The 57,671-nt window shown below is 74.6% G+C and carries 39 protein-coding genes and 2 pseudogenes (2 of these 41 cut by a window edge); 20 read left to right on the top strand and 21 right to left on the bottom strand.

Translation table 11 applies throughout. From position 1 onward, the window contains the following. On the top strand, positions 1–943 hold the final stretch of the coding sequence (locus AB0Q99_RS14060; protein WP_363571358.1) for a DEAD/DEAH box helicase. The gene continues 1,253 nt to the left of window position 1, outside the view; only the last 943 of its 2,196 coding nucleotides appear in the window; its start codon lies beyond the left edge, outside the window; the stop codon is at positions 941–943. 839 nt (positions 944–1,782) lie between these two features. After that, a pseudogene (locus AB0Q99_RS14065) lies at positions 1,783–2,611 on the top strand (ATP-dependent helicase); the annotation flags it as partial. A 39-nt stretch (positions 2,612–2,650) separates the two neighbouring features. On the opposite strand, the gene AB0Q99_RS14070 reads toward AB0Q99_RS14065, so the two are convergent. The 7 genes from AB0Q99_RS14070 to AB0Q99_RS14100 all read right to left on the bottom strand — a co-directional run bounded on the left by AB0Q99_RS14070 (position 2,651) and on the right by AB0Q99_RS14100 (position 22,799). Beyond that, a complete protein-coding gene (locus AB0Q99_RS14070; protein ID WP_363571360.1) occupies positions 2,651–3,919 on the bottom strand; it encodes a TIGR02679 family protein in 1,269 nt (422 codons plus the stop codon). Positions 3,920–3,922: 3 nt separating this feature from the next. Beyond that, the gene (locus AB0Q99_RS14075; protein ID WP_363571362.1) at positions 3,923–8,047 is read right to left on the bottom strand and encodes a TIGR02680 family protein; all 4,125 of its coding nucleotides are present in this window, start codon (positions 8,045–8,047) and stop codon (positions 3,923–3,925) included. Next, positions 8,044–9,222 carry a TIGR02678 family protein gene (locus AB0Q99_RS14080; RefSeq protein WP_363571364.1) on the bottom strand — a complete coding sequence of 393 codons (1,179 nt, stop codon included), beginning with the start codon at positions 9,220–9,222 and terminating at the stop codon, positions 8,044–8,046. The genes AB0Q99_RS14075 and AB0Q99_RS14080 overlap by 4 nt, the downstream gene beginning before the upstream one ends. After that, positions 9,219–10,826, bottom strand: coding sequence for a TIGR02677 family protein (locus AB0Q99_RS14085; RefSeq protein ID WP_363571365.1), 1,608 nt, complete (start codon positions 10,824–10,826; stop codon positions 9,219–9,221). The genes AB0Q99_RS14080 and AB0Q99_RS14085 overlap by 4 nt, the downstream gene beginning before the upstream one ends. Before the next feature lie 236 nt (positions 10,827–11,062). Then, positions 11,063–16,591, bottom strand: coding sequence for an amino acid adenylation domain-containing protein (locus tag AB0Q99_RS14090; protein WP_363571367.1), 5,529 nt, complete (start codon positions 16,589–16,591; stop codon positions 11,063–11,065). Further along, entirely contained in the window at positions 16,591–19,611 is a 3,021-nt protein-coding gene (locus AB0Q99_RS14095) for an amino acid adenylation domain-containing protein (RefSeq protein ID WP_363571369.1), read from the bottom strand. The genes AB0Q99_RS14090 and AB0Q99_RS14095 overlap by 1 nt, the downstream gene beginning before the upstream one ends. Before the next feature lie 74 nt (positions 19,612–19,685). Beyond that, positions 19,686–22,799, bottom strand: coding sequence for an AMP-binding protein (locus AB0Q99_RS14100; protein WP_363571371.1), 3,114 nt, complete (start codon positions 22,797–22,799; stop codon positions 19,686–19,688). Between the two features lie 216 nt (positions 22,800–23,015). Between AB0Q99_RS14100 and AB0Q99_RS14105 the strand changes: the two genes are divergently transcribed. Then, a complete protein-coding gene (locus AB0Q99_RS14105) occupies positions 23,016–23,993 on the top strand; it encodes a hypothetical protein (RefSeq protein ID WP_363571373.1) in 978 nt (325 codons plus the stop codon). 75 nt (positions 23,994–24,068) lie between these two features. On the opposite strand, the pseudogene AB0Q99_RS14110 reads toward AB0Q99_RS14105, so the two are convergent. From AB0Q99_RS14110 to AB0Q99_RS14120, 3 genes and pseudogenes are all read right to left on the bottom strand, one after another. After that, positions 24,069–24,155 (bottom strand): annotated as a pseudogene (locus tag AB0Q99_RS14110) (DNA-binding response regulator); the annotation flags it as partial. 132 nt (positions 24,156–24,287) lie between these two features. Further along, positions 24,288–24,863, bottom strand: coding sequence for a TrmH family RNA methyltransferase (locus AB0Q99_RS14115; protein ID WP_363571375.1), 576 nt, complete (start codon positions 24,861–24,863; stop codon positions 24,288–24,290). Beyond that, positions 24,860–25,504: a methyltransferase gene (locus tag AB0Q99_RS14120; RefSeq protein WP_363571377.1), complete on the bottom strand. Its 645-nt coding sequence runs from the start codon at positions 25,502–25,504 to the stop codon at positions 24,860–24,862. The genes AB0Q99_RS14115 and AB0Q99_RS14120 overlap by 4 nt, the downstream gene beginning before the upstream one ends. 318 nt (positions 25,505–25,822) lie before the next feature. On the opposite strand from AB0Q99_RS14120, the gene AB0Q99_RS14125 reads away from it, so the two are divergent. After that, positions 25,823–26,029 carry a hypothetical protein gene (locus AB0Q99_RS14125; protein ID WP_363571379.1) on the top strand — a complete coding sequence of 69 codons (207 nt, stop codon included), beginning with the start codon at positions 25,823–25,825 and terminating at the stop codon, positions 26,027–26,029. Positions 26,030–26,084: 55 nt separating this feature from the next. Here the strand turns inward: AB0Q99_RS14125 and AB0Q99_RS14130 are convergent, their stop codons facing one another. Then, complete coding sequence (locus AB0Q99_RS14130) at positions 26,085–28,784, bottom strand: lysylphosphatidylglycerol synthase domain-containing protein (RefSeq protein ID WP_363571380.1); 2,700 nt, start codon at positions 28,782–28,784, stop codon at positions 26,085–26,087. 303 nt (positions 28,785–29,087) lie between these two features. On the opposite strand from AB0Q99_RS14130, the gene AB0Q99_RS14135 reads away from it, so the two are divergent. From AB0Q99_RS14135 to AB0Q99_RS14150, 4 genes are all read left to right on the top strand, one after another. Continuing rightward, complete coding sequence (locus tag AB0Q99_RS14135) at positions 29,088–29,354, top strand: UBP-type zinc finger domain-containing protein (RefSeq protein ID WP_363571382.1); 267 nt, start codon at positions 29,088–29,090, stop codon at positions 29,352–29,354. 139 nt (positions 29,355–29,493) lie between these two features. After that, positions 29,494–29,766, top strand: a complete 273-nt coding sequence (locus AB0Q99_RS14140) for a hypothetical protein (protein ID WP_363571384.1) — start codon at positions 29,494–29,496, stop codon at positions 29,764–29,766. A 515-nt stretch (positions 29,767–30,281) separates the two neighbouring features. Further along, on the top strand, positions 30,282–31,304 hold the full coding sequence (locus AB0Q99_RS14145; RefSeq protein WP_363571386.1) for a sigma-70 family RNA polymerase sigma factor: 1,023 nt from the start codon (positions 30,282–30,284) through the stop codon (positions 31,302–31,304). A gap of 443 nt (positions 31,305–31,747) precedes the next feature. Further along, entirely contained in the window at positions 31,748–32,239 is a 492-nt protein-coding gene (locus AB0Q99_RS14150) for an NUDIX hydrolase (protein WP_363571388.1), read from the top strand. 53 nt (positions 32,240–32,292) lie between these two features. On the opposite strand, the gene AB0Q99_RS14155 is transcribed toward AB0Q99_RS14150, so the two are convergent. The 3 genes from AB0Q99_RS14155 to AB0Q99_RS14165 form a co-directional block, all read right to left on the bottom strand. Further along, positions 32,293–33,051: a Clp protease N-terminal domain-containing protein gene (locus tag AB0Q99_RS14155; protein WP_363571389.1), complete on the bottom strand. Its 759-nt coding sequence runs from the start codon at positions 33,049–33,051 to the stop codon at positions 32,293–32,295. A gap of 77 nt (positions 33,052–33,128) precedes the next feature. Beyond that, positions 33,129–33,872 (bottom strand): tyrosine-protein phosphatase, encoded by a 744-nt coding sequence (locus AB0Q99_RS14160; protein ID WP_363571391.1) that lies wholly within the window; start codon positions 33,870–33,872, stop codon positions 33,129–33,131. Between the two features lie 114 nt (positions 33,873–33,986). Continuing rightward, a complete protein-coding gene (locus AB0Q99_RS14165) occupies positions 33,987–34,721 on the bottom strand; it encodes a VC0807 family protein (RefSeq protein WP_363571393.1) in 735 nt (244 codons plus the stop codon). Positions 34,722–35,354: 633 nt separating this feature from the next. Here AB0Q99_RS14165 and AB0Q99_RS14170 point away from each other — a divergent pair. The 3 genes from AB0Q99_RS14170 to AB0Q99_RS14180 all read left to right on the top strand — a co-directional run bounded on the left by AB0Q99_RS14170 (position 35,355) and on the right by AB0Q99_RS14180 (position 39,329). Continuing rightward, complete coding sequence (locus AB0Q99_RS14170) at positions 35,355–36,188, top strand: RNA polymerase sigma factor (protein ID WP_363571673.1); 834 nt, start codon at positions 35,355–35,357, stop codon at positions 36,186–36,188. Then, positions 36,185–37,258 (top strand): hypothetical protein, encoded by a 1,074-nt coding sequence (locus AB0Q99_RS14175; RefSeq protein WP_363571395.1) that lies wholly within the window; start codon positions 36,185–36,187, stop codon positions 37,256–37,258. The genes AB0Q99_RS14170 and AB0Q99_RS14175 overlap by 4 nt, the downstream gene beginning before the upstream one ends. Before the next feature lie 439 nt (positions 37,259–37,697). Beyond that, the gene (locus AB0Q99_RS14180; RefSeq protein ID WP_363571397.1) at positions 37,698–39,329 is read left to right on the top strand and encodes a protein kinase; all 1,632 of its coding nucleotides are present in this window, start codon (positions 37,698–37,700) and stop codon (positions 39,327–39,329) included. 189 nt (positions 39,330–39,518) lie between these two features. Here the strand turns inward: AB0Q99_RS14180 and AB0Q99_RS14185 are convergent, their stop codons facing one another. The 4 genes from AB0Q99_RS14185 to AB0Q99_RS14200 all read right to left on the bottom strand — a co-directional run bounded on the left by AB0Q99_RS14185 (position 39,519) and on the right by AB0Q99_RS14200 (position 43,094). Beyond that, positions 39,519–40,040 (bottom strand): ion channel, encoded by a 522-nt coding sequence (locus tag AB0Q99_RS14185; protein ID WP_363571399.1) that lies wholly within the window; start codon positions 40,038–40,040, stop codon positions 39,519–39,521. Between the two features lie 132 nt (positions 40,041–40,172). Beyond that, a complete protein-coding gene (tatA, locus tag AB0Q99_RS14190) occupies positions 40,173–40,451 on the bottom strand; it encodes a Sec-independent protein translocase subunit TatA (protein WP_363571401.1) in 279 nt (92 codons plus the stop codon). A gap of 233 nt (positions 40,452–40,684) precedes the next feature. After that, on the bottom strand, positions 40,685–41,254 hold the full coding sequence (locus tag AB0Q99_RS14195; RefSeq protein ID WP_363571403.1) for an isoprenylcysteine carboxylmethyltransferase family protein: 570 nt from the start codon (positions 41,252–41,254) through the stop codon (positions 40,685–40,687). A 262-nt stretch (positions 41,255–41,516) separates the two neighbouring features. Beyond that, positions 41,517–43,094 (bottom strand): MFS transporter, encoded by a 1,578-nt coding sequence (locus AB0Q99_RS14200; RefSeq protein WP_363571405.1) that lies wholly within the window; start codon positions 43,092–43,094, stop codon positions 41,517–41,519. Positions 43,095–43,217: 123 nt separating this feature from the next. Here AB0Q99_RS14200 and AB0Q99_RS14205 point away from each other — a divergent pair, with 123 nt between their 5' ends. Continuing rightward, positions 43,218–43,802 (top strand): TetR/AcrR family transcriptional regulator, encoded by a 585-nt coding sequence (locus tag AB0Q99_RS14205; protein ID WP_363571407.1) that lies wholly within the window; start codon positions 43,218–43,220, stop codon positions 43,800–43,802. A gap of 66 nt (positions 43,803–43,868) precedes the next feature. Here the strand turns inward: AB0Q99_RS14205 and AB0Q99_RS14210 are convergent, their stop codons facing one another. Continuing rightward, entirely contained in the window at positions 43,869–44,186 is a 318-nt protein-coding gene (locus AB0Q99_RS14210; RefSeq protein ID WP_363571409.1) for a cupin, read from the bottom strand. A gap of 105 nt (positions 44,187–44,291) precedes the next feature. Here AB0Q99_RS14210 and AB0Q99_RS14215 point away from each other — a divergent pair, with 105 nt between their 5' ends. Next, entirely contained in the window at positions 44,292–44,558 is a 267-nt protein-coding gene (locus AB0Q99_RS14215; protein WP_363571411.1) for a hypothetical protein, read from the top strand. A gap of 102 nt (positions 44,559–44,660) precedes the next feature. Here AB0Q99_RS14215 and AB0Q99_RS14220 read toward each other — a convergent pair whose 3' ends face one another. Beyond that, positions 44,661–45,818, bottom strand: a complete 1,158-nt coding sequence (locus tag AB0Q99_RS14220) for an acyl-CoA dehydrogenase family protein (RefSeq protein ID WP_363571413.1) — start codon at positions 45,816–45,818, stop codon at positions 44,661–44,663. A gap of 286 nt (positions 45,819–46,104) precedes the next feature. Here AB0Q99_RS14220 and AB0Q99_RS14225 point away from each other — a divergent pair, with 286 nt between their 5' ends. Further along, on the top strand, positions 46,105–47,319 hold the full coding sequence (locus AB0Q99_RS14225) for a TetR family transcriptional regulator (protein ID WP_363571415.1): 1,215 nt from the start codon (positions 46,105–46,107) through the stop codon (positions 47,317–47,319). Between the two features lie 89 nt (positions 47,320–47,408). Here the strand turns inward: AB0Q99_RS14225 and AB0Q99_RS14230 are convergent, their stop codons facing one another. Beyond that, a complete protein-coding gene (locus AB0Q99_RS14230) occupies positions 47,409–47,732 on the bottom strand; it encodes a hypothetical protein (protein ID WP_363571417.1) in 324 nt (107 codons plus the stop codon). 236 nt (positions 47,733–47,968) lie between these two features. Between AB0Q99_RS14230 and AB0Q99_RS14235 the strand changes: the two genes are divergently transcribed. The 6 genes from AB0Q99_RS14235 to AB0Q99_RS14260 all read left to right on the top strand — a co-directional run. Further along, positions 47,969–49,873: an ATP-binding protein gene (locus AB0Q99_RS14235; RefSeq protein ID WP_363571419.1), complete on the top strand. Its 1,905-nt coding sequence runs from the start codon at positions 47,969–47,971 to the stop codon at positions 49,871–49,873. Between the two features lie 61 nt (positions 49,874–49,934). After that, on the top strand, positions 49,935–52,292 hold the full coding sequence (locus tag AB0Q99_RS14240) for a hypothetical protein (RefSeq protein WP_363571421.1): 2,358 nt from the start codon (positions 49,935–49,937) through the stop codon (positions 52,290–52,292). A gap of 207 nt (positions 52,293–52,499) precedes the next feature. Next, positions 52,500–53,153, top strand: a complete 654-nt coding sequence (locus tag AB0Q99_RS14245) for a VTT domain-containing protein (protein ID WP_363571423.1) — start codon at positions 52,500–52,502, stop codon at positions 53,151–53,153. Positions 53,154–53,359: 206 nt separating this feature from the next. Further along, positions 53,360–55,111, top strand: coding sequence for a threonine/serine exporter family protein (locus AB0Q99_RS14250; RefSeq protein WP_363571425.1), 1,752 nt, complete (start codon positions 53,360–53,362; stop codon positions 55,109–55,111). Positions 55,112–55,199: 88 nt separating this feature from the next. Beyond that, entirely contained in the window at positions 55,200–56,279 is a 1,080-nt protein-coding gene (locus AB0Q99_RS14255; protein ID WP_363571427.1) for a hypothetical protein, read from the top strand. A gap of 239 nt (positions 56,280–56,518) precedes the next feature. Continuing rightward, on the top strand, positions 56,519–57,671 hold the 5' portion of the coding sequence (locus AB0Q99_RS14260) for a C40 family peptidase (RefSeq protein ID WP_363571429.1). It continues 131 nt past the right edge of the window; only the first 1,153 of its 1,284 coding nucleotides appear in the window; it begins with the start codon at positions 56,519–56,521; its stop codon lies off the right edge, out of view.

Genomic DNA, 57,671 nt, shown 5'->3' on the forward strand with positions numbered 1-57,671 from the left:
TGCCCAGCAGCTGCTGGCCCTGTGCCTCCAGGAACACAGGGTCGGTGAGAACCTCTGGGAAGAGTGGTGGGGCCGCATCGGCCCCTTCGGACCGGGCGCGGCGCCCATCGTCCGCCACCTCGTGGAACAGGGCTACCTGGACCAGGACGGTGGTCTGCTCTTCATCGGGCCGGAGGCCGAACGGCGCTACGGGCACCGTCACTTCATGAACCTCACGGCGACGTTCACAGCCCCACCGGAGTTCACCGTGTTCAACGGCCGCAGCGAGATCGGCCGCACCGATCCCGATCTGCTCACCGAGGAGATCGAGGGACCGCGCAAGCTCCTGCTGGCCGGCCGCAGCTGGCTGGTGACGTACATCGACTGGAGCCGCAAACGCTGCTTCGTCGAGCCTGCCGACGAAGGCGGGCGCGCACGCTGGACCGGCTTCGGCGCGGAGCGCCTCCGATCCTTCCAGCTGGCCCGGGCGGCCCGTGACGTCCTCCTCGGCCAGGACCCGCCGGTCCGCCTGACCAAACGGGCCACGGCCAAACTCGCCGAGGCTCGTGACGTCCATCTGGACACCGTCCACCCCGGGGGGACATTGGTGACCAGGCGCGCTGATGGTGACCTGCGCTGGTGGACGTGGGCGGGTCGCCGTGCCAACGCCACACTGGCTGCTTCGCTACCGTCCCTCGTCGCGCCACATCGGCGGGTCGACGACCAGTGGATCCGCCTGAGGGAGGATCTCACCGCGGATGCCTGGCAGGCCGCGCTCGTGACCGCCGGCACCCGACTGTGTCTCCCCGAAGTCGACGGACGAGCGGTCCGTGGCCTCAAGTTCGGCGAAGCACTCCCGTCTCGGCTGGCCGAGGCCACGCTCGCAGTTCGTCTCGCTGATCCGGAAGGCGCGGGCAAGGTACTTGCGGAGCCAGTGCGGTTTGTTGTGCTTTCCAGTGAGTGACTATCTGGACAGGTCTGGGAGAAGAAGAACCGGATTGAACTGACCGGCGAGGTAGGCAGTGTGGAGAGGGATGTCGCGTGGGCGGGCTGCGTGAGGTCTTGTCAGAGTCTCACAACCCGGTGCCTGGATCGTCCGTTCCGACCTATTGGCCAGCTCGGTGGACAGCCGGTGGACGGACGCCTTTGGACGGTGCACCATAGGCTGTCACAGCTCAACCTGCTGCGTACGCTCTGATCAGGAAAAACGTCACTCGGCAGCACGACCCGGAACCAGCCAACATGATCACTCTCGGGCTCGTAATGCGTAGGTCGCGGGTTCGAATCCCGCAGGCGGCTCCAAGGTGAACCCCGGGTCAGGTCTCTGACCTGGGGTTTTCTTGTTGCGTTAGCCATGGGAATCGGGTAAACCAGGCACCTGGGCTCGATGCATCGCAATGCGTAGGTCATTGGTTCATTGATGTCACCTATTCCGTGGGCGTGACTGTGACCTGCGGTTTTGCCAGCGATGGGGAGTCGGCTCACTCGGTGTCGGAGTGCCTTGGTTGACGGCCGGTGGACAACTGTGCGTGGCTCCTCGTCAGGAGGTCCGCCGCAGGGATGGCGAGGCGTGATCCGACGATCGTGGGCTCGTGAGGTTCTCGCAAGGCGCCCCTCCTTCCGTGGGCTGCCCATCGGGAGGGGGCCGTGCCGCGGGATGGTGTACATGGAGTCTCACACGAGCTTCACTGACTCTGGCGGCGTCGAGAGTTGCGGACTGACTGTGGCGCCTCATCGCCGGTAAGAAAGCGAAGGATGAGCATCCGGCCTTCGTCGAGGCTTCGCGTGATCTGCCGATGGGCGACACGCAACTGCCTTTTCCTGGCGCTCAGCGGCGACGGGCTGCTCTCGGCGGCTGCGCTCCTGTTCCAGTGGTCGCGAGGCTGGGGGGAGCCGGTCGTCGCACCACCCGAGCCCCGGCGCCCATCGTCCACCACCTGGTGGAGCAGGGATGCCTCGACCAGGACGGTGGCCTGTTGGTCATCGGGCCCGAGGCCGAACGCCGTTACGGGCATCGCCATTTCATGAAGCTGACGGCGATGGTCACCGCCCCGCCGGAGTTCACGGTGTTCAACGGTCGCAGCGAGATCGGGCGTACAGGGCCCGACCTGCTCACCGAGGACGTCGAAGGTCCGCGCAAGCTGCTTCCGGCGGGCCGCAGCTGGCTGGTGACGTACATCGACTGGAGCCGCAAGCGTTGCTTGGTCGAGCCGGCCGACGAGGGCGGGCGGGCACGCTGGGGCGGTTTCGGTGCGGGGCGCGTCCGCTCGTTCCAGCTGTCTCGGGCGGCCCGTGACGTCCTGCTCGGCCAGGACCCGCCGGTCCGCCTGACCAAGCGGGCCACGGCCGAGCTCGCCGAGGCGCGTGACGACCGTCTGGACACCGTCCACCCCGGGGGGACCTTGGTGACCCGGCGTGCTCATGGTGACCTGCGCTGGTGGACGTGGGCGGGTCACCGCGCCAATGACATCGGCGGGTCGACGACCAGTGAATCCGCCTGCGGGAGGATCTCACCCCGGATGTCTGGCAAACCGCGCTCGTGACCGCCCGCACCCGACTGTGTCTCCCCGAAGTCGACGAACGAGTTTTCCGCGGACTGAAGTTCGGCGAAGCACCCCCGCCCCGGTTCGCCGGCCACGGGGGTGGTGCCGGGTGTCGGGCTTCCGCGGTGTCAGGGCCGTACGGCGTGTCGGCGGAGGTCGGCGAGCAGCTGGTCGAGCAGGTGCTCCTCCTCGATGCGGACGGCGTGCTCGGTGACGGCTGCGGCGAGTGCCGGGTCCCAGGGGGTGGGGGTCGGGGTGCCGGTGGTGAGCGGGGTGCCGAGGCCGTGCTCGACGGCGGCGAGGTAGGAGGGGGCGTCGTAGCGCCAGGGGGTTGCGCCGGGTAGGCGTAGGACGCCGGTGGCGATGCGGATGCCGCCCCAGTCGAAGTCTCCGTGGTAGGCGATCGGGCAGCCCTGGTCGGTGATGTGGGTGAGCAGGGTGCGGGCGGCGACGGAGAGGTTGCCCTCGACGCAGATGAGTGGTGGGCAGTCCGGACCCAGTTCGTCGGCGGCGGCGGCGAGGACTGCGGGATTCTCGCAGACGTGGACGAGGCGACCCGCGAGGCCGAGGCGAGGCGGCTGCCCGACCAGCTGGCGGAGGGTCAGCAAGCAGGGTTCGCCGCCTTCGTGGGCGGCGGCGAGGATGCGACCGGTCGTACCGGTGGTCGAGCCGGGCAGGCCGAGGGTCAGGGCGCGGGAGGAGAGTTCGTCCAGCGCCACGCCGACGGCGGCCCAGGCGGCGCGGCGGCCCGCGGCGCCGGACATCGCGTCGGCGGGCGGCCCGGCGAGTGCCCGGACGGCGGAGTGGACGAGGGTGGCGAGCGGGCGGCCTTCGTCCAGCGCGTGGGCGTCGCCGAGGGTTCGGGCGGAGAGGGTGGGGAGGGTGAGGCCGTCTGCCGGGAGCTGGGAGAGCACGGGGACCGCGTCGGCGGCCAGGCGGCGGGCTGCCGCCGGATCGCCTCCGGAGAGCCGTTTGAGCAGGCCGGTCGCCTCCATCCTGGCTCGCCAGGAGGCGAGTTCGGGACGCTCGGTGATGGTCGGGTGGTCGAGTACGACCCATGCCTGCTGCCACGCCGCCGACAGGCGGGCGTCCCGGGCCCGTCGGTCCGTGACCGGGCCGGTCAGTGCCACTACCGCCGCCGCGAGGCCGTCCGGGCAGGCCAGGGACTCGCGCAGCACCCGGTCGACCTCGGCCAGGGGAACGGTCAGTGAGGTGCCGGAGCGCAGGCGGCGGCCCAGCAGAAGCTCGATCGCGCGGCGCTGCTCCCCGGTCGCGGTTCTGAGCGCGACCGGGGTGTCCAGGGCACGTCCGGTCGACAGCCGCTCGCGCACCCGGTCCACCAGCCAGGCGGTCTCGGGGCCGCCGAGCAGGCGACGCAGCCTCGGCAGATCGGTCACCGGCTACACCGTCGAGTCGTCGAGGAGGGACGGCTGCGCGCGGTCTTCGGCGGCCTTCGGCGCGGCAGGGCCGGGGATGTGCGGGACCGGTCGTTCCTCGCGGGTGCGTGCGGTGCCGTCCCACCGCCAGGGGGTGACGAGGACGGCGTCGATCCCCTCGCGGCGGCTCAGCTGGGCGATGCCGATTCCGGGCACGGTGGGATAGCAGGCCCACTCACGCTCGCTGGTCATGACGACATCGAGGTCGAACGAGGCCAGCAGTCCGAGGCACTTGGCCCGGGAGTCGTCGTCCACTCCCGCGAACGCCTCGTCGAGCGCGATCAGGCGCGGGGCGTGCGGATGGCCGGAGGAGTAGTGCGAGGAGGCGGCTGCGAACAGCGGTACGGAGGCGGCGAGCACCCGTTCGCCGCCTGAGGCGGGACCGGTGGCCGGCTTCCACTGGCCGTCCTGGCGGCGCTGGATGGTGAAGGAGTGCCAGCCGCGGTAGTCCAGGGCGCGGGTGAGCTGGTCGGCCCAGGAGTCGGCGGGGTGGTCCTCGCGGTCCTGGGCGATCCGGGCCTGGAGGAACGCGCCGACCTGCGCGCGGTCGGCGGGCGTCCAGGCGTCCGAGGACTGGCGCAGCAGGCGGGCACGGACGGCTTCGAGGCCGGCCGGCGCGTCCTTGGCGGGCTGCCACTGCAGGCGCAGGGCCATGCCGGTCGAGGTGGGGCGGGCCGCCAGGTCCTCGTTCATCGCCGCGACCTGCTCCTCGGCGCCGGTGATCAGCTCCTGGAGTGCTCCCGCGACCTCGCCCACCAGGTGGTTCTCCAGCAGTTCGCGTTCCTTGGCGGAGAGCAGCAGGCCGCGCTGCTCGACCTCCTCGCGCAGCGAGTCGGCGAGGGCGGGCACGTCGTGGGAGCGGCCCTGGAACACCACGTCGACGATCACGATGCCGTCGTGCAGGGTCATGCCCACCGAGTGGCCGTGGCGGCCGAGGGCGTCGGTGAGCACCTTGTGCTCGGTGGAGATCCGCTGCTGGATCAGCTCCCAGCGGCGGTCGGAGTCGTCCGTGCCGTCGAGTTCCTGGTTGACCGTGCGGGCCAGTGCCACGGCCGGAGTCGGCGCCCAGGTCTCGTCCAGCGCGGGGACGGCGACGGTGATCCCGGGCAGTGCGGCGGTGAGCAGGCCGGTGGCGGCGAAGGAGCGCAGGGCGGTCACGGCACGGTCGCGTTCGGCGGCAGCCTCCTCGATCCGGGCGCGGATCTCGCTGCGCCGGCCCTCGGCCCGGGCGCGGGCGGTCATGGCGGCGTCGCGGGCGCGCCGGGTGGTCTTCTCCTCGGCGTCCCGTGCGGCGATGGCGGCATCGGTGTCGGCCAGCCGGCGGAACAGTTCCTCGACGCTCGCGCCGACGGTGTCGGCCAGCACGCGGTGGCGCTCGGTGGCCGCGTCGGCGGCTCGGCGGGCGGCGGTCTCGGCGTCCTCGGCTTCGGCGAGCGCGCCGGCGGCGGTCTCGGCCTCCGCTTCCGCCTCGGCGGCGAGGGCAGCGGACCGCGCTCGGGCGGTGGCGGCCGGGAGCAGCGCGGCGAGCGCGGCGGTGTAGCCGGACACGGCGTCGCGTACCTGGTCGAGTTGCTCGCGGTCGGCGGGCAGGTCGGTGTCCCGGGCGTAGTCGGTGGCCTCCTGATCGGCGTGCTCCGCGTCCTCCCGTCGGGCTGTGGCCTCCTGCGCTGCCTCGTCGAGCCGGTCGGCCTGGCGGCGTACCGCCTCGGCCTCGTGGCTGTGGCGGGCGTGCGCCTCGCGCAGCGCGTGGTCGGCGGGCGTGCTCTGCTGCTCGGCGGCCAGCGCGGCGGCGCGTGCCCGGACGGTACCGCGCTGCCGGTCCAACTCGGCGAGCTGGTCAATGAATTCGCCGCGACGGACGGCGAGTTCGGCGAGCCTGGCGCGGCGGGCGGACTCCCGGGCACCCTCGCCGATGTAGTGGGCGGCAGGCTTGGTCCAGCGGCCGGTCACGGCGCCGATCCGGTAGCGGCCGTCGGCGTCCACCCAGGTGTGATGACCGGTGTCCCCGTCGAGGCCGATCGCGTTCAGGGCGGCGTGGACGGCGGTGTCGGCCAGGGCGGCGGCCAGTGGATCGGCCCGGTCGACCGCCGGGCGCAGTACTGAGGAGAGGCCGGCGCCGGGGGCGGCCGGGCCGGAGGACAGCAGGACGGCGTCGTCCGCGTCGAGCAGGGCGCCGTCCGGGGTGAGCCAGGCGTCGAGCAGTCCGGCGGCCTCCAGCGCAGCCTCGATCCCGGCCCGCTGCTCGGCCGGTACGGTCTCGACGAAGTCGACCGCCCGCCACAGTGGCGCTCCGGCGCGGTCGGAGCGGGCATGCGGATCGCGGGTGTGCGGCGGCGGCGGGGTGTCGTGGCCGCCGGACTCCAGACGGGCGATCTCCTCGTCCATCGCGACGAGTTGCTGCCGGGTGGCGGCGTGCTCGGCGTCGAGCGCGGCCTCCTGGCGGGTGAGGGCTCCCGCGGCTGTGCGGTAGGCGGCCTCGGTGGCCTCGGCGGCCGGGTTGGGGCCGGCGAGGGTGTCCGTCCAGGTTTCGAGCGCCGAGAGGGCGTGGTCGGGGTCGGGCAGGCGTAGCTCGACCGTGCCGGCGGCCCAGGTCCGCCAGGCTGCGAGGAGGTCCGCGCCCTGTTCGGTGACCGCCTGCGCCGCCTCGGCCGAGCGTTCGCGGGCGGCGTCCAGGTCGGCGGCGCGGCGGGCGGCCTCGGTCTGCGCGGCGCGCACCTGCCCGTGGGCCCGCTCAGCGGCGGTGAGCAGCGCGGTGAGGCCCATGACGGCCTGGCGGCGGCGTTCGACGGCCCGTTCGCCCGCCCTGCGGGTCTCCGGGAACGGCGCGTGGTCCCGCTCCAGGGTCTCGGCCACGGCCGTGTGGTCGATGCCGGCCGCCTCGGCGGCCTGCCGGGCGGCCGAGGCGGCCTCGGCGAGGGCGGCCCGGTCGGTGTCGTGCTGGGCGTGCGCGCCGGCGGCGCGGCGCTGCCACTCGTCGGTCTGGCGGCGGGCGGTGCGGCAGGCGTCGGCGCGGTCGTCGGCGACGGCGCGCAACGCTTCGGCGGTCTTGCCGGCCTGTTCCAGCTCGCGGGCGGCGTCCATCTCCGGACTGCGGTTCAGGGCATCACGGGTGGCGGCCAGGGTCGCGCGGCTGTCCTCCAGCTCTTCCAGACGGTCTTCCGCCTGCGTCAACTGTTCTTCGGCGGTGGCGTGTTCGGTCTCGGCCTCGCCGAGGTCGCGGCCGAGGTGCTCGTACCGGCTGTGGGCGACGCGCAGCACGCCGGCCTGCCGCTTGGCGGCGATCTGCGCGTAACGGCGGTAGTGCGCGAGGAAGTTGGCGGCGGCGCCGGACGCCTCGGCCAGCGCTTCCAGGGCGTGCCGCTCCTCGTCCAGGCCGCGGAACGCCTCGGCGACCTCGCCGACCAGGGCCGGATCGAGTGGCGGCAGGGCCTCGGTGAGCGCCTTGGAGAGCAGCTTCTCGTCCGGCTTCTTCGACAGCTGCGGCTGGCGCAGTTGGATCAGCAGGTTGACCAGGGCCTCGTAGCGGCCCTGGCCGAGGCCGAAGAGCTGCTCGTCGACGGCGCGGCGGTACTCGGCGGCGGTGTCGTGCACCAGGCCGTGGCCCTGGAGTGCGTCGCGCAGCCGCTCCCGGGTGAACGGGACGCGGGTGGCGGACAGCAGTGGCAGATCGGGGCCGACGCGCAGGGTGGTGGTGAAGAACCAGTGCTTGGCGATGCCACGGCCCTTGACCGCCTTCAGGCCGCAGCCGATGGTCCGGTACTGCGGTCGTCCGTCCTCGTCGATCCGGCCGAACTCCAGCCAGGTGTAGCCGGTGCGTTCGTCGTTCGGGTGCTTTCCGCCGAGCAGCAGGTTCCACTCCATGCGCTTGGCGCGGTCGCCGTCCGGTTCGACGCGGTGGGCGGCGAGTTCACCGTCGAGCAGGAAGGGCAGGGTGAGGGCGAGCACCTTCGACTTGCCGGTGCCGTTGTTGCCGCGCAGCAGCAGTCGCCCGTCGTGGAAGCGGAACTCCTCGGCGTCGTAGTGGAAGAGGTCGACGAGCCCCGCGCGCAGTGGCTGCCAGCGGTTCTTGGTGGGCTGCGGCAGGGTCATGAGCGGGAGCGGGCCTTTCGGATGGTCGGGGCGGCCAGGGCGTATCGGACCAGCGCGGGCTTGGCGGTGACCGAGTCGCCGTCGCGGGTGATGAGATCGAGGGCGGTCAGCCGGTCCAGAGCCTGGGCGAGCAACTCGGCCGCCGCTGCCGGCTCAGCGGCGGTCTTGCGCCAGTACGAGCGGTGCTGCACGGCCAGTTGCCGTACCAGTTCGACCAGTTGCGGCTCGGTGCGGGCGCCGTCGGCGGTGGCGAGGTGGGCGGCGACCAGCAGGGTGGCATGGCCGTCGGTGCCCTGCTCGGGCATCCGGACATCGGTGAGCTCGTCGTCCGGGTCCGCCATGGCGATTCCTTCGCTGCGCAACTCGGCGACCAGGCCCGTGAGTTCGGTGATCCGGCGAGTGATCGCGTGGCGCTGCGAGACCAGGTAGGCGCGCTCGTCCTCGGGTAGCTCGGCGTAGTACACCACCGGATCGTCCAGCAGCCGGCGGGTCAGCCGATGGCGCAGCGCGCGGAGCCGCAGCTCATCGGTGTCCGGCGCGACCTCGGCGGTGAGCGCGGCAAGACGGTGGTCCGGGTTGACGGCCTCGATGGTGGACGGGCCCCGGGTCGAGGCGAGCAGCGTGGCCAGGACGCGGCGGCGAACGTCGTAGAGCACGTCGTTGGACGCCTCCGACAGGTACGCCTCCTCGTCGCCCGCCACGCGGTGCAGCACCCCCCACTCCAGCAGCAGCCGGACTGCGGCCACCAGATCGGACCGCTCCTCCCGGCGGTCCATCCGGAACTCGATCCCGGCAGCGGCCAGCACCGGGTCGCCCGCCGCCGTCAGCACGCCGTCGGCCAGCCGGCCGAGGGTGATCTGCGCGTCCGCCCGCTCCAGCGTCGCCAGCGCCAGGCAGAGCACCACGTAACGGCGGCGGGTGAACGGCACCTTGGTGCGCGGGGCGCGGGCGGGCCGGGTCGCGTCGTCCAGGCGGGCCGGTGTCTTGTGCAGCCGCGCGGTCTCGGTGTCGACCACCAGCCGCCAGCCGGTCTCCTGGGTGAACCAGGCCGCCAGTTCGCCGGCGTGTTTGCGCACCAACCGGAAGTCGTCGTTGCCACTGGTCATCAGCGGCGATGCCAGCAGCGCGCGGGCGGCCCGCCGGCGCTCGGCCTGGAGGTCGGTGGGGTCGGTCATGCCGTGCTCCCGACGGGCGCGAGGTCGATGATCTCGATGATGTGCTCGGGCCCGTGCAGCACACCGTCCGCAGTCGGGACCCGCACCACCGTGTCGGGGTCCACCAGCTTCAGCCGGACCTCCATCGTGCCGTCGCCGGTGATCGCCGAGGACTCGCTCGCGCCCGGTACCCGGGCCGAGAGGGCGTCGCCGAGGACCGCGAGGAACAGCTGGAAGGCATGCGGGTCGAGGCCGTCCGGGCCGGCCAGCTCGGAGAGCAGGACCGGGCCGTCGGTGGCCAGCCGGGCCCGGGCGGCGGCGGTCTGGACGGCTTCCAGCTCGACCTGCCGGGCCAGTGCCTGCCGCTCGGCCGCCCGGTCGGCGACCCGGTTGGGCATGCCGCGCCGCTCGTACGAGCCGGTCTCGCGCAGCCGGGGGCTGATCTCCAGCGGTGGGGCCTGCGCCCAGGGCGTACCAGCCGGGAGATCGGCCTGTTGCCAGGCGGCCTCGGTGGCGGTGTCCACGGTCAGATGCCGGGCCGGGGCGAGGGCGAAGGCCGCTCGCCAGAGTCGGTGCGCGGCGTTGTCATCCGGGGTCTGTGCGAAGAACCGGGCCAGTGCCCGGAAGTCGGCCGACCGGTCCGAGCGTCCGCCGCGCCGCTCGTTCAGCGCGGCGACCGTGTTGACGAGCGCGGTGATCGCGCTGACCGCCGCGCCGCGCAGCAGTTTCGCCTGGGAGGGCTGCCTGCTGGAGCGGCTGAGGAACCAGTCGGTGAGGCCCCGCCATCGGTTCTCCCAGGCGGTCAGCGCGGCACTCGTCGCCGCTGCGCGGGCCTGCTCCGCCTGCCGACCGTCCACGTCGGCCTCCGGTGCGGCATCCGGCAGGGCGTCCCCGGCTTCGCGCTGCGCCGCGGCCAGCAGCAGTCGCTCCACGCCGGCCGCGTTCAGCCGGGTGAGCAGGTTCGCGATCTGCGCGCCGCGGTTCGCCAGATCGGCGATGAACCGCTCGATGTACTCGACGAGGCGGTCCTTGTACGCGATGAACGCAGCCTCGTCGCCGTCCTGGAAGTCGATGGTGCGACGCAGCGAGGCCATGAACGCCTGGGCGTTGTCCGCGAGACTCCCGAACCGCTCCGCGATCTGGAGCAGCAGCAGATGCGCCTTCCCCGGATCGGGATCAGGGTGCTCCGCCAGGACGAGCAACGACCCCAACTGCTCGGCGATGTCCGCCAGCGCGACCGACTGCAGCTGGCCGCGCCGGCCCAACGCCTGCTCGTACACGGCGAGCGCGCGCAGAGCGGCCTGGCCGTGCTGGGTCAACTGGTAGAGGTAGCGGGCCCGATGGAAGTCCTCGACCGATGTCACCCGGCCGGTGTCGGCGTCCGCGCGGAGATTCCCCCAATCGACCAACTGCTCCAGCGCGCCGCCGACCGCCTCGATCGACGCGACCGCCGAAGACGCGTCCGGCGCCGCGTCCCGACGGAGCTCGGCGGCGACGTCCTCCGGCCGCAGATGGACGATGAACCGCTCTCTCGCCTGGGCGAAGACCGCCAGGACCTGGCCGTACAGGGCCGCGTTCGGGGCCTGGAGGTAGGCGAACGGCTGGGGCTGCGGAGCGCTGGACACGCGCTCCAGTTTCGCAGATCCGGCTGTCCGTGCGGCCGGGAGCAGGAAACCCGGTTGACCGGGCTCCTGCCCGGGTAGGTTGTGAGGCCTTGCGGCGGCGGTTCGCGGAATACCGACAACGCGGTCGACAGGGCGGCTCACCGTGCCGGGGCGGCAGTCGGTCACGTTCCGGGCTGCGCGGCGGGGCCGGGCGCGGCAGGGGCGCGTTGTGCGGGCCCTGCCGCGCGGTGGCCGCTTCAGCGTCGGGCGGAGTGCAGTTCGTCGAGTCCGACGAGGTCGTCGGCTTGGGCGTCGGGGACCTCGGTGTCGAAGCGGCCCAGGGTGCGGGACCTCAGGGCGACGAGGCCCAGAGCGACGATGGCGGCGCCGAGCAGGACATAGAGGAAGCCGATGCCGCGGCCGGCTCCGGTGCCGAGGACGGCGCCGACCGTGTCGGCGAGGCCGCCGCCGGGGGCGAGGAGCGGTTCGAGGGCGGCGGTTCCGAGGGGGGCTATCAGCAGGTAGCCGATCGGCAGGGTCGACCAGGCGGCGAGTTGGTTGAGTGCCATCACCCGACCGTGGAAGCGCTGCGCCACCTTGACCTGAACGATCGTCAGGTAGATCCCGTTGACCAGTGAGAGGGCGACCGACAGCCCGAAGATGCCGAGGCAGGTGAGGAGCAGGTCGGGCCTCAGCCCCGCGAGGGCGGCGAACAGGCCGAGCGCCGGGGTCGCCAGGAGCATGCCGCGCATGCGGCGGTGCCGGGGGCCGCCCCAGACGCTCATCGCGGTGCCGCCCGCGACCGCGCCGAGTCCGCCGGCCAGGGAGACCGCGGTGACCGATCCGAGTGTCGAGTAGCCGAGCACGAGCGGCGGCACGAGTTGGAAGAGCACGGGGAGGAAGAGGTTGAGCACGGCGAAGAAGAGCAGCATCGACCGGAAGCCCCTGGTCGCGCTCACCAGACGCAGTCCGGCGAGCAGTTCCCGGCCGACGGTCTCCCGGCGGCGGGCGGGCAGTCGGCCGGGGAACCGCACGACGAGCAGCACCGTGACGGCCAGGGCGTAGCTGACGACGTCGATGGCCAGTACGCCGCCGATGCCGAGGGCGGCGGTGAGGCCGACCGCGGCCAGGGGGGCGACGACCTGGGCGATGCCGCCGGAGACCTGGAGCATGCCGTTGGCGTGGCCGAGGTAGCGCTTGGGGACGAGTTGCGGGACGGCGCTCTGGAAGCCGAGCCGCTGGCCGGTCAGCGCCACGGACAGCACCGCGATCAGGACGCCGACGTGCCACGGTCGTAGAGCGCCCGTGGCGGCGAGGGCGACCAGGGCGGCCTCCGCGAGTCCGCAGACCGAGGCCGAGGCGAGCAGGACCTTGCGCCGGTCGGCTCGGTCCACCAGGTCTCCGGCGAAGGGGGCGGCGATCAGGCCGGGCACGATGCCGAGGACCGCGAACAGGCCGAACCGGCCGAGCGATCCGGTCTGCAGGTAGATCCACAGGGGCAGAGCGAACTCGGTCAGGGCGGAGCCGGTCTGGGAGACGAGTTGCGAGGTCGCCACCGCGAGGAAGCGGCGCAGGTCGCCCCGGGTGTCGGCGGTGTCGGCGGCCGGGGCCGCGCGGTGGGTACCGTCCAGCCACCAGCCGGCGCCGCGGCGCCTGCGGTCCTCGCCCAGGTGCTCCTCCTCCCCGCGCGCGACCGCCTCGTGGGTGCCGGTGACGATGTCGGCGAGTTCCGCCGCCCGGTGCTTGAGGAAGTAGTGGCCTGCCCGGTCGAGGACGGCCACGGCGGTGGTGGGGCCGACGAAGCCCCACTCGCGGTGCCGTTCGCGGTGGAACTCGGTGCTCGGGTCGGCCGACCCGATCACGGACACCACCGGTGCGGTGACGCCGATCGGGCCGGCGGCGAGGCGTTCGGTGAAGTACGCCTCGGCGGCCCGGGAGTCCTCCCGGATGTTGTGCACGAGGAGGGTGAGCTGTTCGGGCTCCAGGCCTTCGAGGTCGGCGCCCATGGCCCGCAGCCAGTTGAGGTGGAGTCGTCCGCTGCGGCGGCGGTCGAGGGCGGAGAAGCGGGACAGCAGGCCGAGGAGTCCTTCGGTGGGGCGCGCGAACGGGAAGATGCCGCCGAGGTAGACGCCGACGAGCGGCAGGGCGTCGGCCTCCATCAGGCGGGCGACCTCCACGGCCAGGGCACCGCCGACGCCGCAGTGCCCGTAGACGGCGACGGGACCGTGCACCGTCTCCTTGATCTCCTCGACGCACAGCCGGGCCACCTCGGCGAGCGGTAGCGACTCCTCGGCCAGGGCCAGGTCGTGTCCGGGTACGGCCACGGCGTGCAGCGCGACGTCGGGCGGGAGGTGGTCGGCCAGCGGCTGGTAGACCACGGCGCTGCCGCCGCCGTAGGGAAGGCACACCAGGGTCAGCCGGTTCCCGGCGGGCGGCGCGGGCGGGGTGAGGCGGTGGAGCAGTCGGCGCGGGCCGTGCTCCTCGCGGGGCCGGGCGGCCAGGGCGGCCATGGCGGCCAGGGTGCGTTCCCGGAAGACGTCCATCAGGGTGAGCGGCGTGGCGTCCGGCAGGCGTCGGCGGACGGCGGCGACCATCCGGATCGCGAGCAGGGAGTGGCCGCCGAGGTCGAAGAAGTCGTCGTCGGCGCCGACCTGTTCGAGGTCGAGCAGGTCGGCCCAGACCTGGGCGAACGCCTCCTCGGCGGGGGTGGCCGGGGCGCGGTGGGCGGCGGTGGATCCGGACTCGGCGGCGGGGTCGGGCAGTGCCCTGCGGTCGACCTTGCCGTGTGCCTGGCGGGGCAGGGTGTCGAGCCACACGAAGCGGCTGGGGACGAGGTAGTCGGGGAGCCGCTCGGCGAGTTCGGCGCGTAGCTGCGCGGCGGGTGGGTGTTCGGCGCCGTCGGCCGCGACCAGGTAGCCGATCAGGGAGAGGCCGCCGGCCGGTCCGCGGGCGTCCGCCACGGCCTGGGACACGCCGGGCAGGTGGGCGAGGTGGGCCTCCACCTCGCCGAGTTCGACCCGGTAGCCCCTGATCTTGACCTGCTGGTCGCCGCGGCCGAGGTAATCGACGGTGCCGTCGACGCGCTGGCGGGCCAGGTCGCCGCTGCGGTACATCCGGGCGGTGGTCCGGCCGGGCGGGGCGAACGGGTCGGGGCGGAAGCGCTCGGCGGTCAGTTCGGGCTGCCCGAGGTACCCGCGGGCCAACCGGTCGCCGCCGATCCAGAGTTCGCCGGTCGCCCCGAGCGGCACCGGTCGCAGGTGACGGTCCAGGACGTAGATCCGGGCGCCGGGCAGCGGGCGTCCGATCGGGGTGGTCGGCGAGTCCGGGGCGCGGCCGGGGTCCACCAGGTGGGTGGTGACGCCGACCGTGGTCTCGGTGGGGCCGTAGTGGTTGACCACCCGGCAGCCGCGGGTGGCGCCGAGTCGGGCGAGATCCGCGGCCCACTCCCAGCCGGAGGCTTCGCCGCCGAGGATGAGCAGCTTCCGGGGCAGCAGTTCACTGGGGTCGTCGACCTCGGCGGTCAGCGCCTGCAGGTGGGAGGGGGTCAGTTTCACGCAGTCGATGCGCTGTTCGGCGAGGGCCGCGGCCAGTTCGCGTCCGCCGGTCCGGGCGGGCAGCAGGTGCAGGGTGCCACCGGTGGTGAGGGCCAGGTAGAGCGTGGTGAGACCGAAGTCGAAGGCCAGGGACTGTAGCAGGGCGTAGCGGGCGCCGTCCTCCAGGCCGGCTTCGGCGAAGCGCGCGCGCACCCCGGCCAGGTAGGTGAGGACCTGCCGGTGCTGGACGGCGACGCCCTTGGGGCGGCCGGTGGAGCCGGAGGTGTAGATCACGTACGCGAGGTGGTCGGGGCCGGCTTCGTGGCCGGGTGGGGTGGCGGGGGCGCGGTCGACGCGGTCGCGGTCGGTGTCGAGGCACAGGAGCGGGCTGCCGGCCCGTTCCACCAGGTGGCGGTGGGTGCTGACGGTGACCACGACGGCGGGCCGGGAGTCGGTGAGCATGTGGCCCAGGCGTTCACGGGGCTGCTCGGGGTCGAGCGGGACGTAGGCGGCGCCGGCCCGGAGCACGCCGAGCAGGGCGGCGGCCTGGTCGAGGCCCTGGTCCAGGCAGACGCCGACCAGGGTGTCGGGGCCCGCGCCGTGCGCGCGGAGCAGGTGGGCGATCCGGTTGGCCCGCCGGTCGAGTTCGGCGTAGCCGAGGGCTTGGCCGTCGTGGACCAGAGCCGTCGCGTCGGGGGTGAGTGCGCTGCGGTCGGCGACGGCGCGGTCGAGGGTGTCGGCGACGGGCCGTGCCGCCCCGGTGGCGTTCCACTCATGGAGTTGGCGCCGGGTCTCCTGGTCGCTCAGCAGCTGGAGCCGTTCGACGGGCAGTTCGGGGTCGGCGGCGGCCGCGAGCAGGGCGTTCTCGAAGTGTCCGGCGAGTCGGCCGATGGTGGCGTCGTCCCACAGGTCGGTGCGGTAGGTGATGAACCCGTCCAGTCCTTCGGGGGTCTCGGTGCAGTACAGCCCGAGGTCCAGGTGCACTCCGCTGCCCGTGAACGGGAAGGTCCGCCAGTCCGGCCCCTGAGCACGGGGAGTGACGGCACGGTGGTTCTGCAGGGCGAAGGAGACCTGGAACAGCGGTGGCCGGGAGAGGTCCCGGGGCAGGTCGAGCCGTTCCACGATGCGTTCCAGCGGGGTGTCCTGGTGCGCCTGGGCGTGCAGGGCGGTGGCGCGGACGCGGCCGAGCAGAGTCCGGAAGTCCGGTGTGCCGTCGGGATCGACGCCGTCGGGAGCCGACAGGTCCGCGCGGATCGGCAGGACGGTGGAGAAGAGGCCGATCAGGTCCTCGATCTGCTCGGAGGGGCGGCCGGCGAACGGGCTGCCGACGGCGAAGTCCCGTTGTCCGCTCCAGCGGTGCAGCACGACCTGGAAGGCCGCGAGCAGGGTCATGTAGAGCGTGGCGCCGCCCGCCGCGGCCAGCGTGTGGGCGGCGGCCCGGGCCTCGTCGGAGAGCCGGAACAGGTGGGTGGAGCCGTCGTGTCCCGCGACGGCGGGGCGCGGCCGGTCGGTGGGCAGGTCCAGCGGTGGGACGGTGTGCAGGCGCGCGGCCCAGTCGGCGGCCGCGGCGTCGGCCCGGGGGGTTTCCTGCCGCTCTCGCTGCCACCGGGCGAAGTCGCCGTAGCCCACGGCCGGTTCGGGCAGGGCCGGTCGTCCGGCGAGGACGTCCTGGTAGCCCGTCAGGAGTTCGTCGACGAGCAGTCCGCCCGACCAGCCGTCGCCCACCAGGTGGTGCTGGCAGAGCGCGAGGACGTGGTCCTGTGGTGCCAGGCGGAGGAGCAGGGCGCGCAGCAGCGGGCCGCGGGCGACGTCGAAGGGTCGGGCCGCTTCGGTCTCGACGGCTTCGCGGGCGGCGGCCTCGCGGGCCTCGGCCGGGAGGTGGGTGAGGTCCCTGGTCTCCCAGGGCACGGAGAAGTCCTCGGCGGGAGCGATGCGGACGGTGGGCAGGCCGGACTCGTCCTCGGGGAAGGACGAGCGGAGCGGTTCGTGCCGGGCGGCCACCCGGCGCAGGGCTTCGGCCAGTGCGTCGGGGGCGAGGTGGCCGCTGATCCGGCCCGCCGTCGGCAGGACGTAGGCGGCGGTGCCGGGCGAGAGCTGCTCCACGAACCACAGCCGCTCCTGGGCGAAGGACAGCGGGGGCCGTTCGCCCGCGGGGCGGGCGGCGATCGCGGCGGCCGCGGCGGCGGCCCGGCGTTCGGCCAGCCGGGTCGCCAGCACGTCCCGGCGGGTCGGCGTCTGGTCGAGGGTGTCCATCAGGAGGGCTCCTCTCCGAGGATCTCGGCCTCTACGGCGGCGGCCAGCGCGGCGACCGTGGGGCCGTCGAAGAACGCGTCGAGCGGTACGTCGACGCCGAGGCGACTGCGCAGCCGGGCGGCGACCTGGGTGACGGACAGCGAGTGCGCGCCGAGTTCGAACACGTCGTCGTGCAGGCCGATCGACGGGATCCCGAGGACCTCGCACCAGATCGCCGCGACCTCCTGCGCGAGTTCGTCGTCCTCCTCCCCGGCCGGTTCGCCGGTGGCCGCGGGGAGGGGTGCGGGCAGGGCCCGCCGGTCGGTCTTGCCGTTCGGGGTCAGCGGCAGCTCGGTCAGCGGGTGGACCACTTGAGGGATCATCGCCTCGGGGAGCAGGCGCCGCAGGAAGGCGCGGAGCTCGCCCTGGTCGGGGGGCGTGGCGTCCGGCCGCCAGACCGGGTAGGCGACCAGGGTCTGTCCGCCGGGGGCGTCAGCGGTGCCGTGCACGGCGACGGCGGCGGCGGTGACCGCGGGGTGTTCCAGCAGTCTGGCCTCGATCTCGCCGAGTTCCATCCGGTGGCCGCGCAGCTTCACCTGGTCGTCGAGGCGGCCGAGGCACTCCAGCTCGCCGGTGCTGTCGATCCTGGCGAGGTCGCCGGTCAGGTAGCAGCGGCCGGCGCCGGGTATGTCGACGAACCGGGCCGCGGTCAGGTCGTCGCGGTTGCGGTACCCGTGGGCGACCCCGGCTCCGCCGATGGCGAGTTCGCCGACCACGCCGTGCGGCAGCGGCCGGTTCCCCGGGCCGACGACCAGGGCGTGGGTGCCCGCGATCGGGCGTCCGACGGTGATGCGGGCGGGGTCCCGCGGGATCCGGGCGCAGGTCGACCAGATCGTCGTCTCGGTGGGGCCGTAGACGTTGCGGAGGGTGCCGACCCTGGTCCGGAGCCGCACCGCCAGTGGCAGGGGCAGCTGTTCGCCGCCGCACAGCGCGTCCAGGTGGGGCGCGTCCAGGCCGGAGTCCAGCAGCATCCGCCAGCCCGAGGGGGTGGCCTGGACGGTGGTCACGGCGTGCCGGGCGATCAGCTCGTCGAGCGCCCGGCCGTCGCGGACCTGTGCGTCGTCGGCGAGCACGACCCGGCCGCCGGTGACCAGGGGCAGGAACAGTTCGAGTGCGGAGATGTCGAAGGACAGCGAGGTGACGGCCAGCCAGACGTCGCGGGGGCCGGCGGAGAGTTCCGCTCGGAAGGCCAGCAGCAGCTGGGCGAGGGCGCGGTGCGGAACCGAGACGCCCTTGGGCAGGCCGGTCGAGCCGGAGGTGTAGATCAGGTAGGCGCTGTCGTCGGGGTCCGCCTCGGGCAGCGGCGGGCCGGCCTCGGGAGCGGTGTCGAGCACGTCGTCGAGGAGCATCGAACGCCCGTCTCCGGGCAGGCGGTCGGCGCTGCGGGAGGTGACGAGCGCCAGCCGGGCGCCCGCGTCGGCGAGGACGAACTCCAGGCGGTCGGCCGGGTAGGACGGGTCGAGCGGCAGGTAGGACGCTCCGGCCAGGGACGTGCCCAGCACCGCGACCAGCATCTCGGCGGAGCGTTCGGCGCACACGGCGACCACGTCGCCGCCGGCGACTCCGGCACCGACCAGCCGCTGTGCCAGGCCCGCGGCCGCTGAGAAGAGCTCCCGGTGGGTGAAGGAGCGTGCGCCGTCGACGAGGGCGACGCGGTCGCCGTGCTCGGCGACCGCCGCGCGCAGCAGGGCGGGCAGGGTGGTGGGCGCGGACGCCTCCGGGCCGACGAGCGGTCCGGCCCCGGCGGGGGCGAGGTCGGCCAGCGGCAGGTCCGGTGCGGCGGCGACGGCCGCCAGCAGGGCGCGCAGGTGCTCGGCCAGTCGAGCGGCATCGCCGGGCCGGATGGCCTCGTGCTGGTGCATCAGCTGCACCGTGAGGCGGTCGGGTCCGTGGACGGCGTGGATGCGCAGGGCTCCCCGCGCGGTGCCGGGGAAGACCGCCCAGTCGGTCCGGGAGTCGAGGCGGGGGAAGGCGACGGGGGCGATCCGGCGCCGGTAGGTGAAGGAGACCGGGGCCAGCGCGACGCCCGGTCGCAGGCCTGGCAGGGCCCGGGCCAGCGGCACCTCGCGGTGCGGGTAGAGGTCGCGCAGCGCGGTCCGCACCTCCCGGGCGTAGGCGCCGAACGGCTGCTGCGGGTCGGGCTGCGTGGTGAACGGCAGCTCGTTGACGTAGGCGCCGATCGTGCCGCGTTGTTCGGGGGTGCGGGTGCCGAGATCGAGGGCGAGGGCGGGGCGCGGGTTGCCGTGGTTCAGCAGCAGGGTGTGCAGGGCGGCGACCAGGAGTTCGTAGAGGGTGACGCCCGACTTCTCCGCGGTGAGTTCGAGTTCGGCGACCAGCGGGCCGTCGAGGTCGAACACCTCGGACCGGCCGGGGCCGACGGCCGGCACGGTGCCGAGCAGGCCCGGCAACAGCACCTCGGGTTCGGGCAGGGCACGGCCGCTCCAGTAGGCGGTGGCCCGGGCGAGCCGCTCGGGGGCGGTCTCGCGGTCCGGTGCCGCGGCGGGCGGCGGCGGGGGCGCCTCGCCGTGTCCCGCCCGGTGGGCGTAGCAGCGGGCCAGGTCCGAGAGCAGCAGGTCGGTGGAGGTGCCGTCGAAGACCAGGTGGTGCGCGACGACCACCAGGGTCGCGCGATCGGCTGCGGTGCGCAGCAGTTCGAAGCGGACGAGGGGGCCGCGCGCGAGGTCGAAGGGGGCCGCGCAGACGGCCCGGAGCTCCGTCTCCAGCGCGTCGTCGGCCACGGTCCGGATCACCAGGGCGGCGGGCGGGCCGGTGCGCACGACCGGTGTCCCGTCCGCCTCCTCCTCGACGACCTGGCACAGGGCGGGGTGACGGTCGACGAGGTCGGCGCAGGCCCTGGCGAGCGCTGCCTCGTCGAGCGGGCCGTCGAAGTGGACGGTGAACGGCATGTGGTGCACGGAGGCGAGCGGTGCGAGCCGTTCGTTGACCCAGATGCCCTGCTGGGCGGGGCTGGGAGCGGTCATGGGGGTTCTCCTGTGGGGGAGGGCGGTGCGGCGGGGGACCGCACCGCGGGCGTCGGTTGCGCGGGGCGGTCGGTTCAGTGGAGGGCTGCTGCGACGGCGTCGGTGAAGTCCGTGGCGAGGGCGGCGATGTCGGCGGGGTCGAAGGCGAGCGCGTTGAACTGGAGCCAGCAGGCGAGGCCGCCGTCAGGCTGTTCGACCACGGTCAGTTCGGGTACGCCGTGGTCGCCGCCGGGCATGGGCCACGGCACGGTGCTGCCGCGCGGCAGGTCCCGCGGTTCGCAGGCCAGGCCGGGCAGGTGAGCGGGGGCGGCCCAGTTCTCGTAGCGGAACCAGGCCGCGAAGGGAACGGCCGGACTGAACTCGGCGAACGGGTAGAGCTGGTGGTCGAGCGCGGCGGTCGCGGCGAGCCGGACGCGCTCCACCTGTTCGGCGAAGCCGGGGGACCCGGCGCAATCCACCCGCAGCAGCAGGGACTGGACGAAGCAGCCGACCACCCGCTCGGCCTCGGGGTGGGTGCGGCCGGGGACGGGGGTCATCATGACCAGGTCCTCGGCGCCGCTTCGGCGGGCGAGCACCGAGGTCCACAGCGCGGCGACCACCATGAACGGGGTGGCCCGCAGCTCGGCGGCGAGCCGCCGCAGTCCGTCGGCCTGCGCGGTGGGTATCCGGAACGGGTGGCCCCGGGTGAGCACCCGCTCCACCGCACGGCGGCCGGGGAACGGCGTCACCGATGCGGGGGCGTCCGCCAGCGCGCGGCCGAAGTGCGTTCGCGCGGCGGGCCAGCGGTCGACCGCCCAGCTGGCCAACTCCCGGTAGCCGAGGACCGGTTCGGGGAGCCGGACGGGCCGTCCGCGGCGGATCGCGCTGTAGGCGAGGGCGATCTCGTGCAGCAGGACGCCCATCGACCATCCGTCCACCACCATGTGGTGCACCGCCAGCAGCACGACGTGGTCCTGCCGGTCACGGGAGACCACCAGCAGCCGGGTGAGCGGGTCGGTGGCCAGGTCGGTGAGCCGGTCCCGTTCGGTGATCAGCACGGCGTCGACGTCCGCGTCGTTCGCGCCGGGCAGCTCCGTGTGGACGGTGCGGACCCGGGCCCGCGGGTCCTCGACGAGCCGGACGGTGCCGGGTTCCCCGGGGGCGGGGACGAACCGGGAGCGCAGGGCGGGGTGCCGGTCGGCCACCGCCCGTACGGCCTCGGCCAAGGCGGGCGCGTCGAGGTCGTCGGTGACGCGGAACAGCGCGGTGACCGAGCCGGCGTCCCGGCCGGGCGCCTCCGCCATCCAGCGCAGGAAGTTCTCCTGCTGCGCGGTGAGCGGGAGGTCGTGCGGCTGTGCCCGCAGGGACGCCAGGAACGGGCTGACGGTCTCCGTTCCGGCGGGCGCGGCCTCCGGCGCGGAGTTCGCGGTCCGGGCGGATTCGATCCATCCGGCCTGGGCGCGCAGCGACGGGTTCTCGAAGATCACCCCGGCGCCGACGGGGAGGTCGAACTCCTCGGACAGGGCGGCGGCGAGCTGGACAGCCCGGAACGAGTCCCCGCCCACGGCGAAGAACTCCTCGGCCACGTCCCGCACGTCGTGGTTGATGACGCGCTTCCACGCTGTGGCGATGCACAGCTCGGTGGCGGTGCCGGGTCGCCGGTCAGCGGCCGCCGGGGCGGCGGGGGCGTCGAAGAGCGGCCGGAGGCGGTGCTTGACCACCTTGCCCGTGGCGTTGCGTGGCAGGTCCTCGGCCAGCAGGATCCGAAGCGGTATCTCCGGTCGGCTCAGCCGCCGGGCGAGGAAGACCCGCAGGGCGTCCAGGTCCACGCCCCCGGCCCCGGGGACGACCACGGCCACGGGCGCCGACCCCATCACCGGGTGCGGCACGCCGAGCGCCGCGGCGTCGGCGACCTGCGGGTGCTCGTGCAGGGCGTCCTCGATCCGCAGCGTGGAGACCTTCAGGGCACCGGATTTGATGATGTCGCTCTCGCGGTCGGCGAGGTACAGGTAGCCGTCCGCGTCCAGGCTCCCCAGGTCGCCCATCCGCACCCAGCCGTCGCGGAAGGCCTTCGCGGAGGCGGCCGCGTCCCCGATGTAGCTGCGGGCCGGGCCGGGCTGGCGCAGCCACACCTCGCCGGTCTGCCCGGGGGCGGCCGGAGTTCCGTCCTCGGCGAGGATCCGCAGGTCGGCCGGGTCGGCGGGCCGACCCAGCGAGCCGGGGCGGGAAGGGTCGACGACGGTCGACACCTGGGCGGGCACGGCTTCGGCGGAGGTGTAGACGTTCACCAGGGTGGTGGTCGGCAGGGCGGCGGCGAGGGCGGTCGCGATCGTCGGTGGCAGGGCGGCGGCCGAGGAGCTCAGCAGCCGCAGGCACGACAGGTCCCGGCGGGCGAGCACGCCCGAGTTGAGGAGTTCGACGGCCATCGACGGGACCAGGAAGGCGGTGCCGACACGGAGGGTCTCGACTGTCTCGGCGAACTCTTCGGCGTCGAAGCGCGGCAGGACGACCGTGGTGGGCGCCCCGGTGAGGGCGCCGATCAGCATCATCTGGCCGGCGTTCGTCCCGATCGGGAAGGCGTGCACGGCGTGCTTGGAGTGGGCGTAGGGCCGAGGCCTCGGGGTGAGGCTGCACCCGCTGGTCAGGTTGGCGTGGCTGGCCAGCACGCCCTTGGCCGCGCCAGTCGTGCCGGAGGTGCCGATCACCTGGGCGGGGTCGTGGGGCGCGGGCCGGGTGGGGAGCGGGGCCGCGGGGTCGGCAGCGGCCGCGGCCCGGTCGAGGGTGAGGTCGTCGAACCCCGGCAGCGGCGCGCTGCCCTCCGCCCGCAGGACCAGCCCGACCCCGCACAGTTCCGCCAGGGCGAGGGCCTCCGCGTCGGCGAGGTCCTCGCGCATCGGGACGGCCGTGGCGCACGCGTAGTGGACGGCCAGACAGGCCACGGCGTACCGGTCCCACTGCCGGTTGGGGAACCGCAGGGCGACGCGGTCGCCGGGACGGACCCCGGCGGCGAGGAGGCCGCCAGCCGCGGTGCGGGCCTGCTCGGACCACTGCCGGTAGGTGACGGCGGAGCCGTCGCGCACCGTGACGGCAACGGAGTCGGGGTGCAGCCGGGCCCTCGCCTCCAGGAGATCGAGGACGGTGAGGGCACTGGTCGACGGTCTGATGGCGGGCTCCTGGGGATGACGAAGGGCCCGTTGCTGCAAGGGCACTTCGGGCGGCAGCACAAGGATGGAGATCGTTCGGGTGATTAAATATGGTCTGGACCAATGCCCGATGCGAGAGGAATGTAGGGCCTCAATGTCGCGCTTATGTCGCACCGTCACCAAGCCTTCCTGAGGGAGGCAGCTGGGTCCGAATTACGGACGGACGGGGCGAACAGGCCGCGCCCGGTGGGGCGCGCCCCATGGGTGGGGAGGATCATGGCGATGGCTTCACGATCTCGCCGCGCGGAAGCGGCGACGCTCGCGGCCGGCAGCCATCTCGCGGCGCTGCTGACCACGCGGCTCGAGTACCGGTCGGTGTGGCTCCGGTTCGTGGACCGCAGCGTGCCCGGCCGGCTGCACCAGGCCGCGGTTGCCCGGGTCCTGGCGAAATGGCTGTGGTCCCAGGGCGAGGTGCCCGACGACCGCGACACGGCCCGGGCCCTGCGCGACCGGGTGTCCCGCGCCCTGCGCGGCGAGTCGCTCTCCGCCGACACCCTGCAGCTGTTCGCCAGCGCCTTCCGGATGCGGGCGGACGACGAGGAGGAGCTCTGGCGGCGCTTCGGCCGCAGGGCAGGCACGGGCACGGGTGCGGGTGCGGGTGCGGGTGCGACGGAAGGGAGCCGCCCCGCCGCCCGCGCAGTCCCCTCCCCCAGGGCGGCCCCCCGGGCCGCGGAAGCCTCGGACCCCTTCCCGGGCCCCGATCGCCGGGAAGGCCGCCGACGCCGGGGGGACTCCTGCCCCGACCACCATGAGCTGTGCCGACAACTCGAAGGGGTGCGGGAAGAGAACCGGGCCCTGCGCAAGGAACTCGAACAACTGCGGTCGACCGGCAACGGAGTCATCCCCGGCCCGACACCCGCGGAGCGCCGCCCCGACCCCGGCCACGAACAGCGGGGAGAACCGCACGCGCCCCCGCCACCACGACCGTTCGACCGGGCGACCTCTCACATGCCCGTCAACCCGCCCGCCCGGCCGATCGGCACATCCCGCACCCCGGGGGACCTGCGGAGTGCAGGTGGGGAGGCGGCTGCGCGGGCGGAGCTGATCCACGCGGACGGCTTCACGGGTGCCGGTTGTGGAGTGCCCACCTGCCACGTGTTGGCCGCACCGGTAGCCTCAATGCGGCCATGTGCGGCCGGTGTGCTGCCGGTGTGCGGCCGGACGCCTCTGGACGAGGTGACATCGGGTGTCGGACCTTGACGAGCTGCACGTACTCAGATCAGGCACAACGGCATCACGGAGCACGGCACGGAACCAGCCGTCACGAACGCTCCCGGCGAGCAGTTCGCGGGCGTAGAGGGACTCGACGCACTGGGAGAGCAGCAGGACGGGGAGGCCCGGGGTGGTGCGAGGGGCGGCAAGGCCGGCGGGCCGCCGGCACTTCGCACGGGCGCCGTCCGCACATGTGCCGTTCGGCAGAGATGCGCGGGGGTTTCCGAGCGGAAACGCCGGGAGGGGGTGCCTTTCGGCACCCCCTCCCGGCGTTCACCCGCTTCAGTCCTCGTCGCCGCCGAGGTCGTTCCCCAGGTCGCCGTCCGGGGTGCCGCTGATCGCGTACCCCTGCCGGCGCGCCTCGTAGCAGGCCACCGTCGCGGCCGCCGACACGTTCAGCGAGCCGACCCGGCCCAGCTGCGGCACGAACACCACCTGGTCGCAGAGCGCCAGCGCCTCGGGCGTGATCCCGCGGTCCTCGTGCCCGAGCACGAACGCCACCGCCGGGGTCAGCTCGGCGGCGAACATCGGCACCGCCTCGTCCGCCAGCTCCAGGCCGACCACCTTGAAGCCGTCCGCCTTCGCCGCCGCCACCGCCTCGGCGATGGTCGGGAAGTGCTCCACCTTCAGGTACTTGTCGGTGCCCATCGCGGCCTTCTGCGCGCCGGACGAGCGCACCGACGGGGTGTCCCCGGCCAGGTACAGCTTCTCGGCGCCCATCGCCGCACCGGTCCGGACCACCGAGCCGACGTTGAACGGCGACTGCAGGTTCTCCAGGATCATCGCGAGCCGGAACTCGTTGCTGCGCCGCCACGAGCGGTGCAGACGCTTCAGTTCGGTCCCGCGCAGCTGCTTCACGACGTCGTACCTCGTCCATTCTCCGAGCCCTCGCCCACCTCGGGACGGGGCCGCGCTTCCAGAATCCGGAACCCGTTGACCGACGTGACCCGGGTCGTCGGGTAGCCCTGGTCGTTCAGCCACTTCTGCAGCGAGTCCGAGCCCAGGTGCTTCTGCACCACCAGGAACGCCGAACCGTCCGGGGTCAGCCGGCCGAGCCAGTGCGTCAGCAGGCGGCGCAGTGCCGCCTTGCCGATCCGGATCGGCGGGTTGGAGTAGATCGTCGCGAACCGGACGTCCTCCGGGACGTCGTCGGGCAGCGCCGCCTGGACGTTGCCCAGTCCCAGCGCCCCGGCGTTCAGCCGCACCAGCTCCAGGGCGCGCTCGTTGACGTCCACCGCCCAGACCGGCAGGCGCTTGCGCCGGGTCGCCCAGGTGAGCGCGATCGGGCCGTAGCCGCAGCCGACGTCCAGGATCGGGCCGCGCACCCGCGGCTGGGGGGCGTTCTCCAGCAGGATCCGGGTGCCCGGGTCGAGCCGGTCACGGGAGAACACCCCGGCGTCGGTGGTCAGTTCCAGGGTCAGGTCCGGCAGGGAGACCGTGATCGGCCGGCGGTCGCTGGCGACCTCGGGTGCACCGGTGAAGTAGTGCGAGCCGGACATGATTTCCCCGTCGTTCGTATGGGCCTCGGGGCCACCGGGTGGGTGTGGGTAAGCCCTTGTACGGCACCGATCGTACCCCCGGCGGCCTGGGCGGCGTTCCGCGCGGGCCACCGGCCGGTGCCGCGTGCGGTGCCCCGCCCGGCGGGTCGTCGGCCGCGCGTTCCACGGGGCGGGTCGAGGGGTCGGGCCGGGCGGCCCGGGGCTTCCGGCAACACGCCGGGGCGACCCGGGCGCTTCGCGTCCGGGCGGCGGGCGGCGGATACTGCCAGTACCGCCACCCGGGCCCGTGGGAGCCTCCGAACAGTGAGGACGGACGCCATGCCGCAGGATCACGAGGAATACCTGATCGACGAGACCGCCGAGACCGTCGAGTCCGACGAGGAGGCGTCCGGGGCCGACGAACACGACGAGTACGACGAGGTCGCCGAGCGTCGCGCCCTCGGCGCCGACCCGGCCACCGACGTCGCCGACGTCGCGGAACAGTCCAGGGTCGTCCAGCTCGACGAGGACGAGTACCGGGAGTGAGCCGGCCCGCGCGCCGGTCCGCTCAGCTGACGGCTGACGGCTGACGGCTGACGGCTCACAGCGCGCGGCGGCGCTGCAGCCAGGCCATCGCCGCCCAGCCCGGCAGCACCGGCAGGATCAGCGTCAGCAGCCGGTACAGCGTCACCGCCGCCAACGCGCCGCCCTTCTCCATCGACGCGGTCTGCTGCAGCAGCGTGATCAGCGCCCCGTCCACCGCGCCGGCCCCGCCCGGGGTCGGCGCCGCGCTGCCCGCCGCGTTGCCCACCAGGAACACCACCGCGACCGAGGCGAAGGACGGCTCCCGGCCGATCGCCCGGGCACAGCAGTACAGGCAGGAGATCAGGCAGATCGACACCATCAGCTGCCCGGTCACCCCGACCGCCAGCCGGGTCGGGCTGCGCAGCAGGTCCAGCAGCCGGGGCAGCACCTCGGTGGTCAACGGCCGCAGCCGGGCCGCCAGCCAGCGCCGGGCCACCGGGATCGCCCAGACCACCGCCAGCAGCGCCGCCGCCCCCGCCAGCCCACCCACCACGGCGGGCAGCGCGTCCAGCTCCGAGCCGCCCGGCTGCAGGTCCAGCAGGTAGACGAAGGCCCCCAGCTGCAGCAGGTGCAGCACCAGTCCGATCATCGTCCCCACGCCGACGCTGGACAGCGCCTGCGCCGTCGGGACCCCGGCCCGCTGCAGCAGGCGGGTGTTCAGCGCGACCCCGCCGACCCCGCCGGGCGACACCAGCTTCACGAAGGACCCGGCCACCTGCGCCAGCACCGCGTTGCGGAAGTCCAGCCGCTCCGGCACGAAGCCGACGAAGCCCATCGCCGCCGCCACGTGGCTCGCCGCCGCCGCGGCCAGTGCCAGCAGCAGCCACCACGGATCGGCGTCCGCCAGGGCGGAGACCGGGTTGTCCTCCGCCGCGAACAGCTGCGGGATCAGCAGCCACCCGGCCACCACCCCGCCCACCACGGCCAGCAGCGTCCGCGGCCGCACCCGCTCCAGCCGCACCGGGCGCCCCACCACCTGGGGCCGCGCCCGCAGCACCTCCGCCCGGATCTCCTCCAGCAGCCCGCCGGGTACGGGGGCGGGGTTGTCCTCGCTCGGGCTGTCGGGGGCGACGGTGGCGGGCCCGTCGGCGGCCCCGGTCCGGGGCGCGGGGACGGCGCCGGCCGGTGCGCCGGTGGGTCCCGGGTGGCGCTTGAGGGCGCGGCGGGTGGTGTGGGTGAGGGCGATGGGCTGGAGGAGGGGGAGGGCCGCGCCGACGGGATCGGGGCCGAGGACGGCGGTGGCGGTGCGGACGGAGCGGGCGGCGCCGGTGCGCAGGGCGAGGGTGGTGAGGAGCTGGGCGATGTCGCAGCGCAGGACGAGTTCGGTGGCGGCGATGTCGCCGTCGGCGAAGTCGACCAGGTGCACCGCACCCGAGTCGTCGACCAGCAGGGAGGAGGGGACGAGGGCGCGGTGGGCGATCTCGCTGCGCTGGAGCAGGGCGAGCTGGCCCCAGGCCGCGGTGAGCAGCCCGTCGGTGATCTCCTCGTCGGCGAGCTGGTCCAGGGTGCGGCCGGCCAGCCGCTCGTACGCGATGAGGGCGGTGTCCAGGCCGAGGCCGGCGGTGGCGGCGATGCCGCGGGTGCGGACGCCGGCGGCCAGCGCCGCGTAGGTGACCAGGGCCTCGTGCTCCAGCCCGGTGCGCGGGGAGCGCAGGACCCGGGGGTCGGGGGCGGTGCGCAGGCGCAGCCGGCGCCAGGCGCGCCGGACGGCGGCGGCGGTGACCGCCTGCCGGTCGAGGAGCTGGACGTCGAGGTCGGGGCGGTCGTCGGCCTGCCGGACCCGGTAGCGGTCGGGCCCGGTCGGGTGGGCCTCGACCGGGCGCAGGCCGCTCTCGCGCAGGGCGCGCAGGACCTCGCCGGGCAGGGGGCGGGGGTCGGGGGTGCCGACGGCGTACAGGGTGCCGTGGGCGCCGGTCCAGCCGATCAGCAGGCCGAGCAGCAGCGCGGTGGGGGTGGCGAAGCCGCCGGCCAGTCCGGCGAGGCCGTAGAGGGCGAGGACGGTCCAGGGCAGGCGGCGTTCGCGGCTGCCCGAGGCGGTCATGAAGGCGAGGACCGGGGCGAGGTAGCCGTAGACCGGTTCGGTGTGCCCGAGGACGTCGCCCGGCAGCGGCTGGGTGAGCGCGGTGAGCAGTGAGCTCGGGGCGAGGCCGTCGGCCCACAGGTCCGTGCCGAGGGTGGCGCCGTACGCGATGACGGCGGCGAGCAGCCCGTCGGAGACCTGCTGGAGGGCGCGGCGCCGGTCGGGTCCGAGCAGGCGGCGGACGGCGAGGCCGACCGGCAGCAGCAGGACGGCGGCGGTGGTCAGCCCACCGGCCAGGCCCGCCAGCGGCCGCGGCACCAGGGCGGCGGCCTCGGCGACGTCGGCGGCGATGCCGCCGGTGGTGGCGCGGGCGTAGTCGGCGAGCAGCAGGGTGAGGGCGATCGCGAACAGGCCGCCGAGCAGCCGGATCAGCGCGACGGGCTGCCGGAGCCGGCCGGTGGCGGGCGCCGGATGGGCCGGGGACCGGCCGGGGCCGGCCTGCCCGGGTGTGCCGACGGTGCCGTCGCCCGCGGTGCCGCTGCCCGCGGTGCCGCTGCCCGCGGTACGGACGTCCGCGGTACGGACGTCCGTCGAGCCGCGGCCCACCGCTCCCGCCACGCCGTCCCGTCGCGCGGACGCACCGCCGGTGTCGCCCCCGTCGGTGTCGCCGTTCGTTCTCCCCGTCACGATCGCCACGGATGGCATGCTCCCATGTCGTCCGCGGGCGCGGAGCGGAGACGCCGGAGGGCCCGCCGTAGGGGCGGCCGTGCCGCCGGTCGTGCCGCCGGTCACGCCTCCCGGGCGGGTCTCCCGGGCGGGTCTCCCGGGCGGGTCGGACGACCGGGTGGCCCGGGTTGACGTGCCGGGGCGGCCGACGCTGCGACTGATCAGGCCGACGGTGAGCGGCGGCGAGCGGGCCGGGGAGAGCGGAGGGTGGGCGGGCCGGGGAGAGCGGACGGTGGGCGGGCGGGACGGCCCGGGGCGGCTTAGCCTGCACTCATGAGTGCCTGCGAAGACCTCGCTCTGGCCCCTCAGGACATCGAGCCCCTCCCGCCCGCCGACGGCTGCGCCGACTGCCTGGCGCAGGGCCGCCGGGACTGGGTGCACCTGCGGATCTGCCTGGACTGCGGCCACATCGGCTGCTGCGACTTCTCGCCGCAGCGGCACGCCACCGCGCACTTCCACAACACCTCCCACCCGGTGATCCGCTCGTACGAGCCGGGGGAGGACTGGCGCTGGTGCTTCGTCCACGAGGTCATGGGCTGAGGCGGGTGCCCCGCTCGCGTCCCGCCCGGGCCCGCCCGGTGGCGCGGGCGCGCCGGCCGGATAAAATCCGGACATAACGCCCGCGCGGCCCCTCCGGTCGACATCCGTCCGGCCGGTGACCGCCGAAGGGAGGCCGACGATGACCAAGCGAACACCGGGCAGCACCGCCCAGCTCCGCCGAGGCACTCAGGAACTGCTGGAACGCCGCGGCATGGCGAACCCACCCACCCGGATCGCGCCGAAGCTGCGCACCGGCGCGATGTCCGCCACCGGCGCCGGGTACGGCACCGGCGAGGCGTTCCGCCACGGCGGACGCGACACGCCCGCCGCTGCCGCGCACGCCGCTCCGGCGATGCACACCGAGCTCAAGGGGCACCGGCACCGCGGCGCGGAGAAGCACTCCGCCCACTGAGCCGCCGCCCGACACGCAGCTCCCGTCGAGGGGCGGGCGCCGAAGCACCGGCGCCCGCCCCCGACGCGCGGTCAGGGGCGTTCTCGGGGTTCGTCTCGGGAATCGGGCCAGGGATCATCTCCGGGCCGGTTCGGGGGAGTTCCCGGATGCCGTCGCCGGTAGACCTCCCGAAGGCGATCTCCCGTCGGAGTCACCGCCGATCGGGCGGCTCGCCGGACAGCGGTCCGACTCCCGAACGGCACCGAGGTCCGGAGCGAGAACGGTGCTCGCCCCGGTCACAGCAGCGGCGTCCTCGCCACCCGCGACCTCTCCCGCACCGTGGTCGTCGGGCTCGACCCGACCGGCATCACCGGTCAGGAGTTCCCCACCCTGTGGAAGCCGGTGACCACCGGCTTCGGCTCCGGCCAGGTGTGCGGGACGCAGTGAGCCGAACGGCGGCGACGGGCCGGGCCGTCGGTGCTCTGCGCTAGGTTCGTCCCGTTCACCAGGGCACGGCAGGACGACGGGGGCGCACCATGGCCGACGCGATCACGCAGGAGCCGGTCGAGCTCCAACTGGAGCGGTACCGGACCGAACTCACCGGCTACTGCTACCGGATGCTCGGCTCGGTCTTCGAGGCCGAGGACGCGGTGCAGGAGACCATGGTCCGGGCCTGGCGCGGGCACCGGGGCTTCGAGGGCCGGGCCGCGCTGCGCTCCTGGCTGTACCGCATCGCCACCAACGTCTGCCTGGACGCGCTGAACGGCCGCAACGCCCGGGCCCGTCCGATGGACCTGGCGGGCCCGGTCACGGTCGCCGCGGCACACGACACCCAACTGCCGGAGGTGACCTGGATCGGCCCCGCCCCGGACGGCCGGGTGCTGCCCGAGACGGAGGACCCGGCCGAGGTGGCCGCCCAGCGCGAGTCGGTGAAGCTGGCCTTCGTGGCCGTGCTGCAGCGGCTCGCGCCCCGGCAGCGCGCGGTGCTGATCCTGCGCGAGGTGCTCGGCTGGAAGGCCGCCGAGGTGGCCGAACTCCTCGGCGTCACGGTGGCCTCGGTCAACAGCGCGCTGCAGCGCGCCCGCGCGGTGCTCGCCGCGGACGCCCGGCCCGCCCGGCCGGCCGCCCCCCTGGACGAGGACCACCGGGCGCTGCTGGAGCGCTACGTCCGCGCCTTCGAGGCCTACGACATGGACGGCCTGACCGCGCTGCTGCACGAGGACGTCACGCTCAACATGCCGCCGTTCGCGATGTGGCTGCAGGGGCAGGACGAGCTCCGGGCCTGGATGCTCGGCCCCGGGAGCGGCTGCCGCGGCTCCCGGCTGATCCCGGTGACGGCCAACGGCGGCCCGGCCTTCGCCCAGTACCGGCCGAGTCCGGCGGGCGGGCACGAGCCGTGGGCGCTGATCGTGCCGGAGGTGTCAGCGGGCCGGATCGCCGGGTTCACCAACTTCCTCGACACGGACGTGCTCTTCCCGCTGTTCGGCCTGCCGGCCCGGCTGGACGCCGGGCAGTCGGGCGGGGGCGGGTCGGGCCTCGGACGGCCGGACGCCGAGTAGCCCGTCCGGGGCGAGCGGATCGGCCGCGCCCGGCAGCAGCGCCGCGAGCCCGCTGAACGCGAGCAGGTCCCGCAGCGGGCCGCTCGTGTTCAGCAGCACCACGCCGATCCCGTGCCGGCCGGCGGCGAGCCGCAAGCGGGCGAGCGCGTCCACGACGGCCAGGTCGGGGGCGGTCAGTGCGCCCAGGTCGCAGGTCAGTACGGCCGTGCTCGGTGTGGTGCCGTCGGTGGCCCCGGTGGTGGCCCCGGTGGCGGTTCCCGTGGTGCTTCCGGTGGTGGTCGTCATACCGGTTGGACCGCCGCGACGGCGCCGACTCATCGCTGTGGCCCGGATCGGTGCTGATCGGATCGGTGTGGCCCGGATCGGCGCGGACCGGCCCGCCCCGAACTCCGGTGGCAGAGTGGGGGCGTCGAACCCATCCGCCCCACCCCAGGAGGAGCCCCGTGACGGCCGAGCCCTTGAAGTCCCGTGAGGAATGGCTGGCGTCCCTGCCCCGGATCTACGCGGCGGCGGGCTGCCTGCTGCGGGACGAGTCCGGCCGGGTCCTGATCGTGAAGGCCGGGTACCGCGAGCACTGGCAGTTCCCCGGAGGCACGATCGACCTCGGCGAGGGCCCGGTCGAGTGCGCCGTGCGGGAGCTGGAGGAGGAGACCGGCCTGGTCCGGGAGGCGGGCGAGCTGCTGGCCATCTCCTGGACCCACCCGTCGGGCGAACTCGACCACCCCGCCGAGCACTTCATGTTCGACTTCGGCACCGTCCCGGACGGCACCCCCGTGACCGTCCCGGCCGGCGAGCTGGACGCCCACCGGTGGGCGCCGGTCGAGGAGGCGCTGGAACTGCTCGGCCCGGCCCGTTCGGCCCGGCTGCGGGCGGCGCTGGAGGCGGCCGGGGACGGCCGGGTCCGGATCGTCACCACCCACGTCTCCGGCTTCTAGCGCGAAGTGCCTTGCCCCGGGCGGGAGTTCTGCCCGGAGTACGGCGCGGGTCCTCAGCCCTGCTGCCCGGACTCCGCGGTGCGGGCGGCGATGAGGGCGGCGATGGCCTCCGAGACGAAGGTCTCCGCCTCGGACTTGTCCACCTCCAGTGCGGTGAGGACGCCCCGGCGGTCGTCCTGCTCCAGCAGCGCGAGCAGGATGTGCTCGGTGCCGACGTAGTTGTGCCCGAGCTTGAGCGCCTCGCGGAAGGTCAGTTCCAGGGCCTTCTTGCTCCCGGCGTCGAAGGGGATCAGCGCGGGCAGCTCGTCGACGCCGGCCGGCAGGGCGGCGGCGGCCGCCGCCCGCAGGGCCTCCGGAGTGACGCCCTGGGCGGCGAGCGCCTTCATCCCGATGCCCTCGGGTTCGGCGAGCAGGCCGAGCAGCAGGTGCTCCGTGGTGATCTCGGCGTTGCCGGCCTTCCGGGCCTCCTCCTGCGAGGCCACCACGACGCTGCGGGCCCGGGGGGTGAACCGGCTGAACCCCTGGCTGGGGTCGAGGTCGGCCGGGGTGGCCGGGTCCTTGGGGACGAAGCGCTTCTGGGCGGCCTGCTTGCTGACGCCCATGCTGCGGCCGATGTCGGTCCAGGAGGCGCCGGAGCGCCGGGCCTGGTCGACGAAGTGGCCGATCAGGTGGTCGGCGAGTTCGCCGAGGTGGTCGGCGGCGATGACCGCGTCGGAGAGCTGGTCCAGCGCGTCGGGGTGGACCTGCTTGATCGCGGCGATCAGGTCGTCGAGGCGCAGCGGAGTGCTGGTGGGAACAACGGGATTCTCCATGCGTCAACCGTAGGTTGTCGACCCGAAGGTCGTCAACCATCGGTTGACGATTGTCGCGGAGGTTCCGCCGACCCGTCCTACGCGCCGGGCAGCAGCCGGTCGCGGACGGCGGCGATCCGGGCGGGCGTGACGCCGGCGGCGAGCAGGTAGCCGGCCGGGTCGAAGCCGTCGAGCGCGGCCTCCAGGGCGGCCTCGGCGGTGGTGCCGGCCTCGGCGAGCACCGTGTCGATGCGGTGGTACGGATCGGGCAGGCCCAGCATCCCGTACAGCGGACGCACGTTGGGGCCGCTCAGCAGGTAGTCCTCGACGATCGCGGCCCGGTCCACCCCGGCCAGGGCGAGCAGCAGCAGGGCGGCGAGGCCGGTGCGGTCACGGCCGGCGCCGCAGTGCACGACCACTCCGCCGGGGCGGGCGCCGGCGATCGCGTCGATCAGCGCGGCGGCGGCGTGCGGGCAGTGGTCCAGGTACGGGCGGAGCGCGAGCGGGGTGCCGTCCAGTCGGCCGTGGGCCTCCCACCAGGCGGGGCCGGCGAGTTCGTCCAGCGGGACGCGGACCAGGTCGATGCCCTCGGGGAGCGGGAGGAGTGGCTTGTACTCCTCGGCGTCGCGCAGGTCGATCACGGTGCGGACGCCGTGGTCGAGGAGGGCGTCCCAGCCCTCGGTGGTGAGGCGGTCCAGGTTGTCCGCCCGGACCAGTGTGCGGCGGGCGGTGAGCCGGCCGGAGGCGGTGGGCAGCCCGCCCAGGTCGCGGACGTTCAGGCAGCCGTCCCAGACGAGGGTGCGGTCCTCGATGGTGGTCAGCGCGTCCGTCGTCCGGTTCATGGGGCTCCCGTTTCCTCATCGGGGGTCCCGTTACCCCCTCGTTATGTAAGGACTCCCGGGAGATCCGGATGGTTCCTGGCTGTTCGAGTCCGCAGGTGCCGGTCGGGGTCGTGCTCAGGCGGCGGTCGGGGCCTCGGCCTCGGCGCTGACCAGCTTCTCCATCGGCTCGGTGGCGATCCGGCCGAGCAGCGCGCCGGCCGCGATCGCGCCGATCAGGAACACGGTGGACAGCCAGGCCATGGTCGAGACCGGCAGGGTGAAGGCGCCGACCACCCGGGCCACGCACTCGGCCAGCAGCGCGGTGCCCCAGATGCCCGAGAACAGGCGCTCGTGCCGGCGGAAGGACCGCGACGCGGCCGCCCGGCCCTCGGCCAGCCGCTGCCAGGCGGCGGCGCGGTCCCGCTTGCCCTCGGTGAGGAAGGGCATCAGCATCGGGCTCATCACCGGCCGGCCGATCAGCGCGGAGACCAGGATCGCCAGCGCCACGGTGCCGCTCAGCGCGCCGTCCTTGGCGATCATCAGCCGGGCGTCACCGGTGACGAAGGTCAGGGCCAGGCCCGCCAGGTTGACGGTCAGCATCAGCGCGGCCCAGAGGTTGAGCTTCCGCTCCTGCAGCAGGCCGACCACGGTGCGGACGGCCGGGAAGGCGCTGCTCCAGGCCAGGGCGGCGAACTCGCTCAGGCCGCAGGCCGAGTGCAGCAGGTAGTAGCCGGCCAGCGGGGCGGCCACGTCGAGGGCGAGCGGGCGGAGGCCGGAGAGCAGCGGGTTGGCGGCCTTGGCGGGGGCTGCGCCGTCGGTGGTGATCCGCACGGTGGCGGTGACGGCGGCGGCGCTGACGGTCTGGCTCACGGTGGGTTCCTCCCCGGCTGGTGGCCGCGGGCTGCTGCCCGCGTCGTGCCTCCAGTCTTTCCGTCCGACCCTCCGTCAGAGCAGTGCCGTCCGTTGCGGGATCCGCGTGACAGTTGTCATGGTGCGCGTCGTGACACCGCCTCCGACCTGCGGTTTCCCGGCCGCGCGCCGGGGAGGCCCGCGGTTCGCGGCCCGGGCTGCTCCGGCGGCGGACGGTGCCGGACCGCTCGTCCCCGGCGGGCAGGAAGCCCCGGGCGGCTCCGGCCGGGACGGTCCGGGCGCCGGCGTCGCCCCGGGGTCCGCCCCGGGGTCCGCCGCGCGGTCCTCGTGGCGTCCCCGTGGTCGGAGCCGTGGCGAACCGGGGCACGGTGGCGCCCCGGACTGCTTCGCTCACGGACGACGCAGGCGGGGAGGGCCCGCCCGGGCCGCGGCCGACCGGCGGCGGTGCCCGGGGCCTCCGCCCCGGGCGGGCCGGTCCTCCGACCGGCGCCGAGCCGTCGGCCCGAATGGCGCATCATGTGGCGGGTGCAGAGTGCAGAGCGCCCCGGAGCGGGCACCGGCAGCCTCGTCGGCCGGTCCGGACCAGTACCGACCACCGGCCCACCACCGGGACCGGCCCCCGCTGCCGCGGACCTGACCGAGGCGGTCCGCGCCGCGCAGGCCGGGGACGAGGAGGCCTTCCGGCTGCTGTTCCGGACCGTCCAGCCGGGCCTGCTGCGCTACCTGCGGGTGCTGGTCGGCGGCCGGCCGGAGGACGTCCAGGATGCCGAGGACATCGCCTCGGAGACCTGGCTGCAGATCGCCCGTGACCTGCGGGGCTTCTCCGGCGACGGGGACGGCTTCCGCGGCTGGGCGGCCACCGTCGCCCGACACCGGGCGCTCGACCACCTGCGTGCCCGCCGCCGCCGTCCGGTCGCCGACCTGCCCTTCGAGTACCTCGTCGAACTGGCGGCGGGGGACGACACCGCGGGCGCCGCGCTGACCACGGTCGGCACCGCCGACGCGCTGGCGCTGATCTCCCGGCTGCCGCGCGACCAGGCCGAGGCGGTGCTGCTGCGGGTGGTCATGGAGCTGGACGCGGAGAGCGCCGCCCGGGTGCTCGGCAAGCGGGCCGGCAGCGTCCGGATGGCCGCCCACCGGGGGCTGCGGCGGCTGGCCAAGCTGCTGGAGCAGCCCTTCGCGTCCGGGGGCGGGGTCCCGCCGGGGAGGACGGGCGGCATCCCGTCGGCGCGGCCGGGCGGGGCGACGGTCGAGCCGGCGGGCGGCTCCGCGGCGGACCGGTCGGCGGGGGACCGGCAGGCCGGGGGGAGCGCCGGGAGCACCGGGAGCACCGGAAGCACCGCAGGGAGGACCACCGGAAGGAGCGCGGGCAAGGACTCCGGGCAGCCCGCGGGGAAACCCGCGAGAAAAAGTTCTCCGCAGGGTGTGACAGAACGCCCGGCCGCGACGCTGAAGGACATGAGATGAGCACCAACCGATCCCGTCGGATCGACCGTGATGCCGCCGAGCAGCTGCTCGGCGGTGCCGTGGCCGCCCCGTCGGCCGGGCAGGAGGCCTCGCTCACCGGACCGGACGGCGGTCCCGGGCAGCTCGCCCGGGTGCTCGCCGCGGCCGCCGCTCCCGCGACGGCCGGTGAACTGGCCGGGGAGGAGGCCGCCCTGGCCGCGTTCCGGGAGGCGAGTCTCACCCCCGCACCCGTAGTGACCCCCGTCCGGAGACGACCGATGGCGACCGCCGCGCTGGCCAGGGCCTTCAGCACGAAGGCCGTTGCCGTCGTGCTCGGCGCCACCGCGCTGTGCGGGGTCGCGGTCGCCGCCGGCACCGGCACCCTGCCGTCCGCGCTGGGCGGCGGCCCGACCGAGCCGGAGCACGCGCTCGCGGCCCAGGGCGGCGCCTCCGGCACCTCGCCGGGCGCGTCGGCGGCCCGTTCCCCGGCCGCCGGTGCGCCGTTCGCCCCGGCGTCCGGCTCGGCCCGGCCGTCCGGCGGCACCTCCACCGGCCCGCAGACGGCCGCCCCGTCCGGCACCGCGACCCCCGGCAACCCGTCGGCCGAGGGCCGCGGTGACCATCCGGTCGCCTCGCCCGCGCTGCTCGGCCTCTGCCGCGTCTTCGGCGACCGGACGGCCAAGGGCGAGCGCCCGGGCAAACTGGCCACCGATCCGCTCTACGGCCCGCTGGTCACGGCGGCCGGGGGTGCGGACCGGGTCGCGGACTTCTGTGTCGAGGCGCTGGCCACCGGGGACGAGGACCGCCAGGGCACCACCGCGCAGCCGCGCGACCCCGCCCGGACCGGTGCCGCGCCGAGCACGGGCTCCGGCTCGGGCTCCGGTTTCGGCAAGGGAAACGCCGACGGCGGCAGGAACGGCGGGGGCGGCAACGCCGACGGCGGTGGCAGCAACGGCCAGGACACCGGCGGCAGCGGTACCAAGCCGGGGAAGACCGGAGTGCCGTTGCCGACCCCGCCGGCACCCACCGTGCCGGACGTCCGACCGAGCAAACCCGACCGCTCCGGGAACGACCAGTGGTCCGGACGGTGACCCCCTGAACTCCGGGTGGGCGGCGAGCGACTCCCCCCGGGCTCGCCGCCCACCCGGAACGAACCACCCGCACCACGCACCCGCTCCACCGAGCACCACCCGGTACCGCCCCGCAGTCGCTACCAGCAGGAAGCAGTACCACCCGAAGACTCCGGGTGGCCGGTCGGCTCCCCCGTGCCCACCGTCCACCCGGCCGGCCCCGGCCGGACCGGCAGGCGTTCCCCCGGACGCGTCGCCGGCCCGGCCGGTCCGGAACGTGCGGCCCGCCCTCCCGCAGTCAGGGCGGGCCGCACCCCCGCGCCGGCGGCCGGGGGACCGCTGCCCGGTCCCCCGACCGCCACCCTCCGCCCCCGGCCGGGTCGCAAGGCCGTACGGCTATCGTGCACAGGTGCACGAGGCGGTCCGGGACCCCGGGCAGGGCACGTGAGGGGAGCTCCAGGTGATCGGACGGGCGCTGAACGGGCGTTACGAACTCGTCGAGATGCTCGGCGTCGGCGGCATGGCCACCGTCTGGCGCGGCGTGGACCACGTGCTGGGCCGTCAGGTGGCCGTGAAGGTCCTCAACGGCGGTCTCGCCGACGACCCCCGCTTCGCCGAGCGCTTCAGCCGCGAGGCGCAGCACGCGGCGATGCTGGTGCACCCGAGGATCGTCATGGTCTTCGACTCGGGCGTGGACCAGGGCACCCCGTTCATCGTCATGGAGCTGGTCAACGGCCGTTCGCTGGCGGCCGTGCTGGCGCAGCAGCCCGCCCTGCCGGTGGAACGGGCGGTCGGCATCGCGGCGGCGGTCTGCGAGGCGCTGGCGGTCGCGCACGCGGCCGGGCTGGTGCACCGGGACATCAAGCCCGGGAACATCATGATCACCGACGACGGCGGGGTGAAGGTCGTCGACTTCGGCATCGCCCGGGCCGGTTCCTCCAGCAACCTGACGCAGACCGCCAGCGTGCTCGGTACGGCCGCCTACCTCTCGCCCGAGCAGGCCACCGCCTCGGCGCTGGACGGACGGACCGACCTGTACGCGGTCGGCTGCGTGCTCACCGAGATGCTCACCGGCGCGACCCCGTTCACCGCCGAGACCCCGGTGGCGATCGCCTTCAAGCACGTCAGCGAGCAGCCCCTGCCGCCGTCCGCGCGGCGCCCCGGCCTGCCGCCCGCCCTGGACGCGGTGGTGCTGCGCCTGCTCGCCAAGGACCCGGCCGCCCGCCCGGCCGACGCCTCCGCCGCCCGGGCCGAACTGCTCGGCACGGTACCGGGGTTGGTCGTGGGCGATCCGACCGCCGAGCTCCTCGCGACCACCGCGGCCGCCACCCAGGTGCTCCCGCCGGTCGCGCCCGGCGCGTCGCCGTACCCCGGTGCGTCGCCGCATCCTGCCGCATCGGCGCACCCCGCAGGGGCGCCGCACCCCGGCGGACAGCCGTCGCACCCCGACCAGCAGCACACCACCCTGCTGCCGCCCCAGCCCCCGGCCGCCACCTCGGTGATGGCGCCGATCGCGGTCGCGCCCCCGGCTCCCGCGCCCGCTCCGGCCCGCGGCAGCCGCCGCAAGCCCCTGGTGCTCGGCGCGCTGGGCGTGGCGGCCCTGGCCGGCGTCACCGCCCTGGCCCTCACCGCCTTCGACGAGCCGGCGGGCAACGCGGCGGCCGCCAAGCCGGGCGCGGTCTCCACCTCGGCCGCGAAGCCCACCACCGCCCCGCCGTCCACCGCGACCGTCCCCTCCGCGTCCCCCTCCTCGGCCACCCCGTCGGCGGCCCCGCTGCCCACCCAGGGCGTCCCGCGCAACCAGCCGGCGGCGTTGCAGATCCAGTCCTTCCGCCAGGCCGTGGCCCAGACCCAGGTCGGCAAGGACCGGGACCACCAGTTGGAGCTGCTGAGGATCCTCGACGCCGCCTCCGCCCGCCTCAACGAGGGCGATCCGGACGCCGCCGCGCAGGAGCTCAAGGGCGCCCAGAAGGTGATCAAGGACCTGGGCAGGAGGCGGGCCGTCGACGCGCCCACCTACGCCAACTGGAACGCCCGCCTCTCGGCCCTGTTCGCCACCCTGCACACCGCCGCGGACCTCCAGGACGACTGACGCCCGCCGCTGACACCCACCGCTGACGCTGCGCCAGAATGGGCCCGTGCCGACGATCGGCTCCCTGGTCCTCGGTGAGGGCGACCGCTGCCGCGTCATCGGCACGTCCAAGGGATGACACAGGGTTGTCCACACCCTGTGGACAACCCTGTGCGCCACGCCCGGCCTCGGTCCCGCCTCGGTCGGGCCTCAGCCCGGCTTGTGGATCCGCCGCTCCACGTTGCTGCGGACCGCCCGGGACGCCGCCCCGGCGGCGGCCGCCAGGAACACGAAGTTGTAGAGGATCTGCAGGACCACGATGAGCCGCGCCGTCTGCCCGGCCGGCGTGATGTCCCCGTACCCCACCGTCGCCATCGTCACGACCGTGAAGTACAGCGCGTCCAGCCGTGTCTCCAGCCCGGCGAACTCCGCCTTGTGGGCACCCATCACGTAGTACGTGGCCGAGAAGATGGTCGCCGCCAGTCCGATCAGGAACACCAGCCAGACCACCGGCCGCTTCGCCGTCCCCCGGAGCACCCCGACGATCTTGGCCAGCATCAGCCAGGTCAGCCCGCCCAGTGCCGCCACGAAGGCCGTCCAGCTCATGACCGGATGGCGGTCGCCGAGCCATCCGAGGGGCAGCGTGAAGTACCCGGCCATCAGCAGCGTGAATGCCAGCAACAGCCAGCACCAGGCCCTGACGTCGGCGGGCGGTGGCGAGTTCTCGGACATCTCGCCAAGCCTGTGCCGACGGGACTCCGGGCGCCCGTCCGCCTGCGCCGTCCGGACGAATCGGGCCCGGCCCCGGAACGACGGAAAGCCCCCGGTGGGTTCACCAGGGGCTTTCCGGAGGAGAGGGGAGACTCAGGCGGTCTCGGGCCGCTTCGTCTCGGTCGCCTTGGTCACGTTGGTCGGCGTGACGGCCGGGCGGTCCGCGCTCTGCTGGGGAGCGGCGGTGCTCTGCGCGGTGCCGGCGTCCGCCGGGGTCTCGTCCTCGCGCATGGCCTTGGTCTCGGCCTTCAGGATGCGCATCGACTTGCCCAGGCCTCGGGCCATCTCGGGCAGCTTCTTCGAACCGAACAGCAGGATGACGACCGCCAGCACCACGAAGATGTGCCAGGGCTCAAGACCGTTCCGCAGCATCCCTGGCCACCGGTCCCTTCTTGTCTAGAGTCATGGCGGGCTAGCGCCCGTGCTGGCCAGTATGCCTGGCCCTCACGGCGAACGGATACACCGGCCGGGAAACGCTGGCCGAAAACCAGGTGCCGTTCGAGCGGATCGCGAGACCGGGGACGGCTGCCGGGGCCGGTGCCGGAGCCGGGGCCGGGGACGGCTGCCTGGTGGCGGCGCCCGGCCCTCGGTCCGTCCCGGTGCGATCAGTAGACGAACGGCACGAGTCGCTTCGACATCCGGCGGTAGTCCGCGTACGCGGCCCCGAGCGAGTCCAGCAGCAGCCGCTCCTCGGCGGCGATCCGCCAGCCGTACGCGGCGAACAGCAGCGCCGCGACCACCAGGGCGGCCGCCCAGCTGCCGGTGCCGGCGGCGTAGCCGATCCAGACCAGCAGGCTGCCGGCGTAGCCGGGGTGGCGGATCAGCCGGTACGGGCCGGTGCGGACGACGTGCTGGGTGTCCACGGTGCGCAGGGTCCGGGTGTAGTACGCGCCCAGGGTGCGCATGCCCCAGGCCCGCAGCGCGAGCCCGGCGGCGACCACCGCGACGCCGAACCAGCCTGCCCAGCCGGGCAGCCGGCCGATCGAGCCGCGGTCGAACACCACCACGACCAGCGCCGACGCCAGGTAGCAGCCGAGCAGCAGCCGGGTCGAGCCGCGGTCCCGGCGGTCCGCGCGCCAGGTACCGGCGGCGGCGTCCTCGCGTCTGCGCAGCAGCAGCTCGTAGGCGACCCAGCACAGGACACCGAGGAGGGAGAGGAGGGCGGACAGGGACATGTGGCGGCTCCCAGCGGTCGGAGGGACCCCTCCACGGTCCTCCCGCCGGGCGGCCGGAACACGCACCCGCGGGTGGAGCTGCCGCCGTCCACCCGCGGGTGGACGATCACGTCGCCCGCCGGGACCGCTCGTGGCCGCGACCGCCCCCGGGTCGCCCGGGCGCAAGGGCCCCTGGCCGGGACCGCCCGGCCCGGGAACGGCGGAGAGCCCCCGCCAGTGGGCGGGGGCTCTCGACGACTCGCGCGGATCGGGCCGGGGCCGGTCAGACGGTGACGGCCTCGGGCTCGGCGGCCGGGGCGGCGGCCGGGAGGTGGCGCAGCAGGCGGTAGGCCAGCAGCGCGGCGCCGAGGGCGAGCACCCCGCCGACGCCGGCGGCGACGTGCAGGCCGTCGGTGAAGGCGGTGCGGGTGGTCTCCAGCAGGTCGGCGCCGAGCCGGCCGGGCAGGTGGGCGGCGACGGTGACCGCGCCGCCGAGGGTGTCCTGGGCGGTCCGGGCGGCTTCGCCGTCGACGCCCGCCGGGAGGGCGCCGTCCAGCCGGTGGTGGTAGACCGCCGCGCCGGCCGCGCCGAGCAGGGCGATGCCGAGCGAGCTGCCGAGCTCGACGGCGGTCTCCGAAGTGGCGGAGGCGGCGCCGGCCTGCTCGACCGGGGCGGCCGAGACGACCATCTCGGCGGTCATCGTCATGGTGCCGACGGTGCCGGCGGCCAGCACGCCCGCCGCGGTGAGGACGAGCGCCAGCGGGGAGTGCGCGCCGACCTGCGTCATCAGCGCGAAGCCCGTCGCACCGATCAGGAACCCGCCGCCCATCAGCACCGCCGGGCGGACCTTGCCGGCCAGCGCCGAGCCGATCCCGACCGCCGCGCCGACGCCCACGCTCGGCACCAGCGACCAGAGCGAGGCGGTCAGCGGGCTCATGCCCTTGACCAGTTGCAGGTACTGCGAGGTGAAGAGGGCGAAGCCCATCATCGCGAACATCGCGATCGTGTTGACGCTGATGGCGCCGCTGAAGGTGCGGATCCGGAACAGGCTCAGATCGATCAGCGGGTGCGCGGCGGTGCGCTGGCGCCACACGAAGGCGGCGGCGAGCAGCAGGCCGGCCGGGACGGCGGCCGCGGGGAGCGGGCTCCAGCCCTCGACGGCGACGGTCTTGACGCCGTAGACGAGCGGCAGGATCGCGGCCAGCGAGAGCACGGCGCCGAGCAGGTCGAAGCGGCCGATGGAGGTCCCCCCGGCCGAAGGCCGGGGGAGGGCCGGGGAGCGGTACTCGGGGAGCAGGACGGGCGCGGTCAGCAGCACCAGGGCCATCACCGGAACGGCGGGCAGGAAGGCCGCGCCCCACCAGTAGTGGTCGAGCAGCAGGCCGCCGGCGACCGGCCCGAGGGTGGCCCCGGCGGTGAGGATGCCGCCCCAGGCGCCGAGGGCGATCTGCCGCTGCTTGGGGTCGTGGAACATGGTGCGGATCAGCGCGAGGGTGGAGGGCATCACGGTGGCCCCGGCGGTGCCGAGCAGGGCCCGGGCCGCGATCAGCTGGTCCGCGTCGTGCGACCAGGCGGCCAGCAGCGAGGCGCCGATGAAGCCGGCGGCGCCGATCATCAGCAGCCGGCGGCGGCCGATCCGGTCGCCCAGCGCGCCCATCGTGATGAGCAGCCCGGCCAGCAGGAACGAGTACATGTCCATGATCCACAGCTGCTGGGTGCCGCTGGGCGCCAGCGTGGTGGAGATGAACGGGACGGCGAAGAAGAGCACGCCCATGTCCATGGAGAGGACGAGGGTCGGGAGCAGGAGGACGGCCAGGCCGATCCATTCACGACGGCCCGCGCGGCCGGTGGTTGCGGTCATGGGGACGACAGTACGGACGTGTCAGACGCTTGTCTAGTACGTTTGTGTAAATCGAACGTGCAAGACTTACGTGCAAGACGATCGTGCAAGACATCTGTGCAGTCCTTCCGTAGGATCAAGGCCATGGGAAACCGCGAAGACCTGATGGCCGGCGCCAAGCGCTGCCTGTACGAGAAGGGCTACGGGCGCACCACCGCCCGCGACATCGCAAGCTCCTCCGGTGTCAGCCTGGCCGCGATCGGCTACCACTTCGGCTCGAAGGACGCGCTGCTCAACGCGGCGATGATCGAGGCGATCGGGGAGATGGGTGCCGCCCTGGGTGAGGTCGTGATCGTCGCCAACCAGGTGTCGGACGATCCGGAGAAGCGCTTCGCCGCCGTCTGGGACGGCCTCCGGGACGTCTTCGTCGAGCACCGCGGTCTCTGGGCGGCCCAGTTCGAGGCGCTCGCCCAGGTCGAGCACGCCCCCGAACTGGCGGAGGCCTTCGCGGGGGCGCAGAAGGACGGCCGACTGGGGCTCGCCGCGCTGTTCCAGGGGCTGCCCGAGGTGGTGGACGACGAGGAGCAGATCGCCCGCGGCGCCTTCTACCAGACCCTGCTGGCCGGCTACGCCGCCCAGTGGCTGGCCGCGCCCGAACTCGCGCCCAGCGGGCAGGAGTTCCTGCGCGGGCTGCGGCTGGTCAGCGGCAGCGTGCTCAACCCCGGCTGAACGGGCGTGCTCGACCCCGCCTGAACGGCCGTGCTCAACCCCGCCTGCACGGCCCCCGGGGCGCCGTCAGGGCGTGACGGCGGTCAGCAGCACCACCGAGTCGACGTGCGCCAGCAGCCCGTGCCGTTCCTGCGGGACGGGCTCCAGCCGGCCGGTCGGCAGCTCCAGCCGCCGGCCGGCGATGGTCAGCGAGACCCGGCCGCGGAGCACCTGGACGCTTCCGGCGGTGGGCGGGTTGTGCTCGTCCAGCGCCGTCCCGGCGGTCAGCGCGATCACGGTCTGCCGCAGGACGCCGTCGTGCAGCACCAGATGGGCGCTGCGCCCGTGCGGGCTCTCGGCCGCGAGGGCGGCGTGCTCCACGGCGAGCTGTTCGAGATCGGGCATCGCGCGTCCTCCTGGCCTTTGCTGCCAGGGTCGCGGACGGACCCGGGTCGCGCACCCGGAGGCGTTCGACGTGCAGCCCGCGCCGACTGCGCTCATCGTGGAGACATGGCGACCAACGAGAGTTTGTTCAGCGGATTCCAGGTCAACCGCTCGCTGCTGGCCGGTGGCGTGGTGCTCACCGGCATCGGTGCGGCACTCGGTGCGGCCGGGACGGTGATGATGTGCGCGGCACTGGCCACGGCCGGCCGCAACTGGGTACGGGGGATGGACGCCCCACCGAGTGTGATCGCCCACCGGGCGCTGCACGGGGCGAAGGCGGCGTCCACCGCGGGCTGGGAGGCCTGGCGCGCCGAGCAGACCTCGCCCAACTGACCGCACCCCGGAAGGCGCAGTGGGCCGCCACGGAAGTGCGGCCCGCCGCTCCCTCGGGCCCGGACGCGGCCCGGACCTGGCCCGGACGGGACCCGAACGGACCTACAGCCCGAGCGACTTCGCGATGATGCTCCGCATGACCTCGCTGGTGCCGCCGTAGATCCGGAACACCCGGTTGTCGGTGTAGAGCCGGGCGATCGGGTACTCCAGGATGTAGCCGTAACCACCGTGCAGCTGGAGGCACTTGTCGATCACGGTGGAGGCCGACTCGGTGCAGAACAGCTTCGCCGCGGCCGCGTCGGCCACGGTCAGCTCGCCGTTCTGGTACAGCTCCAGAGCGCGGTCCACCATCGACTGCTGGGCCACCACCTGGGCCTCGCAGTCGGCCAGGGTGAACTTGGTGTTCTGGAACTCGGCCACGGCCTTGCCGAACACCTTGCGGTCCTTGACGTACTGCACCGCGAACCGCACCGCCGCCGCGGCCGCCGCGTAGGCGCCGACGGCGATGGCCAGCCGCTCCTGCACCAGGTTGTGGGTCAGGTAGGAGAAGGCCATGCCCTCCTCGCCGAGCAGGTTCTCCACCGGCACCCTGACGTCGCTGAACGCCAGCTCGGCGGTGTCCGAGGTGCGCAGGCCGATCTTCTGCAGCTTGCGGCCGACGGTGTAGCCCGCGGAGTCGGTGTCCACGCAGAGGATGGACAGGCCGGCCCGGCGGTTCTCCGGGTCGTACGGGGCGGTGCGGCAGACCACCAGGACCAGGTCGGCCAGCACGCCGCCGGTGATGAAGGTCTTGGCGCCGTTCAGGACGTAGTGGGTGCCGTCCTCGGAGAGCCGCGCGGTGGTGGTGATGCCCGCGAGGTCGGAGCCGGCGCCCGGTTCGGTCATCGCGATCGCGGTCATGATGTCGCCGGAGACGAAGCCGGGCAGCCAGCGCCGCTTCTGCTCCTCGTTCGCGTACTCCAGCAGGTACGGCAGCACCAGCCCGGTGTGCACCCCGGAGGAACCGAAGCTCACGCCCGCCCGGGCGGTCTCCTCGGCGATCACCGCCTGGTACTTGAAACCGCTCTCGCCAGCGCCGCCGTACTCCTCGGGCACCTCGATGCCGTAGACGCCGAGCGCGCCGAGCTGCCGGTAGAAGTCGCGCGGCGGGTGGCCCTCGGCCTCCCAGCTCTCGTAGACCGGGACGACCTCGTTGGCGACGAAGTCCCGGATGGTCTCCCGGAAGGCCTCGTGGTCCTCGGTGAACACGGTGCGGCGCACGGCGGCGCTCCCTTCGACGGTGCCGGCCGGAGCTGCCGGCCGGGCGGAACGTGCCAGGTGATGGCCTCACAAGTTAATCCCGGGTAGCTTCGGCTGTCCAGCGTCGGCAGGCTTGGCGGACACGGCCGGCGGGGGTGTCAAGTGAATCCTTGCTAGCCTTCGGTCGAGGTCCGGCCGAGGCCTGGTCGGGACCGGGCGAGCGCTCGGTCGGGGTCCGGTCGGCGCTCGGTCGGGGTACTCGGCCGAGGTTCGGCCGGTGTCCGGTCGGTCGGGAGGGAGGCGCGCCATGGTGGTCCGACGGCCGCCCGGGCGGCGTGCCCAGATCCTCGCCGTGGCCGCCGACCGCTTCCACCGCAGCGGCTACCACCAGGTCTCGATGACCGAGGTCGCCGCCGGGGTCGGCATCACCGCGCCCGCGCTCTACCGGCACTTCCGGGGCAAGCCCGAACTGCTCGACCGCGCCCTCCGGTTGGGCCTGGACGACCTCGCCGCCGGACTGCGCGCGGCCGGTACCACCGAGGAGGTCGGCGCCGCGCTGGCCGCCGTCGCGGTCGGCCACCGTCCGCTCGGCACCCTGGTGCAGCGCGACGCCCGGCTGCTGCCGCCGGCCCGGCGGGCCGCGCTGCGCCGCGAACTGCGCGCGGACGTCGCGCTGATGGCCGCCGTGCTGGGTGCCGAGCGCTCCGAACTCTCCCAGAGGGACGCCGAGTTGCTCTGCTGGTCGGCGCTCTCGGCCTGCGCCGGGCTGTCCTACCAGTCGGCCGCGCCGCAGCCCCGCCGCGCGGAGGCGCTGCTGCGCGAGCTGGTGTCGGCCGTCCTCGCGGTCCCGCTGGACGGCACGGACCTCGGCCCCGGCCCCGGGCCCGCGGCCGGACCGGCGCCGGGAACCGGGTCGGTGCGGGAACCCGGGGCGGTGCCGGAGCCCGGGCCGGCGCGGGAACCCGGGCCGCTCACGCGCCGGGAGGAACTGCTCGCGGCCGCCGTCCGGCTGTTCCACCAGCGCGGTTTCGACAACGTCAGCACCGACCGGATCGGCGCCGCCGTCGGCATCTCCGGCCCCAGCGTGTACCGGCACTTCGACAGCAAGGCCCACCTGCTCGCCGCCTCGCTGGTGCGCGGCCGCGAGCGGCTCCGCCACGAGGTGGACGGCGCGATCGCGGCGGCCGACGGGCCCGGGGCGGCGCTGACGGCCGGGCTCGGCGCGTACGTCCGGTTCGCCCTGGGCAACGGCGACTACCTGGGCGCGATGCTCAGCGAGACGGAGCGGCTCCCCCCGGCCGACCGGCGGGCCGCGGTGGACTTCCGGCGGGACTTCCTGCGCACCTGGGTCGGTCTGCTGCGGCAGGTGCGCCCGGAGTACGACGCGGCGGCCGCCCGGATCCGGGTGCACGCGCTGTTCGCGCTGGTCAACGACGGCGTGCGGAACCGCCCGCACAGCGCCCGGCCGGACCTCGGGGACTGCCTGCTGCGGCTCGGCCGGGCGGTGCTGGGCCTGTCCTGAGGCGCGGGTCCTCGGACGCGGCGCGGGCCGGGCGCCCGCCCCGTGGTGACGGGACGGGCACCCGGCCCGGAGGAACGGCCCGGGAGCGCCTAGTAGAGGACGTGCGGGTAGTACACCCGGGCGTCGACGTTTCCGTTGCCCTGCAGGGCGCCGATGTTCCCGCCGTTGCCGGCCACGGCGAGGCCGTTGTTCTGGTTGCTCCCGCCCGAACCGGTGGCCGTCTGCTGGGTGTTGACCACGCTGCCGGTGACGTTGCCGATGATGTTGCCGGACCCGGTGTTGCCGACGACGCTGCCGTTGGAGTGGTCGACCGCGACGGCGCCGTTGTCGGCGTGCGCGGTGGCGGCGCCGAAGCCGACCAGGAGGAACGCCCCGAGGGCGGTGACGGCGGCGGCTGCGCGAATACGGGACACGCTGGTCTCCCTGACTGGAAATGCGAATGGTGGCGCTCGCCGGAGTGGCCGCTCCGAAGCGCCGTGGCCTGACGTCGCCCGCCCAGCATTGACCAGCGGTGCGGGCGAATCCACCGAACGGGTGGCAATTCCCCCGATGGTGGCGATCGGGTCAATTGCGAGTTGACCGCAATCCGTCATTCCGGCAAGAGGAAAGAAATGGTGGGCGGATTGTCGCACTGGCACACTGGGGACCCATGTCTGAAGGTGTCCCGCCCGAGCCCACTCCCGCCGAGGAACTGCGGACGACCGAGGTCGATCTCGGCGGCCTGGTGAACGTCCTCGCCACCCACCTCTACTCCACCCCCCTGGTGGCCCTGCGCGAACTGGTCCAGAACGCGCACGACTCGCACACCCGCCGGCTCCTGGAGGACCCGGAGGGCGAGCACCGCCCGCTGATCCGGGTGCGCGCCGACGCCGCCCGGCGCACCGTCGCGATCGAGGACACCGGAGCCGGACTCACCGAGCCGGAGATCCACTCCTACCTCGCCACCGTCGGCACCGGCTACACCCGCATGCTGCGCGAACTGACCGGCAACCAGGAGCTGATCGGCGCCTTCGGACTGGGCTTCCTGTCCGCCTTCTCGATCGCCGACGAGGTCACCGTCACCACCACCTCGCACCGCGAGCCGACGCTCGGCCACCGCTACCGCAGCCGCGGCGGCGAGCAGTACCGGGTCGAGCCGGTGGCCGCCGGGCCGCGCCCGGGCACCGTGGTCGAGCTGGCGCTCAAGGCCGAGCACGCCCAGCTCGCCGACGAGGACGCCCTGCGCGAAATCCTCGGCCGCTACTGCGTGTTGCTCCCGATCCCGGTCTACGTCGGTGCGGACGAGCAGCCGGTCAACTCCGTCGAGGTGCCCTGGCGCCAGGCGGTGGCGGGCGACCAGTACGCCGCCCGGATGCGCTTCGCCGGCGCCTTCGGCCGCCGCTTCGAGCCGCTCACCGCCTTCCCGGTCCACCCGGTCGACGGCGCGACCGACGCGGTCGGCCTGCTCTGGGTCCAGGACGGCGGCACCTACGGCAGCAGCGACAACCGCGACCTCGCCGTCTACCTGCGCGGCATGCTGCTCGCCGAGGACGCCCGCGAACTGCTGCCCGGCTGGGCCGGGTTCATCGGCGGCGTGGTCGAGTCCAGTCGGCTCACCCCCACCGCCAGCCGCGAGGACCTCCAGCGCGACGAGCACTACCGCGCGCTGCAGAAGGCCCTCACCGACGCCATCGTGGACGGCCTCTACGAGACGGCCCGGCTGCGGCCCGCCGCCTGGCGCCGGATCCTCGCCCGGCACGGCCAGGACCTGCTCGGCGCCGCGCTCTGCGACGAGCGGCTGTTCACCCTGCTCGCCGACGACGTCCCGGTGCCCACTTCGCAGGGCGACCTCACCGCCGGGGCGCTGCGCGCGGCCGGCGGCGGAGCGGTGCACGTCGCGCTCGGCAGCGGCGGCGGCTTCGAGGAGATGCTGTACCGGGCGATGCGGGTGCCGATCGCGCGCGGCGACCGCTACGCCGTGCTGCCCTTCCTGCGCCGCTACGCCCAGCTGCGCGGCTGCCGACTGGTCGAGCTGGGCAGCGAGCAGGGCAACCGCGAGCTGTTCCGCGACCCGGAGCGGCCGCTGCCCGAGGGGGAGGCGGCCTGGCTGGCCGGCGCCCTCGCCGACCCGGGCGAGCAGCTCGTCCCGGCCCGCTTCGACCCGCCGGGCCTGCCGCTGGTGCTGGTCCCGGACCGCGAGGCCGAGCTGAAGGCCCGGATCGAGGACGACCAGGCGGACGCCCGGATCCCGTCCGCCGCACTGCGGCTGGCCCGCGCCTTCACCGCCCGTACCGACGGCGAGGTCAGGGCCCGGCTCTACCTCAACCTGGCCTGCCCGGCGGTTCAGGACCTGCTCGCCGCCTACCGCACCGGGCACACCGGCAGCGCCACCGCGGCCGGTCTGCTCCGCTCGCTCAAGGTGATCATGGCCGCGGCCTCGTCCGGTCCCGCCGAGGGCGACCTCACCGCCGCGCTGACCGGTGTCGGCACCGCGGTCTCCGCCCTGACCGCCGCCGTCCCGGCCGGCCTGCCGGACGTCCCGGACAGCCCCGGCGCGCTCTCGGAGGGAGCGTGACGGACGCATTGTCAGTGGTCCGCGGTAGACAACTCATCAGCACGACGCAGGGGGAACGAGCATGACCACCGACATCTGGTCCTGGGTGCGGGACACCCACCAGCAGCTGGCCGAGGCCGGCCACCACCGGCTGGCCGACGCCATCGTCGAGCTGCCCGAGCACGCCACCGAGGGCCGCAACGACCAGCTGGACGCGCTCTACCCGGAGGCGCTGGCCGCCGCGCGGTCGCTCGGCCTGCCCTGGGTCGAGGTCTACCTGCGGCACTGGCGGATGCAGAACCTGCTGAACAAGCGCCAGCAGGGCGAGGCGGTCATGCCCGAGGCGATCGACCTGCTGGACTTCGCCCACCGGGAGGAGACCGCCGGCTGCCCGCAGTCCGTCTGCGTGGTGCAGGACTTCGCGATCTGTCACGCCCGGGTCGACGGGCCCGGCTACGTGGCCGAGCGGCTCGACGTGGTCGGCGAGACGCTCGCCCGGATCGAGCCCGGCCGCGCGTGCTACGACTGCCTCTCCCGCGAGTACTCCGACGCCCTGGAGGACGACGGCCGGGCGGCCGAGGCGCTCGACCACCTGGACACCGCCGCCAACCGGATGCTGGCGGCCGGTCAGCGGATCTCGCTCCGCTTCCACCAGGCCCGGGCCGGCACCCTGCACCTGTTGGGCCGGTACGAGGAGGTGCTGGAGCTGCTGGACACCGCCGAGCGGGCCGAGCAGGCGCAGGGGCACCGGCTGGACGAGCGCGACCAGCGCTGGGGCGCCATGCTGCGGGCCCGCGCGCTCGCCGCGCTCGGCCGGACGGAGGAGGCGCTCGCCCTGCTCCCCGACCGTGCCGAGGCCGAGCTGCACGCCGACCTGCGGCCCGCCTGGACGCAGACGGTCGAGCTGCTGGTCGCGGCCGGCGCGTGGGAGAACGACGCCGAGCTGGGCGCCGTGCTGGCCGGCTGGGCCGGCTACCTGGACACCGCCGGGGCGCACCGCCCGTGCGTGGACCTGCTGCTGGCCGCGGGTCGGCTCGCCCTCGCCCGCGGCGCCCGCACGGTGGCGCTGACCCTCGCCGCGACGGGGGAGCGTAAGCTCACCCGGTTGCGTCGCACCGACGGCGTGTCGGAGGAGGTCGCGGCCCTGCGCGCGGCCGCCGAGGCACTGCCGGAGCCCGAGCTGCCCGTCCCGCCGGGCGAGCTGACGGCGTACCTGGCCGAGGTCGAGGTGCCCTTCGAGACCGGCGCCGACCTGCTCTCCGTCGCCCTGGACCGGTACCGGGGTGAGCAGGCCGGCGCCACCGGGCCGACGGTGCTCCTGGCCACCGTGCTGGGCGGCCTCGGCCACGCCCGGGCCGCGGCCGACCTGCTGTGGCAGCGGCTGGAGGCCGATCCGGCGGACCGCGAGCTGACCGGCACGCTCGGCGAGATGCTGATCGACGCCCGGGACGCCGACGGCGTGCGCCGCCTGGCCGACCGGCTGGCCGGCGCGGCGCCCGCCGACGCGCACTGGATGCGCGCCCGCTGGGCCGCCGCCGAGAGCCGCTGGGCCGAGGTGCTGGAGCAGTGCGAGGCGATCCTCGCGCTGGACGACGCGGTGCTCAACACCCGTCGCCTGGCCGCCCGCGCCGCCACCGAGCTGGGTGACCACGCCACCGCGCAGCGGTTCCACCAGGAGGTGCTGGAGCGCGCGCTGCCCGCCGGGGAGATACCGGAGGAGGAGGGGCACCGGGCGGTCCAGGAGCCCGACCTCTGGCACCTGATCACCGCGGCCAGCGCCAACCGGGACTGGGCCGTGGTCCGCTCCACCGGCGCGCTGCTGGGCATCGAGTTCGACGAGCCGGACGGCCCGGTGGACGAGGAGTGGCAGCTGGTCACCGTCCGGGCCACCCGCACCAACGGCTCGACCGCGGACCTGCCCGCCGTCCGGACCGGACCGGCCACCGCACGCATCCTGCCGGTGCTCGGCGAGGACCTGACGCTCAACCACGGTGACGTGGTGGTCTTCGCCCCGGCGCTGCTGGAGCGCCCGCCGGCCGAGGACGCTCCCGAGGAGGAGCGGCGCCGCTGGCGCCCGGCGTTCGAACTGCTCACCCTGCTCGACCCGGCGGGGTACACCACCTACTGGATCGACGGCGGCTGGCCCGGCGACGAACCGTGGGGCACCCTGCGCGAGCGGCTGCAGGAGGCCGGCTACGCGGTCTGGGCGTACAGCGGGGAGCAGTACCGGATCACCGACCCGGCGGACGACGACGGGACGCTGCCCGGGATCTACGCGGCGGTCGGGGTGCCGCCGACCGCCTCGGCCGCCGAGGCCGACGCGCTGCTGCACCGGCTGACCGGCGACTGGCCGCACCCGCTCGCCTGGCCGGCGCTGGCCGAGGCGGCCGGCGTGGACGTCGCCCGGCACGAGGAGATCGTGGAGCGCTACGGCCTCTGACGGCCGCCGACGATCACCGGCGGCTGCGAACCGGCGGCTGCCGACCGCACCGGCCCCGGTCGGCGCCCGCCCCGGTCGGTACCGGCGCGTGCCGGCCGGGGCCGGGGTCGAGGCGCCCCGGCCGGGAACCTTTCGGGCCGGGGGCGAGTCTTTGTCAATGCTTTACCTTTTCATTGCCAAGACTCGACCTCCCGGAGTGCCCGCACCGTGACCAGCCTCGCCCTCGGCCCGTCCTGGCTCGATCCGACCACCCTGATCTCCACCTTCGGTCTGCTCGGCATCCTGGCCATCGTGTTCGCCGAGTCCGGCCTGCTGATCGGCTTCTTCCTGCCCGGCGACTCGCTGCTGTTCACCACCGGTCTGCTGGTGGCCGGCGGCAGCTACCTGCACCAGCCGCTCTGGCTGGTCTGCGCGCTGATCGTGGCCGCGGCGGTGGCGGGCGACCAGGTCGGCTACCTCTTCGGCCGCAAGGTCGGGCCGAGCCTGTTCCGCCGGCCCGACTCCCGGGTCTTCAAGCAGGAGAACGTCGAGAAGGCCGCCGCCTTCTTCGAACGGCACGGGCCCAAGGCGATCGTGCTGGCCCGCTTCGTGCCGATCGTGCGCACCTTCACGCCGATCGTCGCCGGGGTGAGCAGGATGAACTACCGCGGCTTCGTGCTGTTCAACCTGGTCGGCGGCGTGCTGTGGGGCGGCGGGGTCACGGTGCTCGGCTACTTCCTGGGGCGGATCCCGTTCGTCCGGGACAACATCGAGGCGATCCTGGTCGGCATCGTGCTGGTGTCGGCGGTCCCGGTGGTGGTCGAACTGCTGCGGGCCCGCCGGTCCGGCGGGGACCGCACCGTCCGCCACCCCGCCGGGTAGGCGCCCGCCGCCCAGGCCGCGGGACGTCACGTACATGTGCGTCCGGCTGTTCGATCAGGCAAGGTGTAACCCGAGATCGAGCGGTGGCCGGCGGCCACCAGGGGCGGCAAGGAGCGGAAGTGCCTAAGCGGGGCCGACCGGGTGCGGGCAAGCGGGCGAGGGGAGGCCGGGCGGTCCGCCGGACACCGCAGACACCCCCGACGCCGGTGCACCCCGCCGAGGCCCCGCCCACCGAGGGCCTGCTCGGCCACCCCGCCCCGCCCGTCGAGCCCACGGTCGTCATCCCGCTCGCCCCGCCCGTCCCGGAGACCAGGGGCCTGCTGGCGCCCGAGCCCGAGCCGCCGGCCGAGTCCGAGCCGCTGCCCGAGCCCGGGCCGCACCCCGAGCTCGCCGTCCAGGCCCGCCCCCGGCCCGCCCGCCCGGCCCGCCGCCGCTCGACCGCCGAGGACACCCTGACCCCGGAGGAGTGGCGGGCGGCCGGCTACACCCCGCCGACCGGCATCCCGATCACCGACCTGACCGCCGGCGCCCCCGGCGAGGCGCCCTGGCCGGACCGGATGCGCACGCTGCTGCGCACCCCGATGTCCGAGCGCCCGGCCTTCGAGCGGACCGCCCGCGAGCTGCACCCCTCCGCCGGCACCGCCCGCAACGTCCCCCGCATCCTCGACCTGACCCTGCGCATCGGCGAGCTGCTGCTGGCCAGCGGCGAGGCCGCCGAGGACGTCGAGGCGGCGATGCTCGGCATCGCGCACGCCTACCGGCTGGACCGCTGCGAGCCGCAGGTGACCTTCACCCTGATCGGCATCTCGCACCAGCCCTCGCTGGTCGAGCCGCCGGTCACCGCCGACCGCGTGGTGCGCCGCCGCACCTCCGACTACACCCGGCTGAACGCGGTGTACGAGCTGGTCGCGGACATCACCGCGGAGAAGGTGACGGTCAACGACGCCTACCGCCGGCTCGCCCTGATCCGCCGCAACCGGCACCCGTACCCGGCCTGGGTGCTCGCGCTGACCACCGGTCTGCTGGCCGGCGCGGCGACCTTCCTGGTCGGCGGCCGGATCGACGACAAGGCCTGGCTGGTCTTCGCCAGCGCCTTCATCGCGGCCGTCCTCGGCGACCGGCTGGCCTCCGCGCTGGCCCGGCGCCGGCTGCCCGAGTTCTACCAGTTCGTGGCGGCGGCGATGCCGGCCGCCGCGTCCGGGATCATCCTGTCCTTCAACGACTGGGGCCTGCGCGGCTCGGTCGTGATCACCGGCGGCCTGTTCGCCCTGCTGCCCGGGCGCGCCCTGGTGGCCGCCGTCCAGGACGGGCTGACCGGCTTCTACATCACCGCCGCGGCCCGGCTGCTGGAGGTGATCTACCTGGTCGCGGGCATCGTGATAGGCGTCATGGTGATCCTCTACCTGGGCGTCGGCTTCGAGGCGAAGCTGCGGCCGGACGAGAGCCTGGTGGGGATCAGCACCCCGCCGGTCCAGCTGCTCGCCGCGATGCTGCTGACCCTGGCCTTCGCGACCCTGCTGCAGACCGACCGCCGCTCGCTCGCCCTGGTCACGGCCAACAGCGGCATCGGCTGGGCCAGCTACGGCGCGCTGGTCTACAACGCGGGCGTCAACCCGATCGCGGCGACCGGGGTGGCGGCCGGCCTGGTCGGCCTCTTCGGCCAGCTGATGGCGCGCTACCGCAACGACTCGGCGCTGCCGTACGTGACCGCCGCGATCGGCCCGCTGATGCCGGGTTCGGCGCTCTACCTCGGGATGCTCGCCTTCGCCCAGGGGCACTCCAGCGCCGGCCTGGTGTCGGTGTTCCGGGCGGCGGCGATCGCGATGGCGCTGGCGGTCGGGGTGAACCTCGGCGGGGAGATCGCCCGGCTGTTCCTCAAACTGCCGGTCGGCGCCGAGCTCCCCTCGCTGTACCCGGCGATGCCGCGCCGGGCGGCCAAGCGCACCCGAGGGTTCTGACCGCGCGTTGACCCGTGTTGGCGGCCCGTTGGGCCCCGGGCCACGTGACGGCAGGCAGGACGCAGGACCAGGAACGAAGGTAAGACGCATGACCACACTGCTGGACGGCTACCGCGAGCACATCGTCAACGCCCACAAGCAACCGCTGTTCCTGCTGCTGGTCGGCTTCATCACGTCCTTCGTCTGCATCCGGTTCAGCGTCCGGATGATCCGCGCCCAGGTGCGCTGGTGGCCCGGCAACGTGACCCCCGGCGGCCTGCACATCCACCACATGGTGTTCGGTCTGGGCTTCCTGCTGCTCGGCGGCATCGGGGTGTTCGCCACCTACGGCGGGCAGCCGTGGATGAACCTGTTCGGGCTGGCCTTCGGCATCGGCTGCGGCCTGGTGCTGGACGAGTTCGCGCTGATCCTGCACCTGGACGACGTGTACTGGGGCGAGCAGGGCCGCAAGTCGGTGGACGCGGTGATCTTCGGGATCCTGTTCACCGCACTGCTCCTGATCGGGTACGTGCCGTTCGCCGCGCTGCCCGGCGAGAACACCCGCTGGGGTCTGATCACGGTCATCTCGGTGAACGCGCTGGCCTCGGTGATCACCCTGCTCAAGGGCAAGGTGTGGACCGGGCTGCTCGGGATCATGGTCCCCGGTCTGTCCTGGATCGGCGCGATCCGGCTGGCCCGGCCGAGCAGCCCCTGGGCCCGCTGGCGGTACACCACGCGCCCCCGGCGCCGGGCGCGCGCACTGCGGCGCGAGCGCCTGCTGCACCGGCGTGCGGACCGGGCCCGCACCTGGCTCTTCGACCTGATCGCCGGTGCCCCCGACAAGGTGCCCGTCAACCACCCCGCCGCCCACCGGGTCGCCGAGCGGATGTCCGCCCGGGCGACCGCCCACCTCGACGCGCACGCCGCCCGGGCGCTGGCCCGCCGTCAGGCCCGGCTGGCCGACCGCCGTTCGGCGGCCGCCGCCGGGGCGACGGCCAGGCCCCCGGCCGCGGAGGGCCCGGTGTTCGGGGCCGCGGCCGGACCGGGCCGCTCCCACCGGGCCCAGCAGCGCCGCCGTACCGTCCGGGCGGGGCGCAGCCGGACCTACGCCGTCGGCCCGACCGGGCTGGAGCGCCGGCCCGAGCGCCACCCCAGGCTGCGGACGCACACCCACCGGATCCACCGGTAGTCCGTAGGCCCGCTGCGTCCCACCGGAGTTGAGTCCTAGTCGGATCATCCGATGGTCACCCGACCGGCGGAGCGCTTTCCGGTTGTGTGGGCCTCCGGAATTGAGACCATGGGCGTCATGTGACCGTTCTGTCACGTGATGGGATGATCCGCCGGATTCCCCGCCTGGCCACCGCTCGCCCGGGTGCGCCGCGCGCCGTCCGCCGCCGTCCCCTCCGGACCCGTGAGAAGGGATGCCGCATGGCGCGCCGGCTCCTGCCGACCCTCCTGCTGTCGCTCACCGCCCTGCTCGGGCTGCTTCCCGCCGCCCAGGCCGCCTCGGCGGTCGGCGAACCGGTGGCCGGCCGGGCCGGGGGCGAGGAACCGTACCCGAGCACCGAGGAGATCGACCGCGCCCGGGCCGAGGCCGAGCGGAAGGCCTCCTCGGCCGTCGCCCTGGAGGCCGCGCTCACCGCCGCCCGGACCGAGCTCGACCGGGCCGGGCGCGGCGCCGAACAGGCCGTCGAGGCCTACAACGGTGCCCAGCTCGCCCTCACCCGGGCCCGCGCCGAGGAGAGCGCAGCCGTGCGGCACGCCGCCGCCGCCGAGGCCGAGCGGTCGGCCGCCGCCGAGGACGCGGCCCGGCTCGCCGCCGAGACGTACCGCCAGGGCGCGGGCGCCGAACTGTCCGCGCTCAACGCGCTGCTCGGTGCCCACGGCCCGCGCGAGGCGGGCGACCGCGCCGTCGCGATCGGCCAGGTCAGCGGGCGCACCCGGCAGATCCTGGACGCCGCCACCTCCACGGCCGCCGCCGCCCGGAGCGCCTCCGCCGCCGCCCGCACCGCCACCGGGGCCGCCGAGCGGGCCGCCGCCGAGGTCGGCGCGGCCAGGGCGCGGGCCGAGCAGCGACTGGCCGCCCAGCAGGGCGAGGTGGCCGCCGCCACCCGGCACCGGGAGCAGCTGCTCACCGAGCTGGCCGCCGCCCGGAACACCACCGTCGAGCTGGAGCGCAAGCGCCGCGAGGCCCTGGAGGCGATCGCCGCCCAGGAGGCCGAGGCCGCCGCCCGCGCCGCCGCCGAGCGGGCCGCCCGGGAGGCCGAGGCCGCCGAAGCCGCGGCGGCCGCCGCCAGGGCCTCCGCCGCACCGCCCGCCGTGCCGGCCGCGGTGCGCCCGTGGTCCGCCGAGGGCGCGGCCGCCGCGGTGGCCTTCGCCAAGTCCAAGATCGGCCTGCCCTACGTCTGGGGCGGCGAGGGCCCGGCCGGCTACGACTGCTCGGGGCTGACCATGATGGCCTGGCGCGAGGGCGGCCGACAGCTCAACCACTTCGCCGCCGACCAGTACGCCCAGAGCTCCCGGATCGGCTACCGCGAGCTGCGCCCCGGGGACCTGGTGTTCTGGACGGACACCGGTCGCG

This window comes from Kitasatospora sp. NPDC086791 (assembly GCF_040685975.1).
GTDB lineage: Bacteria > Actinomycetota > Actinomycetes > Streptomycetales > Streptomycetaceae > Kitasatospora.

Excerpts from the sequence above, each read along its gene's own strand:
- AB0Q99_RS14235 (WP_363571419.1), top strand. The coding sequence starts at position 47,969 with ATGTCTGAAGGTGTCCCGCCCGAGCCCACTCCCGCCGAGGAACTGCGG.
- AB0Q99_RS14185 (WP_363571399.1), bottom strand. The coding sequence starts at position 40,040 with ATGTCCGAGAACTCGCCACCGCCCGCCGACGTCAGGGCCTGGTGCTGG.
- AB0Q99_RS14145 (WP_363571386.1), top strand. The coding sequence starts at position 30,282 with ATGGCCGACGCGATCACGCAGGAGCCGGTCGAGCTCCAACTGGAGCGG.
- AB0Q99_RS14240 (WP_363571421.1), top strand. The coding sequence starts at position 49,935 with ATGACCACCGACATCTGGTCCTGGGTGCGGGACACCCACCAGCAGCTG.
- AB0Q99_RS14200 (WP_363571405.1), bottom strand. The coding sequence starts at position 43,094 with ATGACCGCAACCACCGGCCGCGCGGGCCGTCGTGAATGGATCGGCCTG.
- AB0Q99_RS14210 (WP_363571409.1), bottom strand. The coding sequence starts at position 44,186 with ATGCCCGATCTCGAACAGCTCGCCGTGGAGCACGCCGCCCTCGCGGCC.
- AB0Q99_RS14175 (WP_363571395.1), top strand. The coding sequence starts at position 36,185 with ATGAGCACCAACCGATCCCGTCGGATCGACCGTGATGCCGCCGAGCAG.
- AB0Q99_RS14090 (WP_363571367.1), bottom strand. The coding sequence starts at position 16,591 with ATGGACACCCTCGACCAGACGCCGACCCGCCGGGACGTGCTGGCGACC.
- AB0Q99_RS14125 (WP_363571379.1), top strand. The coding sequence starts at position 25,823 with ATGCCGCAGGATCACGAGGAATACCTGATCGACGAGACCGCCGAGACC.
- AB0Q99_RS14155 (WP_363571389.1), bottom strand. The coding sequence starts at position 33,051 with ATGGAGAATCCCGTTGTTCCCACCAGCACTCCGCTGCGCCTCGACGAC.
- AB0Q99_RS14225 (WP_363571415.1), top strand. The coding sequence starts at position 46,105 with ATGGTGGTCCGACGGCCGCCCGGGCGGCGTGCCCAGATCCTCGCCGTG.
- AB0Q99_RS14135 (WP_363571382.1), top strand. The coding sequence starts at position 29,088 with ATGAGTGCCTGCGAAGACCTCGCTCTGGCCCCTCAGGACATCGAGCCC.
- AB0Q99_RS14105 (WP_363571373.1), top strand. The coding sequence starts at position 23,016 with ATGGCTTCACGATCTCGCCGCGCGGAAGCGGCGACGCTCGCGGCCGGC.
- AB0Q99_RS14095 (WP_363571369.1), bottom strand. The coding sequence starts at position 19,611 with ATGACCGCTCCCAGCCCCGCCCAGCAGGGCATCTGGGTCAACGAACGG.
- AB0Q99_RS14140 (WP_363571384.1), top strand. The coding sequence starts at position 29,494 with ATGACCAAGCGAACACCGGGCAGCACCGCCCAGCTCCGCCGAGGCACT.
- AB0Q99_RS14255 (WP_363571427.1), top strand. The coding sequence starts at position 55,200 with ATGACCACACTGCTGGACGGCTACCGCGAGCACATCGTCAACGCCCAC.
- AB0Q99_RS14215 (WP_363571411.1), top strand. The coding sequence starts at position 44,292 with ATGGCGACCAACGAGAGTTTGTTCAGCGGATTCCAGGTCAACCGCTCG.
- AB0Q99_RS14195 (WP_363571403.1), bottom strand. The coding sequence starts at position 41,254 with ATGTCCCTGTCCGCCCTCCTCTCCCTCCTCGGTGTCCTGTGCTGGGTC.
- AB0Q99_RS14205 (WP_363571407.1), top strand. The coding sequence starts at position 43,218 with ATGGGAAACCGCGAAGACCTGATGGCCGGCGCCAAGCGCTGCCTGTAC.
- AB0Q99_RS14075 (WP_363571362.1), bottom strand. The coding sequence starts at position 8,047 with ATGACCCTGCCGCAGCCCACCAAGAACCGCTGGCAGCCACTGCGCGCG.
- tatA (WP_363571401.1), bottom strand. The coding sequence starts at position 40,451 with ATGCTGCGGAACGGTCTTGAGCCCTGGCACATCTTCGTGGTGCTGGCG.
- AB0Q99_RS14160 (WP_363571391.1), bottom strand. The coding sequence starts at position 33,872 with ATGAACCGGACGACGGACGCGCTGACCACCATCGAGGACCGCACCCTC.
- AB0Q99_RS14080 (WP_363571364.1), bottom strand. The coding sequence starts at position 9,222 with ATGACCGACCCCACCGACCTCCAGGCCGAGCGCCGGCGGGCCGCCCGC.
- AB0Q99_RS14120 (WP_363571377.1), bottom strand. The coding sequence starts at position 25,504 with ATGTCCGGCTCGCACTACTTCACCGGTGCACCCGAGGTCGCCAGCGAC.